At 57.4% G+C, this 54,436-nt stretch carries 59 protein-coding genes (2 of these 59 only partly in view); 30 read left to right on the top strand and 29 right to left on the bottom strand.

The annotated features are described in order from the left end of the window. On the top strand, positions 1–273 hold the final stretch of the coding sequence (locus tag ABJI08_RS17745; protein WP_348403188.1) for an SLC13 family permease. Its footprint begins 1,614 nt before the window's first position; the window shows 273 of its 1,887 coding nt (coding positions 1,615–1,887); the start codon falls outside the window, past its left edge; it ends in the stop codon at positions 271–273. A 9-nt stretch (positions 274–282) separates the two neighbouring features. Here ABJI08_RS17745 and ABJI08_RS17740 read toward each other — a convergent pair whose 3' ends face one another. Continuing rightward, positions 283–1,335 carry a proline racemase family protein gene (locus ABJI08_RS17740; RefSeq protein ID WP_348403187.1) on the bottom strand — a complete coding sequence of 351 codons (1,053 nt, stop codon included), beginning with the start codon at positions 1,333–1,335 and terminating at the stop codon, positions 283–285. 235 nt (positions 1,336–1,570) lie between these two features. Here ABJI08_RS17740 and ABJI08_RS17735 point away from each other — a divergent pair, with 235 nt between their 5' ends. After that, on the top strand, positions 1,571–1,792 hold the full coding sequence (locus ABJI08_RS17735) for a hypothetical protein (protein ID WP_348403186.1): 222 nt from the start codon (positions 1,571–1,573) through the stop codon (positions 1,790–1,792). A gap of 276 nt (positions 1,793–2,068) precedes the next feature. On the opposite strand, the gene ABJI08_RS17730 is transcribed toward ABJI08_RS17735, so the two are convergent. Beyond that, entirely contained in the window at positions 2,069–3,544 is a 1,476-nt protein-coding gene (locus ABJI08_RS17730; RefSeq protein WP_348403185.1) for a winged helix-turn-helix domain-containing protein, read from the bottom strand. A gap of 156 nt (positions 3,545–3,700) precedes the next feature. Between ABJI08_RS17730 and ABJI08_RS17725 the strand changes: the two genes are divergently transcribed. From ABJI08_RS17725 to ABJI08_RS17700, 6 genes are all read left to right on the top strand, one after another. Continuing rightward, positions 3,701–4,339: a sulfotransferase family protein gene (locus ABJI08_RS17725; protein ID WP_348403184.1), complete on the top strand. Its 639-nt coding sequence runs from the start codon at positions 3,701–3,703 to the stop codon at positions 4,337–4,339. Between the two features lie 286 nt (positions 4,340–4,625). Beyond that, entirely contained in the window at positions 4,626–5,264 is a 639-nt protein-coding gene (locus ABJI08_RS17720) for a LysE family translocator (RefSeq protein ID WP_348403183.1), read from the top strand. Between the two features lie 220 nt (positions 5,265–5,484). Then, positions 5,485–6,606, top strand: coding sequence for a 3,4-dihydroxy-2-butanone-4-phosphate synthase (gene ribB, locus ABJI08_RS17715; RefSeq protein WP_348403182.1), 1,122 nt, complete (start codon positions 5,485–5,487; stop codon positions 6,604–6,606). A gap of 3 nt (positions 6,607–6,609) precedes the next feature. Then, positions 6,610–7,161 (top strand): 6,7-dimethyl-8-ribityllumazine synthase, encoded by a 552-nt coding sequence (locus tag ABJI08_RS17710; protein ID WP_348403181.1) that lies wholly within the window; start codon positions 6,610–6,612, stop codon positions 7,159–7,161. Continuing rightward, positions 7,158–7,628: a transcription antitermination factor NusB gene (gene nusB / locus ABJI08_RS17705; protein ID WP_348403180.1), complete on the top strand. Its 471-nt coding sequence runs from the start codon at positions 7,158–7,160 to the stop codon at positions 7,626–7,628. The genes ABJI08_RS17710 and nusB overlap by 4 nt, the downstream gene beginning before the upstream one ends. Positions 7,629–7,722: 94 nt before the next feature. After that, the gene (locus ABJI08_RS17700) at positions 7,723–8,031 is read left to right on the top strand and encodes a hypothetical protein (protein ID WP_348403179.1); all 309 of its coding nucleotides are present in this window, start codon (positions 7,723–7,725) and stop codon (positions 8,029–8,031) included. Here the strand turns inward: ABJI08_RS17700 and ABJI08_RS17695 are convergent, their stop codons facing one another. The 5 genes from ABJI08_RS17695 to ABJI08_RS17675 form a co-directional block, all read right to left on the bottom strand. Next, a complete protein-coding gene (locus ABJI08_RS17695; RefSeq protein ID WP_348403178.1) occupies positions 8,032–8,724 on the bottom strand; it encodes a nitroreductase family protein in 693 nt (230 codons plus the stop codon). Between the two features lie 212 nt (positions 8,725–8,936). Then, positions 8,937–9,365 (bottom strand): SRPBCC domain-containing protein, encoded by a 429-nt coding sequence (locus ABJI08_RS17690; protein ID WP_348403177.1) that lies wholly within the window; start codon positions 9,363–9,365, stop codon positions 8,937–8,939. Continuing rightward, positions 9,337–9,684 (bottom strand): metalloregulator ArsR/SmtB family transcription factor, encoded by a 348-nt coding sequence (locus tag ABJI08_RS17685; protein WP_348403176.1) that lies wholly within the window; start codon positions 9,682–9,684, stop codon positions 9,337–9,339. Before ABJI08_RS17685 ends, ABJI08_RS17690 begins: the two co-directional genes overlap by 29 nt. Before the next feature lie 38 nt (positions 9,685–9,722). Continuing rightward, the gene (locus ABJI08_RS17680; protein WP_348403175.1) at positions 9,723–10,163 is read right to left on the bottom strand and encodes a hypothetical protein; all 441 of its coding nucleotides are present in this window, start codon (positions 10,161–10,163) and stop codon (positions 9,723–9,725) included. A gap of 215 nt (positions 10,164–10,378) precedes the next feature. Beyond that, positions 10,379–10,585 (bottom strand): cold-shock protein, encoded by a 207-nt coding sequence (locus tag ABJI08_RS17675; protein WP_348403174.1) that lies wholly within the window; start codon positions 10,583–10,585, stop codon positions 10,379–10,381. A 558-nt stretch (positions 10,586–11,143) separates the two neighbouring features. Between ABJI08_RS17675 and ABJI08_RS17670 the strand changes: the two genes are divergently transcribed. After that, positions 11,144–11,596 (top strand): MmcB family DNA repair protein, encoded by a 453-nt coding sequence (locus tag ABJI08_RS17670; RefSeq protein WP_348403290.1) that lies wholly within the window; start codon positions 11,144–11,146, stop codon positions 11,594–11,596. A gap of 4 nt (positions 11,597–11,600) precedes the next feature. Here the strand turns inward: ABJI08_RS17670 and ABJI08_RS17665 are convergent, their stop codons facing one another. After that, positions 11,601–13,103 (bottom strand): winged helix-turn-helix domain-containing protein, encoded by a 1,503-nt coding sequence (locus ABJI08_RS17665; protein WP_348403173.1) that lies wholly within the window; start codon positions 13,101–13,103, stop codon positions 11,601–11,603. Positions 13,104–13,209: 106 nt separating this feature from the next. Between ABJI08_RS17665 and ABJI08_RS17660 the strand changes: the two genes are divergently transcribed. Continuing rightward, entirely contained in the window at positions 13,210–13,668 is a 459-nt protein-coding gene (locus ABJI08_RS17660) for a DUF302 domain-containing protein (RefSeq protein ID WP_348403172.1), read from the top strand. Positions 13,669–13,725: 57 nt separating this feature from the next. Here ABJI08_RS17660 and ABJI08_RS17655 read toward each other — a convergent pair whose 3' ends face one another. Genes ABJI08_RS17655 through ABJI08_RS17630 form a run of 6 tightly spaced genes read right to left on the bottom strand, consistent with a single transcriptional unit; the run spans position 13,726 to position 18,966 of the window. Continuing rightward, positions 13,726–14,436: an alpha/beta fold hydrolase gene (locus ABJI08_RS17655; RefSeq protein ID WP_348403171.1), complete on the bottom strand. Its 711-nt coding sequence runs from the start codon at positions 14,434–14,436 to the stop codon at positions 13,726–13,728. After that, the gene (pcaD, locus tag ABJI08_RS17650; protein ID WP_348403170.1) at positions 14,429–15,217 is read right to left on the bottom strand and encodes a 3-oxoadipate enol-lactonase; all 789 of its coding nucleotides are present in this window, start codon (positions 15,215–15,217) and stop codon (positions 14,429–14,431) included. Before pcaD ends, ABJI08_RS17655 begins: the two co-directional genes overlap by 8 nt. A gap of 2 nt (positions 15,218–15,219) precedes the next feature. Continuing rightward, the gene (locus ABJI08_RS17645) at positions 15,220–16,413 is read right to left on the bottom strand and encodes an endonuclease/exonuclease/phosphatase family protein (protein ID WP_348403169.1); all 1,194 of its coding nucleotides are present in this window, start codon (positions 16,411–16,413) and stop codon (positions 15,220–15,222) included. Between the two features lie 38 nt (positions 16,414–16,451). Next, positions 16,452–17,426 (bottom strand): threonine/serine dehydratase, encoded by a 975-nt coding sequence (locus ABJI08_RS17640; RefSeq protein WP_348403168.1) that lies wholly within the window; start codon positions 17,424–17,426, stop codon positions 16,452–16,454. Further along, positions 17,423–18,280: an alpha/beta hydrolase gene (locus tag ABJI08_RS17635; protein WP_348403167.1), complete on the bottom strand. Its 858-nt coding sequence runs from the start codon at positions 18,278–18,280 to the stop codon at positions 17,423–17,425. The genes ABJI08_RS17640 and ABJI08_RS17635 overlap by 4 nt, the downstream gene beginning before the upstream one ends. Continuing rightward, complete coding sequence (locus tag ABJI08_RS17630; RefSeq protein ID WP_348403166.1) at positions 18,280–18,966, bottom strand: haloacid dehalogenase type II; 687 nt, start codon at positions 18,964–18,966, stop codon at positions 18,280–18,282. The genes ABJI08_RS17635 and ABJI08_RS17630 overlap by 1 nt, the downstream gene beginning before the upstream one ends. Positions 18,967–19,106: 140 nt before the next feature. On the opposite strand from ABJI08_RS17630, the gene ABJI08_RS17625 reads away from it, so the two are divergent. Both ABJI08_RS17625 and ABJI08_RS17620 read left to right on the top strand, forming a co-directional pair. Continuing rightward, a complete protein-coding gene (locus ABJI08_RS17625; protein WP_348403165.1) occupies positions 19,107–19,535 on the top strand; it encodes a peptidylprolyl isomerase in 429 nt (142 codons plus the stop codon). 100 nt (positions 19,536–19,635) lie between these two features. Beyond that, positions 19,636–20,691, top strand: a complete 1,056-nt coding sequence (locus ABJI08_RS17620) for a nitronate monooxygenase (RefSeq protein WP_348403164.1) — start codon at positions 19,636–19,638, stop codon at positions 20,689–20,691. A gap of 81 nt (positions 20,692–20,772) precedes the next feature. On the opposite strand, the gene ABJI08_RS17615 is transcribed toward ABJI08_RS17620, so the two are convergent. From ABJI08_RS17615 to ABJI08_RS17600, 4 genes are read right to left on the bottom strand one after another with little or no spacing between them, the layout of a single operon-like run. Next, positions 20,773–21,870: a patatin-like phospholipase family protein gene (locus ABJI08_RS17615; protein WP_348403163.1), complete on the bottom strand. Its 1,098-nt coding sequence runs from the start codon at positions 21,868–21,870 to the stop codon at positions 20,773–20,775. A 34-nt stretch (positions 21,871–21,904) separates the two neighbouring features. Beyond that, a complete protein-coding gene (locus ABJI08_RS17610) occupies positions 21,905–23,668 on the bottom strand; it encodes an FAD-binding protein (protein WP_348403162.1) in 1,764 nt (587 codons plus the stop codon). Then, a complete protein-coding gene (locus ABJI08_RS17605; protein ID WP_348403161.1) occupies positions 23,669–24,346 on the bottom strand; it encodes a ferric reductase-like transmembrane domain-containing protein in 678 nt (225 codons plus the stop codon). 2 nt (positions 24,347–24,348) lie between these two features. Continuing rightward, positions 24,349–24,564, bottom strand: a complete 216-nt coding sequence (locus ABJI08_RS17600; RefSeq protein WP_348403160.1) for a 4Fe-4S dicluster-binding protein — start codon at positions 24,562–24,564, stop codon at positions 24,349–24,351. Positions 24,565–25,013: 449 nt separating this feature from the next. Between ABJI08_RS17600 and ABJI08_RS17595 the strand changes: the two genes are divergently transcribed. Then, on the top strand, positions 25,014–26,372 hold the full coding sequence (locus ABJI08_RS17595) for an ATP-binding protein (protein WP_348403159.1): 1,359 nt from the start codon (positions 25,014–25,016) through the stop codon (positions 26,370–26,372). Then, positions 26,369–27,040, top strand: a complete 672-nt coding sequence (locus tag ABJI08_RS17590) for a response regulator (RefSeq protein WP_348403158.1) — start codon at positions 26,369–26,371, stop codon at positions 27,038–27,040. Before ABJI08_RS17595 ends, ABJI08_RS17590 begins: the two co-directional genes overlap by 4 nt. A 557-nt stretch (positions 27,041–27,597) precedes the next feature. Here ABJI08_RS17590 and ABJI08_RS17585 read toward each other — a convergent pair. Further along, a complete protein-coding gene (locus tag ABJI08_RS17585; protein WP_348403157.1) occupies positions 27,598–28,584 on the bottom strand; it encodes an aldo/keto reductase in 987 nt (328 codons plus the stop codon). A 149-nt stretch (positions 28,585–28,733) separates the two neighbouring features. On the opposite strand from ABJI08_RS17585, the gene ABJI08_RS17580 reads away from it, so the two are divergent. Next, positions 28,734–29,885 (top strand): MFS transporter, encoded by a 1,152-nt coding sequence (locus ABJI08_RS17580; protein WP_348403156.1) that lies wholly within the window; start codon positions 28,734–28,736, stop codon positions 29,883–29,885. Positions 29,886–29,934: 49 nt separating this feature from the next. Here the strand turns inward: ABJI08_RS17580 and ABJI08_RS17575 are convergent, their stop codons facing one another. The 7 genes from ABJI08_RS17575 to ABJI08_RS17545 form a co-directional block, all read right to left on the bottom strand. Further along, the gene (locus tag ABJI08_RS17575) at positions 29,935–31,320 is read right to left on the bottom strand and encodes an FGGY-family carbohydrate kinase (protein WP_348403155.1); all 1,386 of its coding nucleotides are present in this window, start codon (positions 31,318–31,320) and stop codon (positions 29,935–29,937) included. Further along, positions 31,317–31,631, bottom strand: a complete 315-nt coding sequence (gene rhaM, locus ABJI08_RS17570) for an L-rhamnose mutarotase (protein ID WP_348403154.1) — start codon at positions 31,629–31,631, stop codon at positions 31,317–31,319. Before rhaM ends, ABJI08_RS17575 begins: the two co-directional genes overlap by 4 nt. Before the next feature lie 3 nt (positions 31,632–31,634). Further along, positions 31,635–32,636: an ABC transporter permease gene (locus ABJI08_RS17565; RefSeq protein ID WP_348403153.1), complete on the bottom strand. Its 1,002-nt coding sequence runs from the start codon at positions 32,634–32,636 to the stop codon at positions 31,635–31,637. Beyond that, the gene (locus ABJI08_RS17560; protein WP_348403152.1) at positions 32,633–33,610 is read right to left on the bottom strand and encodes an ABC transporter permease; all 978 of its coding nucleotides are present in this window, start codon (positions 33,608–33,610) and stop codon (positions 32,633–32,635) included. Before ABJI08_RS17560 ends, ABJI08_RS17565 begins: the two co-directional genes overlap by 4 nt. After that, positions 33,607–35,151 carry a sugar ABC transporter ATP-binding protein gene (locus ABJI08_RS17555; protein ID WP_348403151.1) on the bottom strand — a complete coding sequence of 515 codons (1,545 nt, stop codon included), beginning with the start codon at positions 35,149–35,151 and terminating at the stop codon, positions 33,607–33,609. Before ABJI08_RS17555 ends, ABJI08_RS17560 begins: the two co-directional genes overlap by 4 nt. A 96-nt stretch (positions 35,152–35,247) precedes the next feature. After that, positions 35,248–36,237: a rhamnose ABC transporter substrate-binding protein gene (gene rhaS / locus ABJI08_RS17550; protein ID WP_348403150.1), complete on the bottom strand. Its 990-nt coding sequence runs from the start codon at positions 36,235–36,237 to the stop codon at positions 35,248–35,250. 55 nt (positions 36,238–36,292) lie between these two features. Beyond that, on the bottom strand, positions 36,293–37,093 hold the full coding sequence (locus ABJI08_RS17545; protein WP_348403149.1) for a DeoR/GlpR family DNA-binding transcription regulator: 801 nt from the start codon (positions 37,091–37,093) through the stop codon (positions 36,293–36,295). A 188-nt stretch (positions 37,094–37,281) separates the two neighbouring features. On the opposite strand from ABJI08_RS17545, the gene ABJI08_RS17540 reads away from it, so the two are divergent. Both ABJI08_RS17540 and rhaI read left to right on the top strand, forming a co-directional pair. Then, the gene (locus tag ABJI08_RS17540; RefSeq protein WP_348403148.1) at positions 37,282–39,378 is read left to right on the top strand and encodes a bifunctional rhamnulose-1-phosphate aldolase/short-chain dehydrogenase; all 2,097 of its coding nucleotides are present in this window, start codon (positions 37,282–37,284) and stop codon (positions 39,376–39,378) included. A gap of 53 nt (positions 39,379–39,431) precedes the next feature. Further along, a complete protein-coding gene (gene rhaI, locus ABJI08_RS17535; RefSeq protein ID WP_348403147.1) occupies positions 39,432–40,706 on the top strand; it encodes an L-rhamnose catabolism isomerase in 1,275 nt (424 codons plus the stop codon). A 70-nt stretch (positions 40,707–40,776) separates the two neighbouring features. Here the strand turns inward: rhaI and fsa are convergent, their stop codons facing one another. Next, positions 40,777–41,430, bottom strand: a complete 654-nt coding sequence (gene fsa, locus ABJI08_RS17530) for a fructose-6-phosphate aldolase (protein ID WP_348403146.1) — start codon at positions 41,428–41,430, stop codon at positions 40,777–40,779. A 118-nt stretch (positions 41,431–41,548) separates the two neighbouring features. On the opposite strand from fsa, the gene ABJI08_RS17525 reads away from it, so the two are divergent. The 5 genes from ABJI08_RS17525 to ABJI08_RS17505 all read left to right on the top strand — a co-directional run bounded on the left by ABJI08_RS17525 (position 41,549) and on the right by ABJI08_RS17505 (position 48,129). Beyond that, positions 41,549–43,762, top strand: a complete 2,214-nt coding sequence (locus ABJI08_RS17525; protein WP_348403145.1) for a primosomal protein N' — start codon at positions 41,549–41,551, stop codon at positions 43,760–43,762. Between the two features lie 272 nt (positions 43,763–44,034). Next, complete coding sequence (locus ABJI08_RS17520) at positions 44,035–45,267, top strand: MFS transporter (protein ID WP_348403144.1); 1,233 nt, start codon at positions 44,035–44,037, stop codon at positions 45,265–45,267. Positions 45,268–45,306: 39 nt separating this feature from the next. After that, positions 45,307–46,590, top strand: coding sequence for an MATE family efflux transporter (locus tag ABJI08_RS17515; protein WP_348403143.1), 1,284 nt, complete (start codon positions 45,307–45,309; stop codon positions 46,588–46,590). Between the two features lie 73 nt (positions 46,591–46,663). Continuing rightward, positions 46,664–47,533, top strand: coding sequence for a 50S ribosomal protein L11 methyltransferase (locus ABJI08_RS17510; protein WP_348403142.1), 870 nt, complete (start codon positions 46,664–46,666; stop codon positions 47,531–47,533). Between the two features lie 251 nt (positions 47,534–47,784). Continuing rightward, positions 47,785–48,129, top strand: coding sequence for a hypothetical protein (locus ABJI08_RS17505; protein WP_348403141.1), 345 nt, complete (start codon positions 47,785–47,787; stop codon positions 48,127–48,129). Between the two features lie 183 nt (positions 48,130–48,312). Here the strand turns inward: ABJI08_RS17505 and ABJI08_RS17500 are convergent, their stop codons facing one another. After that, the gene (locus tag ABJI08_RS17500; RefSeq protein WP_348403140.1) at positions 48,313–48,501 is read right to left on the bottom strand and encodes a DUF1127 domain-containing protein; all 189 of its coding nucleotides are present in this window, start codon (positions 48,499–48,501) and stop codon (positions 48,313–48,315) included. A gap of 332 nt (positions 48,502–48,833) precedes the next feature. On the opposite strand from ABJI08_RS17500, the gene ruvC reads away from it, so the two are divergent. The 4 genes from ruvC (at position 48,834) to ABJI08_RS17480 (ending at position 51,974) form a co-directional block, all read left to right on the top strand. Further along, on the top strand, positions 48,834–49,340 hold the full coding sequence (gene ruvC, locus ABJI08_RS17495; protein ID WP_348403139.1) for a crossover junction endodeoxyribonuclease RuvC: 507 nt from the start codon (positions 48,834–48,836) through the stop codon (positions 49,338–49,340). Next, on the top strand, positions 49,337–50,020 hold the full coding sequence (ruvA, locus tag ABJI08_RS17490; RefSeq protein WP_348403138.1) for a Holliday junction branch migration protein RuvA: 684 nt from the start codon (positions 49,337–49,339) through the stop codon (positions 50,018–50,020). The genes ruvC and ruvA overlap by 4 nt, the downstream gene beginning before the upstream one ends. Before the next feature lie 3 nt (positions 50,021–50,023). Beyond that, complete coding sequence (gene ruvB, locus ABJI08_RS17485) at positions 50,024–51,058, top strand: Holliday junction branch migration DNA helicase RuvB (protein ID WP_348403137.1); 1,035 nt, start codon at positions 50,024–50,026, stop codon at positions 51,056–51,058. 271 nt (positions 51,059–51,329) lie between these two features. Beyond that, positions 51,330–51,974: a hypothetical protein gene (locus ABJI08_RS17480; RefSeq protein ID WP_348403136.1), complete on the top strand. Its 645-nt coding sequence runs from the start codon at positions 51,330–51,332 to the stop codon at positions 51,972–51,974. A 12-nt stretch (positions 51,975–51,986) separates the two neighbouring features. Here ABJI08_RS17480 and ABJI08_RS17475 read toward each other — a convergent pair whose 3' ends face one another. Beyond that, the gene (locus ABJI08_RS17475; RefSeq protein WP_348403135.1) at positions 51,987–52,568 is read right to left on the bottom strand and encodes a histidine phosphatase family protein; all 582 of its coding nucleotides are present in this window, start codon (positions 52,566–52,568) and stop codon (positions 51,987–51,989) included. A 75-nt stretch (positions 52,569–52,643) separates the two neighbouring features. Between ABJI08_RS17475 and ybgC the strand changes: the two genes are divergently transcribed. The 4 genes from ybgC to ABJI08_RS17455 form a co-directional block, all read left to right on the top strand. Next, positions 52,644–53,030 carry a tol-pal system-associated acyl-CoA thioesterase gene (gene ybgC, locus ABJI08_RS17470; protein WP_348403134.1) on the top strand — a complete coding sequence of 129 codons (387 nt, stop codon included), beginning with the start codon at positions 52,644–52,646 and terminating at the stop codon, positions 53,028–53,030. Positions 53,031–53,156: 126 nt separating this feature from the next. Next, positions 53,157–53,831 carry a protein TolQ gene (gene tolQ / locus ABJI08_RS17465; protein WP_348403133.1) on the top strand — a complete coding sequence of 225 codons (675 nt, stop codon included), beginning with the start codon at positions 53,157–53,159 and terminating at the stop codon, positions 53,829–53,831. Positions 53,832–53,834: 3 nt separating this feature from the next. Beyond that, positions 53,835–54,317, top strand: a complete 483-nt coding sequence (gene tolR, locus ABJI08_RS17460) for a protein TolR (RefSeq protein WP_348403132.1) — start codon at positions 53,835–53,837, stop codon at positions 54,315–54,317. Between the two features lie 9 nt (positions 54,318–54,326). Beyond that, a protein-coding gene (locus tag ABJI08_RS17455) for an energy transducer TonB (protein WP_348403131.1) crosses the window boundary here: on the top strand, positions 54,327–54,436 show its start. Its footprint extends 967 nt past the window's final position; 110 of the gene's 1,077 nt are visible here — the first part of the coding sequence; its start codon is at positions 54,327–54,329; the stop codon falls past the right edge of the window.

Below are 54,436 nucleotides of genomic sequence, written 5' to 3'. Positions count from 1 at the left end.
GCCTTTTCGCTGATGATGTCGAATGTGGGGGCGACGGTATTGTTGGTGCCGCTGGCGGTGTCTATCGCCGTGGCGGCAGGCGGAGACCCGGCGATATTTGCGCTGACCGTGGCCATCTCGACGTCAAATTCGTTTATCATCCCGACCCATCAGGTGAATGCGTTGATCATGGGGCCGGCGGGGTACAAGGTGGTGGATTTTGTCAAAACCGGGGGCTTGATGACCATCCTGTTTCTGGTGGTATCGATGGTGATGCTGAACATCGTGTTCTGAGTTTGCACATCACCACATGTCCCCGACGGTAAAGCCGCGCGGGAATGGATCGGTGGGATCAAGCGTGTAGTTTGACGTGCCATAGATCCAGCCCTGACCGGCAAGGGACGGGACAATTGCCTTGTATGGGCCAACCGTGGTTTCGCTGAGGATACGCCCGGTGAAAGTTGTGCCCATCGGGCCCGCGTTGACATAGTCCTGACCGGGTTTCAGCAGGCCGCGCGCGTGCAGCACCGCCATTTTGGCGCAGGTGCCGGTGCCACAGGGGCTGCGGTCCAGAATACCGCTGGCGTCCTGGGGGCGGGACGGATCAAAAGCACCGGTCGACAGTGTGATAGCGCCGCGCCCATGGGTGGCCGGATCGGTTGGTTGTGCCCAGAGGTTGGTAATCGTGGGCCCGCTGAGCGCGGGGTTGTCCGGATGCGACACCGGCAATTGGTCTGCGGCGGCATGGCGGATCGCCTCGGACACGCGCACGATCTCGGAGCCGTTATCAGGATGCAGCGACACGCCCAGCGTTTCCGCCTGTGCCAGCACAAAGAACATACCGCCCCATGCAATATCAACCGTGACCGATCCAATGCCGGGCACGTCAAGCGTGGCGTCCAGTTGCAGGGCAAAGGCAGGCACATTTTGGAAACAGACCGACGTGACCTTGCCATCCTTGCAAGTTGCCTGCACCTCGATCAGACCTGCCGGGGCCTCTAGGGTGAGGTGGGTGACGGGTTCGACCATGGGCAGGATGCCGGTTTCCAGCAGAACAGTTGTAACGCAGATCGCGTTGGACCCGGACATGGGCGGGTATTCGGTCTGTTCCATAATGATGAACCCCATGTCGGCATCCGGGTGGCACGGCGGCACAAGCGCGTTGCAGCACAGCGCAGGATTGCCACGGGGTTCTCGCAGCATCAGATGGCGGATGTCATCGTGATGGGTTTGCATATGCTGCATTTTTTCAAACACCGAGGCGCCAGGAAGATGCGGCAAACCGCCGGTGATGACGCGGCCGGGTTCGCCTTCGGCATGGGCTTCGACGGCGGTGATCATACGGGTGATGCGCATCTGTATTCTCCGGTGATGATGACGCGACGGTAAGATGGGTGTGCAATTGTTCAAAGCGGAAAATCTGGCCGGTAGCGCGTGAACGTGTCAGGACGGAGCCTGCAAAAATCACAGACACCATTCAAAGCTGCGCGCCATGGCTATCGGGCTGTGGCGTGTCGTGCTATCCAGCCGTATGAATGGATAGCTTTGGTTCGCCCGACGCTAGGGGATAAACAAGTCAGTAGGTGACGCTATGTCGGATAAGAAGCCCAAGCTGAGCGATATCTTTTACGTTCAATCCACTATTTTCATTCCGGTATGGCGGCGGGTTGTCGTTGTGGCCGCGTGTGCATTGTGGGCGATTATAGAGTTCGTGAATGGAAACACAGAGTGGGCCATCGGGTTCTGCGCAGTGACGGCGTTCTGCGCACATCAGTTCTTTATTGCGTTCGACCCAGTGGACAAAGAAGACTAGCAAACGTCCTGCCAGCTGGACCCTTGGGTCGCGCGCCGTGTGGATATTTGGCGCGCTTTTATGAGTGTCTTTTTGTTGCTGGGTATCGTGTGCATGATTTTTTTGCAAATCTATCGAATGGCGGCTTGGAGCCCATAATGTAGATTTCTGCGATATTTGTGGATGTCAGATAACAGTTATAAAGCCGACATTCCCCTGTTCAGGGTTGCTCATTTCTGCTTGTCGTCGGCTGATCGTGTGCTCAACAGTCGTTTTCCCCAAAGAATCGTAAGCTACTCAGCTTGAAGGGAGTCCAGCCTTTCGAAGACCTTCGAGCATTCGCTCTTTTGCTTGGCCGGTAAAAAGCGGAAAGGTCTTGTCGACGTAGTTCAAGGTGAATTCAGGCCGTAATCGTGAAATAATGGTGAGAACGTCTTCAACTTCGTCCCATTGCCCAAGGTGAGCCGACGCGGAGAGCACATAGAGGTGCACCCAACGCGGTTGGGGATAGGCCATCGCTTTGCGACCCCACTTCACAGTCTCGTCGAATTTGCCTTCAACCAACCTAATCATCGACTTCATCGCCAAAAACAGACCAATAAGAGTGTCCCGGGGGCTAAGACGAATTGCTTCATCAATCAGAATATTTGCCCGCTCAGTGTCACACAGATAGGCGAAATTTGTCGCTTGGAGGTGCATAGACCAAGCGAAACTGGGATTGAGTTCCAAGGCCCGATCAAATGCCGCAATCGAGCTTTCGTGATTCCGGCACGCGAAATGTAAAGCTCCAAGGGCGTGATGAGCGAAGGGTTCGCGCGGATCAATCGTGATCGCTCGTTCAGCATTCTCGAAAGCCAAGTCGAAATCGGCTTCGCGTTGGCCTTCAATAAATGCCCAGTACTCAGAAAATGCGCGGGCTGAACGTGCAAGCGCGAATTGCGGATCAAGCGCGATGGCTTGATCAAACAGGTCGGTAAATCCGACATTGCGCATCAATGCAGCGTCATTTCGAAGCCGGGACATACCCTTGTGATACAGCGTCCATGCCTCCAATTTGGTCGGATTTGCGCGTTCGGCATCCGCCTGTTCGACGTTTCCGACTTCATTCTCGACCATCGCGACCACAGTAGCGGTGATTTCGTCCTGAACATTGAAAATGTCATCAAGCTCGCGGTCAAAATTTTCAGCCCAAATCGACCAGCCATTCTGCGCATCCATCAATTGAGCGCCAACACGAACCATATTTTCTGACTTTCGGATCGAACCTGTGACCAGATATCGGACATCTAGTGCCTTTGCGATGGAGCCAGGATCAGACAGGTCTGCCGAGTAAGTAGCCGTTGTTGCGCTGGCAATCACTTGCATCCAGCGCACACGACTAAGCTTCATTACTAGGTCTTCGAGCATCCCCTCAGCAAAGAATTTCTGTTCAGGATCACTTGAAAGGTTTCGAAACGGCATGACAGCAATTGTGCAATTGTTCTGGCTTGGAACCTGCGCGGCTTGCTCCCGTTCAAGCTCTGCGACAAAGCGAAAGCCGCGCATCGGGATCGTCCGGATAACACGTTGCGTCCTTCCGTCGTCTCCTACAGCCTTCCGTACGGCATTTATCCGGCTCGTTATGGCGCCGTCCGACACCGATCGCCCTTGCCAAACCTTTTCAACGATTTCGTCCTTAGTCACCAATCGGTCTGGGTTCTCCGCCAGCATGACCAGTAACTCGAACACTTGAGGCTCCACCGAAATGTCCAACCCATCGCGGGTCAAGCGCATTGCATGGCGGTCTATCTCGACATTTGAAAATCGAATCGACGTCAAAGGGTCGGACCTTAAGAAATCTCTAGATGCTCATTAGCATTCTTCAGTTTTCCTTTAAGCACAAGCGATATCAGTTGCTATTCTTTGAAGGTCAAGTGGAAGGAGATTGAGATGACGATTTCAGTGATTGGCGCGGGTTTTGGGCGCACAGGCACAATGAGCCTTAAACTGGCTTTGGAACAGCTTGGGTTTGGACCATGCTACCACATGGAAGAGGTGTTCAAGAATTCACCACATCTGCCGGTATGGCACGAAGCCGTCGATGGATCTCTTCCCGATTGGGAAGTGTTTCTTGGCGATTATGGGTCGGTGGTTGACTGGCCCAGCACGCATTTCTGGCAAGAACTGTATGATGCGTTCCCAGGTTCCAAAGTCATACTGCCATTGCGATCGGCCGAAAGCTGGTGGGAAAGCTATTCTGCAACGATCATGAAGTTTTTGCGGATCGTCCTGAGCGATCCGTCCAATCCGGCTTTTTCCCAATCCGAACTGTGCCGCAAGATGATCGGCGAACAGTGCTTTGGGTCGCATTACGAAGATCGCGATGCCGCCATTGCAGCTTATGAGCAGCGGGCAAAGGATGTCCGAGCTCATGTGTCGCCAGATCGCCTTTTAGAATACAAACTTGGTTCGGGTTGGGAGCTTATCTGTGATTTTCTCGATGTCCCAATCCCAGCATCGCCCTTTCCGCGTTCCAACCAACGCGATGAATTCTTTGCCAACTTTGATCCGAAAGCAGGCGCCACTTAAGCTCTCTCGAACACAGAGCACTGAGTACTTTTGAAAGACTTCAACAAAGCTGCCGTTCAATCTGAACTCCGCTACGGCAACTTTGTCCCGCATATGCGACCTTCATCTAAGGCTCCCTTCTTTGCATGATGCTGCACTACAGTAGCCGTGAAGCCAAGGTCGGGTCAGAGCCCAAAATAACTGATGCTGCGCGGTGGATGAATGTCTGCTTCAAAGAAGGCGGTCTTGCCAAGACACTGAACTTCGACAACGATGTTAACAAACAGTTTCAAGGAGCTTGCTCAACATGTTTTCAATTTATGCTTTGACTTGGCTCGGCGTTCTCGCGGCACAAATTTCTCCCGGTCCAAACCTCGCCGCTGTTGCATCGGTTGGACTGGCACAGGGACGACGACCCGCGCTATTCGTGGTGACTGGTATTGCTTCGGGAATGCTTGTTTGGTCAATGGCCACAGCTTTGGGGCTTGGTGTACTGATTGAAGCGTTTCCGCTGTCGTTTTTGCTCCTGAGGTTTTTGGGTGGTAGCTACCTCCTGTTTCTCGGCATCAAGGCAGCACGCGCGACTTGGAAAGGTGGAGCCAACACAACATTTGCACCGGATGCCCGACCGCTGACCGACGGCCTTGCGTGGCGTCGTGGCGTTCTGGTTCTGCTCACTAATCCCAAAGCGGCCTTGATGTGGGCTGCGGTCGCATCTTTCCTGTTTGGTCAAGGCCTAAGCGCGTGTCACGTCCTCGCATTTGGTCCAATGGGTGCATTGTCAGGGCTAGTTATTTACGGAGTTTACGCTTGGCTGTTCTCGACCGGTGTGGCGATGCGTGGCTACACCCGTTTCGCACGATTGTTTGAAGGTGTTTTTGCTGCGGCGTTTGGAGCAATGGGTGCGAGCCTAATTTGGGCGGGAGTGCGAGAGGCACGTAATTGATAACCCTCAGCATAACCGGACATTCGATTGTTCAGAAACGATGGCCGGTTTGTCCGCACAGCAGACTTTGACTCCCGGAGGCAGAATGGGACCTGAAGGCGCGGGAATGCGTATTTCCACAGTGTGTGTTCGTTTATCGCGCAGTTTGTAGCGCAGGCGGTACTGGCATTCGGGGGGGGCATGGTCTATCTGAGCCATAACACTGGCCGGAGATGTGTCCATGTCTTTTGAAAAACCGGGTCCCGTTGAGCAATCCTTGCGCGATGCGATCAGCCCGATTGAAGAAATCATCGAAGATGCGCGTCACGGGCGCATGTATATTCTTGTGGATCACGAGGATCGCGAAAACGAAGGCGATCTGATCATTCCCGCAGAATTTGCGGATGCGGCGGCGGTGAATTTCATGGCCACGCATGGGCGCGGGCTGATCTGTTTGCCAATGACAGCCGAGCGGATCGACCGGTTGGGATTGCCGATGATGGCGGTCAATAATTCGTCGCGCCACGAAACCGCCTTTACAGTGTCGATTGAGGCCCGCGAAGGGGTCAGCACCGGGATTTCCGCGGGCGACCGGGCCTTGACGATTTCCACAGCGATCAACGAACAGAACACGATGGCGCATCTGGCCACGCCGGGGCATGTGTTCCCGCTGCGGGCCAAGCGTGGTGGCGTGTTGGTGCGCGCCGGGCACACCGAGGCATCCGTAGACATTTCGCGGTTGGCAGGGCTGAACCCAAGCGCGGTGATCTGTGAGATCATGAACGAAGATGGCACCATGTCGCGCCTGCCGGAACTGATCCAGATGGCTAAGGTACATGGGCTTAAGATCGGCACCATCAGTGACCTGATCGCCTATCGTTCCCGCAATGATAACGAAGTCGTGGAGACATCCCGCGAGACGGTGCAGTCCGAGTATGGTGGCGATTGGGATATGCGGATTTTTACCGATCAAATCCACGGTGTTGAGCATGTGGTGATGATCAAGGGTGATATTTCGACGCCGGAGCCTGTTTTGGTGCGCACCCATGCGCTGCATGAGGCCAGCGACGTGTTGGGGCTAGGTCCGAAACCAGCGCAGGAATTGCCACGCGCCATGCAGCGGATCGCCGAAGAAGGGCGCGGTGCTGTGTGTTTGTTCCGCGAGCCGCGTCATAGCCTTTATGCCGATGACGAAGAGGGGCCGCGCATTGTGAAACGCACCGGGTTGGGCGCACAGATTCTGTCGGACCTTGGCTGTCGTGAACTGGTGCTGCTGACCGACTCGCCCGAGACCCGGTATCTTGGGCTGGATGCCTATGGGCTTAGCATTGTGGGCACACGCCCGATCCTGACGGAGGACTGAACCATGGCAACCGCTGAGCAACATTACATTCTGCCACGCCCCGAATTTGACAAGCCGGTCAAGATCCTGATCGTGCGGGCGCCATATTACAAGGATATTGGTGACAACCTGTTGCAGGGGGCCACCGCCGAGATTGAGGCCGCTGGCGGTACCTGGGAGCTTGTGGATGTGCCGGGCGCGCTGGAAGTGCCGACGGCCATTGGCATTGCTGAACGTATGAGCAATTTTGACGGCTATGTTGCGTTGGGCTGTGTCATTCGCGGTGAGACCACGCATTATGAAACAGTGTGCAATGACAGCAGTCGGGCCATTCAGTTGCTGGGTCTGCAGGGGCTGTGCATTGGCAACGGCATTCTGACCGTGGAAAACCGCAAACAGGCCGAAGTGCGTGCCGATGTGGAGGATCAAAACAAAGGTGGTGGCGCGGCGGCTGCGGCCTTGCATCTGGTGGCGCTGGGCCGTAAGTGGGGCGGCCAGCGCAAAGGCGTGGGATTCCTGCCCGACGCCGATGAGATCCAGTTCGCTGGTGAATTGAAGGACAACCCGACCGCATGACACTTTCCGGCAACCAGAAACGCAAAATGAAATCCGCCGCACGGCTTTACGCTGTGCAGGCGCTGTTCCAGATGGAAGTTTCCAAACAGACCGTGGATCAGGTGCGGGTTGAGTTTCTCGATTTCCGGTTTGGCGCCGAAGTGGATGAAAGCGCGGATATGATCGAAGGCGACACGGCGTTGTTCAACAAGACGGTCGAAGACGCGGTGAATTATCAGGCGCCGATTGACCAGATGACGGATCGTGCGTTGGTGGCCAAGTGGCCGATCAACCGGATTGACCCAACCTTGCGAGCGTTGTTTCGTGCGGCTGGCGCCGAAATGCTGAAGTCGGATGTGCCTGCAAAGGTCGCGATCAGCGAATACGTGACAATTGCCGAGGCATTCTTTCCGGACGGCAAAGAGAGCAAATTTGTCAATGCGGTGCTGGATCATATGGCACGCGAGGCCAAACCCGAGGCATTCTAAGACTTTTTCGGCGCAGATCGGCATCTTCGCGCCTATGCGGCTTGTTATATGCGGCGCTTGGAATATCATGGGCGTAATCCAAGGAGTTGTTCCCATGCCGAGACTTATCCGTCTTTATATCACGCAGGTTTTCACTGGATTTGGGTTGTCGGCGCTGTTCGTTGGGCTGTTGCTTTATGCCAATGTCGCAAACCTTTGGCATCTTGTATCGTCCAGTTCGGCCGGGATTATGGCTGTGATTATGCTGTGGGTGTTCAATGGCATTGTTTTTGCCGGGGTACAGTTTGGGATCACCATTATGCGGATGGCGTCTGAAGACACGCCGGGCGGCGGTCGGCGCGGTCACGTGCCGGTGGTGCAGGGAACACCGGTTCCGGTAAAGGTTGTGGCCAACCGTCGTTGATCACTCCCAAACGGTCAGAATTTCCGAAAGCGGCTTTTTGAGTTTGGCGACCGAGGGTACCGTGGCGTGTGGCGCCGCGCGTCCCGTGGCAAGGATCATGACAGGTTTTTCTGAGACCGGACGGTCCAGCGCGCCGTTCAAGAACTTCATCGGGTTGGGCGTGTGGGTCAGCACGCTGAGACCTGCATGGTGCAGCGCCGCGATCAGAAAGCCGCAGGCAATACCTACGCTTTCCGGAACGTAGTAGTTTTTGTAGCGGGTCCCGTCATTGAATGTGCCGTAGCGCTGCGCAAATACCACGATCAGCCACGGCGCATCGGTGAGGTGGGGTTTGTCGTCATTTGTGCCGATCGGTTCCAGTGCTTTGATCCATTCGTCGCCTGCGCCCCCGGCGTAAAACCGGCGCTCTTCGATCTCGGCTTCGGCGCGAATCTTCGCCTTGAGTGCTGGGGCTGAAATGGCGGCAAAACTCCAGGGTTGATGATTGGCGCCCGAGGGCGCGCGGCCGGCTGTTGCGATGCAGGTTTCGATGACATCTCGTGGGACAGGCGTCGGATCAAAGTCGCGCACTGTGTGGCGCGTGCGCATGACATCAAAAAACGCATTTGCCGCATGCTGCATCTGTGGGTCGGGCAGGGCGATCCGGTCCGGGAGTGAGATCGGGTCATAGTCGAGATGGTCGCGAGAAAACATGCTGGCTCCGGAGCGATGGTGTCACCCGGAGCGTACGTCAATTTGGAGCGTTGATAAATGGGTGTAAGCAAGGCCTTGCAGGCCTTGCGCCCCTGCGGGGGGCGGGGGCGGCACTGCGTGCCGCCAGGCTCGCCGAAGGCGAGCCACGCCCAACGGGAGGCGTGGCATTTTAATGCCGCGGGCGACGGGCGGGAGCCCGCCGTGCGTCTTGATTATTCCATGCCGTGCAGATTGGACAGGAAGTTGTGCCAGCCCTTGTCGAGCGCCATGACCAGCCCATAGCCATCGGCATTGTCTGGCAGGCCGCTATGTTCCAGCGTGAGGCGGGTGCCACCCGGGGCATCTTCCAGACGCCATTCCACGGTGGTCATTGCCCCGCTCAATGGACCAACTGTAAAGGACCATTTCATATAGTCGTGCGGATCGGCCTTTTCGACTTTGCCCCAGCACATGCGCTCTCCGTCATTCTGGCTGCTCAGCAGATAGTCCTGACCTTCGGCAAGGTCCTCATTTGCAGGGTGAAACCACTCTTTTAGTAGGTCAGCCTTGGTCAGAAATTCCCACACGCGCGGCTTGGGCGCGGACAGGAATACGGATTTGCGAATGGTTGTGTCAGTCATTGTTGTTGTGTCCAGTGTCATTTGAGGTTTCCTTTTCAATTGCAGATTTCAGGGCGTCCAGGCGGGTGTCCCAGAAGCTTTCGAACCAGCCCAGCCAATCGGCGACCGGGCGCAGGGCGTGCGCGTTCAGCGAGTTGATTTTTTCACGCCCTTCGGCGCGCACTGTGATCAGGCCGCCATCGCCCAGCACAACAAGATGCTTTTTGACGGCGGCGCGGGTCATGTCGAAATGGTCCGAAACCTCGGCAATGGTCATGTCGCGGTCGCCTAACATGCGCAGGATGTCGCGGCGGGTGGGGTCGGCCAGGGCGCGGAATGTGGGTTGAAGATCGGGGGGCATGTGGAACCTGTTTTCGGTTTTCGGTTTTCGGTTTTCGGTTAGCGGGTTTCGGGGGCAGCGGGCGCGTCGGAGAGGTGGTTGCGCAAGCTGTGTTCAAAGAAATGCTGCCAACCGCGGGTACAGACATCCAGACATTCCAGATCGGCATTCAATCCAACATGGGTCAGCGTGACATTTGTTGTTTCGCCCTTGGCCTCAAGGTGCCAGCGAAGGCGCGTGCCTTGCCATTCAGCCGTATCGGCGACGTCTTCGATGATCATGTTTGCATCAACGCAAAGCCAGTCCAGCCCATCGGGCCCCTCAAAGACAAACCGTACATGGGATGGGCCAAAGTGGATTGTGGCCCCATCGGCATCGCGGTCAACTTTGGAACTCCACCAGATATGCATGTCGTTCATTATGGCCTCGCGGACCTCGGGAACTGGTTTCGCGACGCTGATGGTCGCGCAGTAATCTGAAAGGGTGGTCGCGTCAGACATGAAAAGCTCACTTTGCAATAAAGAGATACCATTTGGTTTCACTTATTAACAATACCAAACGGTATCATGTCAAGCGATAATATTGACAGATTGGTCGCGGCGTATCGATCGGAGAGGGGGAAGGATCGTGATTGAGCCTGAGTTCGTGCAGTTATCGCACAAAAAAAGGGTGCGCCTGAGCGCACCCTTTCAAATTCTTCAAACTTGGTTCTGGTTTATGCCAGAGCGAGGTTTGTCGCGCTTTCGCGGCCGTCGCGGCCTGCTTCAACGTCGAAAGTAACCTTCTGGTCGTCTGCCAGGCCAGTCAGGCCGGAACGCTCAACAGCAGAAATGTGAACAAAGATGTCTTTGCCGCCAGTTTCCGGTGCAATAAAGCCAAAACCTTTAGTCGAGTTGAACCATTTTACGGTGCCAGTAGCCATGCCGTGTCTCCTAAATTTAGTTAAATACTGCCTACGATTTGCCGTAGACAGGCGTCGCCAGTGCAAGATCGAGTGCAAGTCGCCGGTCAAAGGAGAGATGGTATCGATAGAAATAACGTAGCGCGTGTGCATATGACGTGTTCGCAGCAGTTCGTCAATAAAAAGATGTCCGCGCGGAGTGAGTTTCGTACATATATTTTCGCGCACGGATAAAAATGAACGGGAAAAAGTGGCGGGCCCGCAAACGCAGCCGTGGGGTTATCTCATTCCCGAGGACCTGTATATACAGGTGGGCGCCAGGTAATCAGGCCAGGACCAGAACAGAGCCAGCTCCCTCGGAATTGCTTAAGGCCACCGGAATGCAACCGTATCACGAGAAGGGCAGAACCCGCCGTCTTTCTATCTATGGGGGCGAGACGGCTTGAGCAAGGGGGCAGTGGAGAATCACCGCGCGTTGTCGTGGATTGTGGCCCTTCTGACCTCTGAAACTGCGCGCAGTTGGGCAAGTGACTGCGTTGGGGCTTGATTTTTGTTCACGAATTGTTCACGTTTCTGGTTATGGATCACGAATTGCAACCCGGACAGCTTTTGGCGCGCGGTGTCAGCCGTCATTTGCGCAGTCACGGTTTTGTTTCAATTGAAGAGTTTGTGCCGATTCGGGGGCTGCGTGTTGATGTGATGACATTGGGGCCCAAGGGTGAATTGTGGGTGATAGAGTGCAAATCTAGCCGCGCGGATTTCCAGACAGACAAAAAATGGCAGGGGTATCTGGAGTGGTGCGACCGCTATTTCTGGGCTGTCGACATCGAATTTCCCACTGATTTGCTGCCTGAGGGCACCGGTCTGATTATGGCGGATGCGTATGACGCAGAGATCATCCGCATGGGGCCAGAAACCAAGCTGGCAGCGGCGCGGCGCAAAAAGCTGATCCAGAAATTTGCCACCGATGCCGCGCGGCGGCTGCACCGGTTTCGCGACCCGAAATTGCCGGGGCTGCCCGAAGACGAGTGATCGGTCAGCCCAGCCCCGCTGCGGCGAGCGCATCAATCAGGCGTTTGCGTTCTGTCTCAACCGGATAAGGGAACATGCGCGCCGCGTGGGCAAGGCTGTATTTGGGTGAGATCGTTTTGATAGCGTCTACGCTGGCCTGTGCGGCAGATCTGTCGCCGGTTTCCCACTGCGCGCGAGCCAGTTGCACATGCGCGGGCAGAAAGCGTTTAACACGCGCCAGAACTGACGTGAAATGCGCAATGGCGCGGTCGTGATGGTGCAAGAGCACCTGCGTGTGGCCTTGGGGAAATTCCCAGCTTGGCGGGAAATAGCTGTCTTTTGAGAAAACCGCATCAAGCATGGGTTCGGCCTGTTGCGGGCGTGCCAGCCGGTTGAGGGTTTCGCCATAGGCCAGCAAAACCTCGGCGCTGTCGGGCGCGCGGGTGCGGGCGGCGTCAAAAGCAGCAACGGTGACGTCTGGCTGACCGCGATAGCCTAGCACCCAGCCAAGGCGTGTATAACCAAGCGCGGATGTGTCATCCAGCACGATGGCTTTGCGGGCAAGGGCTTCGGCGGCGTCAAGCGTGGGGTCAGAACCGGGCAGGCCAAAGACATGCAGTGAGGTCCGGCAATAGGCCATTTGCGCGTAGGCATCGGCGCATTCAGGGTCAAGCTGAACGGTTTTCTCAAAATGATCGAGCGCTTCGACAAAGGCGTCAGGGCCGTAGCGGTAATAAGCATAGCGGCCTTTGAGATAGTGGTCATAGGCATCAGAATGCGCGGTGACGTGCCGGAGCGCGGGGCTGGCCGGGTGCCCGGGGGTCAACACGTCATGCAGGCGTTTGGCGATCAGATCATGGCCCGCCAAAAGCGTTTTGCGCGTCAAATCAAAACCCTCGGCCCAGGTTTGTTCGGTGCCGGTGCCATCAAGAATGGCAATATTGATGCGCAGGGTTTCACCGATCTGGCGCATGCTGGCGTCTATGATGGTCGTGACCCCGGCGTTTGCAGGGGGGGCCAGATCGCCATAGGCGCGGGCGGTGTACAAGGACAGGACCCGCCGTGACCCCGACCGGGTGAGCGCGGTGATCAGGTCTTCGGTCAGGCCTTCGGCAAGATAGGCAATGTCGTCGTCGCCCGGTCCGGCGCGCACTGGGCGAACCAAGAGTGTGGGGCGTGGCGTCGTAGAAGCGGGCAGCGGGGATGTCGCGACATGGGCAACAAAGCGATACCCCTGCGAATGCGCGGTTTTGATGATGCGTTTGTCGCGCTGCTGATCATCAAGCGCGCGGCGCAGCGCCTTGATCGCGCCGGATATTGCCCAGTCGCTGACGGCGCGGCCCTGCCAGATTTCCGCCACAAGATTATCGCGCGTGACGATGCGGTCACGATGCCGGATCAGATGATCCAGAAGGCGCAGGCTTTGAGGTTCAATGGCCACTGGCGCGCCGTTTCGTGTGAGCTCGGCCGTGGCGGTGTTCAGTTCAAAACCCTGAAAGCGCCAGAGGGCGGGTGATTTTTCGCTCATTGCGCCATTCCTCCCGAAATCCTCTAACAATGCTCTGACTCTGCCCAAGCACTATTGGCCAGATTGGCCGATGAATCGAGTGTCCAATGTGAAGAAGGAGGGCAAAATGGGAAAGATTACAGCAACCGCAACCGTATTGATGTTTGGAGGGGCGGTGAGTGCGGCCATGGCAGATCGGGTCAATGTCGCGAGTGACGCAAACGTGGCGCGCTCGGTCGAACGACTGAATACAGCGGTTGAGGCCGCTGGTGCGCGGGTGTTTACCACGGTGGATTTCCAGAGGGGCGCGGCCTCGGTCGGGGAAGAGTTGCGGCCCACGACTGTGGTGATTTTCGGCAGTCCCAAAATCGGGTCGGCGGCGCTGCAGGAGGGGCAGACCATGGCGCTGTACCTGCCGTTGCGCATTTTGTTTTTCGAGGACGAGAACGGGCAGACCTGGGCCACATATGACGAGCCGACCGCAATTGCTGCGTCTCATGGTTTGTCGGCAAACAACGCTGCGGTTCTACAGATGAAGGCGGCACTGGCCCGGTTTTCGAGCGTCGCAACGGGTGGGGGAATGTGATTTCGGGGGAGGTGGCATGCCCCCCGGTCGTATGGCGGTTGTTTTTAGGTGGTCCTGTCAGGCGGTGACAATCTGATCGACCAGCCTTGCCAGCCCTTTGGGGTCGGCGAAAAACGGGGAATGCCCTGTGTGCATTTCATAGACGTCCTGCGGTGGAAAACCCTGAGACATGGTGGTTTGAAATTCCGGCGGGATGGTGCGGTCTTCGGTGCAGCAAATGTAGGATTTCGGCACGTCTGAATAGCCCTGACCCAGTGTGATGGGTGTTTCCTGTGGCAGGATGGCTTGAGGGCTTAGGCGGGCCAATGCGGTGACAAGCGTACCTTGTGGGCAATCATGGTAAAACACGTCGCGTGTATGGGCTGGATCGATGGCAAAGCTTTTGCCATCGTCTGATCGCACAATCGCATGGGTCAAAAGCTGACGGGGGGCGGCGCGACGCATGTCGGCCAGCGAATAGCCATCCCATGGCGCATAGGCGCACAGAAAGATCAGGCGTGCGATACGATCAGGGGCCAGATCAGCGGCGCGCGCGGCAGGAAATCCGCCCCAACTGTGGGCCAGAACAAAAATACCGTCGTGCAAAGCATCAACAACCGTCCGGGCACAGCTGTCCAATGTTACCTCGTCCAATGGCGTGGGGTCAGCCCCATGGCTGGGCATGTCGATGCTGGTTGTGTCATGTCCAAATGCCTGAAGGGCGGGTTCCAGATCGCGCCAGCACCACGCACCGTGACAAGACCCATGCACCAGCAGGATGTCAGACATGGCCTGTCTCCCTGAGGAAACCGGTTAGCAGCGCTGCATAGGTTTCGGGGCGCTCTACACATGGCAAATGGCCCGCGCGCCGGATCAGCTCAAAGCGCGATCCGGGGATCAGATCAATGGTTTCACGCACCAGATCGGGCGGCGTTGCGCCGTCTTCGGACCCGGCGATGCCCAAGGTGGGCAGGCGCAGCCCGGATGTCGGGGTGTAAAAGTCGGTGCCTTTGATAGCTTCAGCGCATCCGATCCATCCTGTGGTGGGAGTGCGTTCGAACATGTTGCGCCACAGGGCGATATCCGGGTTGGCCTGAAAGTCTTTGCTGAACCAGCGCTGCATGGTTGCCTCGCTGAGCGCGGCAATGTCGGCGTTTCGCGCAGCCTCAATCCGTTCATCCCATATTTTGGCAGTGCCAACCTTGGCGGCCGTGTTGGACAGCACCAGCGCGCGTGTCAGGTCCATCCGTTTGACGGCCAGCCCTTGGGCGATGATGCCGCCGATGGACAGACCCACAATCATGGCATCGCGTACATTCAACAGATCAAGCAGCTGTTCGGCGTCGTGGATCAGCGCGCCCATGCTGTATGGCCCGGATGGCACGTCCGAGAGCCCATGACCGCGTTTGTCATAGCGGATCAGGCGCAGCCCGTCGGGCAGGTGCGCAAGGATCGGATCCCACAGCCGCAGATCGGTGCCAAGTGAATTGATAAACACAACCGGCGCGCCCGCAGGATCGCCATCTTCGCGGTAGTGCAGTCTAAGGCCGTTTAGGTCGGCGGCATGCATGCTCACTCTCCCAGCCTGATATGGGCCATGATCTGACCGTGGTCGCTGGCCAGTTTGTTATAGGGCGCTTCGGCGTGGCTGCCATCGGTAATGTGGTCATTGAAGACGCTGAAATATTCCATTTCGCCAATGCGCTTGTCGTTGTCGGGGTGAAAATGTCGAGACAAATAAATTTGATCAATACTTTCGTAAACGCCCCCGAATGCGCTTGTGTATACCATATCACGAAGCGATTTGCGGACGAAGAGGTTTTCCGCAGATGTCAGGCGCATGGCGTTTACAGCGGCTGAAATTTGCGCATTTTCGGATTTAGTGTAGCGGTCGTTGCGGTCTTTGGCGTTGTGGCGCAGCATCCATGCATAGTTGCGGAACGGCACTTCGCCCGAGATGATTTCCGAGCTGACCGCGTGTTCTCCGTCGTTGAAGTCACCCAGAACCATCACCGGATACCCGGCTTCAAGCTCGGCCACGATGGCGCGGCGCAGAACCCAGGCTTCGGCCATGCGGCGCAAGGCAGCGCGCAACGATCCCATGGCGCGCGCGACCGGGTCATATTGGGTCAGGTCGCTTTCGGGGGCAAAATCAGCCCCGGCGGGCGTCAGAAACTCGCCCAGTTTGGATTTCAGATGACAGTTGAAAACAGTGATCACGGTATCGCCAACCGGCACGCGTGCCTTGAGCATGGGGCGCGACAGGCGGCTGATGCTGTATGCGCCGCCGTCGCTGCCGGTGAGTTCGCGAAATGGGATGACCAGCGGTTCGGGCAGGTCCTGAATGATTTCGGGCGTGCCCTTAAAGCCAAAGCGCGACAGGATTGCAACGCCCGGGCGGCGACGTCCGGGTTGGCGGGTGTCGTTGCTGTTGGGCGCAAAGGCCAGCGCGGCGTCGCCGTAGGGTTGATAACCCAGTTTGCGAAAAATCGCTTTGCGGTGATAGCTTTTGGATTTTGAGGGGATCACGGCCTCGTTTGAGGCGATGCCAATCTCGTCAGCCTCAGAAATCACGTCGCGCAGGGCGTCTTCTTCAAAAATTTCCTGAAAACCTACAATGTCGGCGTCCATGGTGAAAACCTGATTGGCGGTCCAGTCGGATTTCCATGCGTGTTCTTCGGGGGTGTAGGTCTGAAACTGATAATACTCCTTGTCCGGACCAATCAGATTTTTGACGTTGAAAGACGCGATTGTAAAACGGGTCATGGGCGAGGCCTCAAAATATGATTTGCGCGGATGCGTTGTCAGGAATGCTTGTCCAATGCCAAAGCAAAGACGTCGGAATCCACATTGCCACCGGTGCAAACGGCGATGACTGCGTCGCCTTCGATCTTGTCTGGGTGGAACAACGCCGCCGCCAGCGAAACCGCGCCGCCCGGTTCCAGCACGATTTTGAGCCGTTTGAACGCCAGCGCCACCGCGTGCAGGGCTTCGTCTTCGGACACCACAAGACCGGGGCCGCACAGGCGGGACATGATTGGAAATGTCAGCTCACCCGGGGCGGGGGTTATGATCGCATCACAGAGCGATCCGGTTTGGGCGTTGTTGGTTTCGATGTCCCCCGAGATCAACGAGCGGGCGACATCGTCAAACCCTTCTGGTTCAACAGGGCGTGCGCGTAATCCGGGTGCGTCAGCCTCAAGCGCGAGCGCAATGCCCGAGGTCAGCCCGCCGCCACCGCAGCAGATAAGGACGTCGCCCGTCTCAACATCCATTTCGCGGGCTTGTTCGGCAATTTCCAGCCCGGTGGTTCCCTGACCGGCAATCACATAGGGGTTGTCGTAGGGTTTGATCATTGTCAGGCCACGATCCGCTTGCAGTGCGTCGCCAATGGCTTCGCGGCTTTCGCCGCCGGGGCGGTCGTAAAACACCACCTCGGCCCCCAGGGCGCGGGTGTTGTCGATTTTTAACTGGGGCGCATCGTTGGGCATGATGATCACCGAAGGCGCGCCGTGTTTGGTGGCCGCTAACGCAACGCCCTGGGCATGGTTGCCCGAGGAATAGGCGATCACTCCGCGTTTGCGGGTGGCGTCATCCATCGCCGACACTGCCGACCAGCCGCCGCGAAATTTGAATGATCCGGTGTGTTGCAGGCATTCCGGCTTGATCAGCATGCGGCGCCCGGCAATCTCGTCCAGAAACGGAGAAGACAAAAGCGGCGTGCGTCGGGCGTGGCCTTTGAGCCGGTCTGCGGCCGCGCGGATCATGTCGATATTCATTGGGTTTCCTTTTCCGCAAGTGCGGCAATCCAGTTGTTCAGCACGGTGACGCATTCAGGTTCGTCAAGAAAGGGGACATGTCCGCGATTTTTCACCGTAGCTGCGATCATGGGCAGGCGGCTTTGCATTTCGGCAAAGGTTTCGGCACTGAGGATGTCGGAGTTTTCGCCGCGTAGCCCGGCAACGGGCACGCCTGCAAGCGCATCAAACAATGGCCAAAGGTCCGGTGGCGTGGCCTCTGGCGAAAAGGACGCGGCCACAGCATCCCGTAATTTGGGATCATAGTTGATCTGTAGCCCGGTATCCGTTTCGATATAGTGTTTTTCGACCTCTTCGCGCCAGCGTGACATCGGCACGTTGTCAAAACCGGGCACACGGGTGCCAAAAGCGGCTTCGGCCTGATCATGAGTTGTCCAGACCGGGTTGCGGCCCAGAAAGAGCATGATGCCCTCAAGCCCGCCAAGTTCGATGACCGGGCCAACATCGTTGAAGCACACTCCGCTGAGGCGGTCGCGCGCGAAGGCCGCCAGCGTCAGCGCGATCAGACCGCCACGTGACGTGCCCAGAATGGCGGCGCGGTCAAGTTCGAGAAAATCGAGCAGTTCCAGAGCGTCCTGTGCTTCGCGCGGGATAGAGTAGGTCGTGAAATCCTCGGCCCAGTCAGACTGGCCACGCCCACGATAATCCATGCGGATCACGCGGGCCCCTGTCAGATATGGCAAAGCATAGTCAAAGTCCGAACTGTTGCGGGTTAACCCGGCGAGACAGAGCACAACGGGTCTGTCGTCGCCTTGCGTTATGCCGGTGTCGTCAAACCATAGAGACAGGCCATCGGATGTCGTGAAGTTCGCCATTAGCGCGAGGTCTCTTCCGGGATGCCGGTCAGGTCGCTGAGCACAATTTGCGGGGTCCATGGCAAGCGATCAATCGGCTCTCCGGCGCGGTTGACCCATGCTGTGGTGAACCCAAACCCGGTGGCACAGGCGGCGTCCCAGCCATTGGAGCTGACAAAAAGCACGTTTTCGGGTTGGCAGTTGAACCGTTTCAGAACCAGATCATAAACCGGGGCGGCAGGTTTGAAGATGCCGACACTTTGCACGCTGAGAACATCATCAAGGAGTGCACCAAGACCTGCCGATTGCACAGCACCCTCCAGCATATCGGGCGAGCCATTGGACAGAATGGCGGTATTCATGCCTTGAGACTTGAGATCGGCCAGCATGCCGGGGACTTCGGGATAGGCGCTGAGTTCCCAATAGAGCTGAAGCAGGCGTTCGCGCAGTTCCGGATCGCCGTCCAGCCCAGATGCTTCGAGCGCCCAGTCCAGACCATCTTTGGTGACATCCCAGAAATCGGTATGCGCATCAGCGACGGCCCGCAACCACGTGTATTGCAATTGTTTTAGACGCCAATCCTGAGCGACGCGCGGCCAGTGCTGCGCAAACGTTTCGCGTCCCGGTTCGCCAGAGGCTTCGCGAGCGGCTGCGGCCACGTCAAAAAGCGTGCCATAAGCGTCAAAAATACAAGTGGTGATAGCCATGATGTTCTCCCTTATTGCACAGAGAGTGGCAGGAATTCCGGACGGGGAAAAGGGGCGTTTGTCAATCCTGTCTGTGTTGGATAATGTGCGGCCCTCAAGCCGGTCGACAGGCTGGACAATGCTGACAGTTAGGACTTTTCATGGCAGCTGCTAAATCGGGCGATACAGTCCGTATTCACTATACCGGGACGCTGGATGATGGCACGGTTTTTGACAGTTCCGAAGGCCGCGAGCCGCTGGAATTTAAGCTGGGTTCGGGACAGGTGATTCCCGGATTTGACTCGGCCGTTGATGGTATGGCGATCGGTGACAAGAAGGTTGCCGAAATTCCCGCCGATCAGGCCTATGGGCCGCGCCATGACGAAGCGGTGCAGGATGTGCCACGCGGCGATATCCCCGCAGAAATCCCGCTGGAAGTCGGGCTGCAATTGCAGATGCGCGCACCGGACGGGCAGGTGATGCCGGTCACAGTGACGGCGATGAGCGATGAGACCGTGACGCTGGACGCCAATCATGCGCTGGCGGGCAAAGATTTGACATTTGCCATTGAGTTGGTGTCGGTCAACTAAATCCAGGTTGCATTCAGATAGTTCAGGCCCGCCGGTTTCGGCGGGCTTTTCTTTTACGCATGAACGCGTAGCTTGGGGCCAGCTGATAAGGGAGAATGGCATGTCACTGGCAGACGTTTTGGCACTGGATTGGCCGATTTTTCAGGCGCCGATGGCGGGCGTGTCGACCCCGGCCATGGCTGCAGCAGTGAGCAACGCGGGCGGATTGGGCGCGTTGGGGCTGGGGGCTGCCGGGCTGGACGGCGCGCGGTCGATGATCCGCGAGACGCGGGCGCTGACGACGCGGCCATTTAACGCCAACTTCTTTTGCCATGCACCTGCAAAGCGAGATGACGCGCGTGAAGCGGCCTGGCTGGCCGCGCTGGCCCCGGAATTTGCGCAGTTTGGCGTTCGGCCGCCGGAAAAACTGCATGAGATTTATGCGTCTTTTGTCGGTGATCGCGCGATGATGGATATGGTGCTGCAGGAGCGCCCCGGTGTGGTGAGCCTGCATTTCGGACTGCCGGATGCGGGCTGGATTGAGGAGTTGCAGGCGGCGGGAAATTTGGTTTTCGCCTCGGCCACGTCATCTGAGGATGCTCGCGCGGCGCAGGCGGCAGGTGTGGACGGTGTTGTGGCGCAGGGGATCGAGGCCGGTGGGCATCGCGGTGTGTTTGACCCGGCTGGCGCCGATGCTGCGCTGAGCACAGAGATGTTGGTGCAGGAGTTGGTTGGCACCCTGGACATACCGGTGATCGCGGCGGGCGGATTGATGACTGGCGGTGATGTGGCGCGGGTTTTGGCGCTGGGCGCTGAAGCGGCGCAACTGGGTACGGCGTTTATTGATACAGTCGAGTCGGCAGCGGACGCAGCTTATCGCGCGGCGTTGCGCGCGCCTGAGGCATTGCCGCCGGTGCTGACCGACAGGGTTTCGGGGCGTTTGGCGCGCGCGCTGCAAAATCGTCTGACAGCCTGGGGCGAAGCGCAGAGCGACGTTCCGGCTTATCCGGTGGTTTATGATGCGAGCAAGGCGTTGATCGCAGCGGCCAAGGGTCAGGGTGTCGTTGGGTATGGTGCACATTGGGCTGGCTTGGGCGCCGCTGACGCGCGCAGCGGAACAGCCGCAGAGATCCTGACCCTGATCTGTGAGGAATTACGACAGGCGCAATCCAAATGAGCGCCCTTACGGGCGCGCAGGTTGCGCACTGACGTGTGATTTGGCGTCCGGCCTGAAAGGGGTGTGTACTGGTCGTGCGCGTTATTTTTCCCAGAGATGTGATGTCGCTGCGCGTTTGTTTCCATGTTGAAAAAGTGCGGCCATGTATTCCGAAGAAAACCGGTCGCTGGGATCGTAGACAACGCCAACATCCGGGCTGACGCTGGCCACCGAAAATGCCAGATCGTTTCGCCTTGCCAATAACCGCGCGGTATTCACCGAGGTCGCCGCGCTGGCGCGTGTCATAGCGGTCAGTGCCTGTTGGGAAATTCCCAGTGGCGTCGCAGAGGCGACTTGCGGTGCGGGGGTGAGCGTATTGTTGATCAGAAGGTAGAGATGGCCGCCGCCAGACCTGCGCGGAGGCGCAGAAAATGCGGCCTTGGGTGTGGCGAGAACCTGCATATGCACACCGCCATCGACATGGGTTTCGCGCAAAACTCTGTTGGGGGTATCAAATCGAATGGTCACTGGCGAAAACAGCCCCGGAAGCGCGCCGGATGCACGCAGGATCGCGCGGAACAGGCCGTAGTCTTTGGCTTTGGCAATCGTGCCCATGTTCCAGACCACAGCACGCGAGGTTTCAAGATTTGAGGTGGCGACAAACAGGCGACCGCCAGCATCGTGTCGGCGCGCGACCGCGTCCAGCAGGGGATCAGGCGTATAGGTCTTGATCAGTTGGGCAAGGGGCGCGGTGTCATAAAGTGCGTTGCCGCTAACCGCGCTGATGCCGCTGAAGTGCATGATGTCATCGGCTTCGTGGTCGGTAAAAATCCGACGCAATATGTCGTCGTATTTCGGACCAAGAAAGGCAAAAGGCGCAATCAGCGCCCCGGTGGACACACCTGTTACGATGTCAAAATCCGGTCTGCGGTTGGCATTGCTCAACCCACACAGCGCGCCTGCGCCAAATGCGCCATCTTCTGCACCCGCGGACAGGGCCAGTATCTGGGGCGCATTGCGCAAAGTCGGCACGTGCAAGTGCTGCGTCCAGATGTCAGCAGACGCATCTGCGCCAAAACGAAAGCGAGCCAGCGGATCAGGTTCAGACTCACCCAAAACTGCCGGGACGCTGACGGAACCGCCAGCGCACCCGGACAGCGACAGGGCTGCCATGCCCAGAAGCATCCGTCTTCTGTCCATTATGTTCGACTTCCTCATTTATGAGCGGTCTGACTCAGGCGAGATTGGGCCAGGCGTCAAAAGGTTGTTTGGCCAGGGTCATCGCCCCGTCATCCGCTTTATGGATATTAATCCACGCGCGCCAGTTGACGTCGTCGGTTTCCGGGTAGTCCAGCCGATAATGGCTGCCCCGGCTTTCGGTGCGCATCAACGAGGCGCGCAGTTTCATTTCGGCGCTCAGGATCATGTTGCGGGTTTCATGGGCAAGCCGCAATTCGTGCATATTGGCCGCACGCAGGCTGGGCGCGTGGTGGTCACGCAATTCTTCGATATAGGCCAGGGCGGCGCGCATCATATTCTCTTTCTTGATATAGAGCACAAAGTTGGGGATCATGATGCCTTGCAAAGTTTGAGTGACCCAGGCGGGCCCATACCCGGCCTCGCGTTTAAGCGGTGCCAGAATGTCATCGACGATTTCTGACAGCCTAGCGTCGGAGATCTCGGGCATTGCGAGTTTTTCGGCAAACTCTGCAGCGGCCTCGCCCGCGATGGCGCCCTGAACGGCAGACCCGGCCAGCGATGATCCGATCTGGGTGTATATCCCACCCGCCATATAGGACCCAAGCGCGTCACCTGCGGCGTAAAGGCCGGGTACGGTGGAGGCGCAACGATCGTCAATTGGCACCAGCCCTTCGGATTTGTGGATGGCCATGCCGGCCGATGCCCCGCCGACATTTGGTCCGGACATACCGGGAGGCGGCCCGCCATGTTCGCCGCCGGGAGGTGGGCCGTCGGGCCTGTCGTGGCCGCCTCCGGGTGGGCCACCGGGAGCGCCCTTGCGCTGAAATTCTTCGGGAACATTGGGACCACCGCCTGGCGCAGATGGTCCGCTTGCAGCTTTGGAAGCATCGGGCGGTCCCATGGAAACCGGATTGCCATTGCGGTAAGCTGTATAGTTGAGGTCGACGCCCAGATCGTGACGCACGTCAACGCCGACGGTTCCGGGGACCTGTTCGAACATGTCCCCCCAGTTGTCAAAGCAGGCCGCCGGGTGATTGGCGTTGCCGGGATGGCCGTCGTTCCATTCTTTGCCGGTAACCTTGGCACCAATTTCATAGGCCATGATCGTGCCGTCATGTGTCAGGTCGCACACCGGAAACCCGTTTGGTTTGAACCCGCCAGCACCGGTGCACAGGATCACGGTTTTGGCGCGGTAGGTCACGGTTTCTTCGGCGTCCAGCCGGAACCCGGCAGCACCTGCGATCTTGCCGTTTTCCTTAATCAAATGGGTGATGACGATGCGTTCATGCAGGGGGATGTCGCGTGCCAGAATCGGCGCCATGAAGGGTTTGTTGCTGAGGACACTGTCAAAGAACCCCCATTCCCTAAGCTCCTGAGCGCGCGCGAACGAGTGTTCGGCGACCTGACGCGTGTAAACCGGATTGTTGGTGCCCAGGGCAGAGCGGGAGACCGTTTCGGTAAACGTATCCAGCGACATGCCCTCTTGGGTCGGATCGTAGGTGAAGAACCCCTTGGCAAAAGGTGTAAGCCCGGACGCACCAAGCCGGCCTTTGGAGACGATCATCGTTTCGGCCCCGGCATCATGCGCTTTTACAGCGGCGAACAGGCCGGCCATACCGCCACCAATGACCAGAACATCAGATTGAAAATCCGTGTTTGAGATGGTTGTCACGTCGATTTCTGACGCATTCTGTGCCCACGCAGCCCCCAAACCCATGGATGCCAGCCCAACGGCGCCGCCGGTCAGGGCCAGAAAATCGCGTCGGTTCGGCGTCGGGTTATCATTTGCATTGGTCATCTATTTGGCTCCTTTGAGTGTCGGAACTGATTTGAGGGTGCACAGTGGAATTGCGTCGCGGTAAAGCCTTAGCAACAGCGCCACGCCAGCGGCGGCCAGTGCAATCATCAGAGCGGACAAGGTCATGTCCGTGTGGCGGCCCAGTTCGATTGAGTGCCACAGGGCAACGCCAACAAACCCCACAGTCAGGGCGCCGTGAAAATAGCGCCAGTTGCGGTACTTGATCGAGAACCGTTTGATCATCCGCATGCGGAACATCGCCGTTGCCCCAAGGACCAGCATCAAACCCCACGCGATCAGGCCCAAAACGACGCCGAGATTATCAAAGGTTGTCAGCAGGGTGATCAGGGCATCAATCGGTTTGACCCCAGCCTCGAAATAGCGCGGCAGCACGATCAGAAACGGGTGCAGCAGGAAAAAGCCAATTGCAGTGTAGGCAATGTATTTGTGCACGCGTTGAATGACCTGCGGCTTGAACAGCGCAAGAAGTGTGACGTTGCTGCGGGCCAGATAGAACTGTCCCAGCATCAGCATGAACGCCAGGATTGTCAGGACGGACAGCGCCTCTTTGAACGCCGAGCGACGCGGGACGTCACCCATGGTATAAAACAGGACTGGCAGGCCGATAAAGATGGCTCCGGCGGCAACAATGCTGAAGGTTTTGAATTGCCGTTCCATGGTTACCCCCACGACACGATGACGGGAATGGATTTGTCCGGTGACATCTCGATGGCGTCCACGGGACAGTACATCCGGCACAGGTGACAGATTTGGCAATCCGCCGCATATGTGATCACCGCTTTGCCCGTCTTTGGATCCAGCCGGATGACATCACAGGGGCAAGACTGAACACACTCGCCGCAGCCGATACATCCGTTGATGCTTTTGATCGTCATTTGAGGTCCTCTTGCGTGGGTCACCCGGAGTGAGTGACCGGTTTTGCTGACAACTGACATTGCAACCAGACCGTGGTCCAAGGGGCAAAACACAGCTCAAAAGTGATCGCTGCGATTGCGGTGCCTGATGGGTGCATCAGTCGGTCCCTGTCTGGTGACTTACCGTGAAATCTAGAGGCCGAATGTGGAGGGAGAAGGAAGTTCTGGCAGATTAGTGAAATCCGATATTTAGTGCGTTTGAATGCCGGGAGATATTTGTTAAGCAGCTGTTATTGATATATTTATCACGACTACTCTCCGTTAATCACTTGATGATTGCGGGGTCGGGATTGCCGCAACTTGACGGGATGGACTGGTTTCTCCATCTTGGCTTCACATTCCAAGGGCAATGCAGACGGATGACTTTAAACAGGATACCTCTTGCGCCCAGATTATTTGGCGCAATTGTCATGACGGCGTTGCTGGTTATTGCCACTATGGCTGTGCTGATTTCGACCAGCATGCGGGACGGATTTGCGCAATATCTCCTGAAAGGAGAGCTTATCGGGTTGCAGCCATTGGGCGAGGCTTTGGCCGCGCGTCACAATCCGACCCGTCCGGGCTGGCCTGAGTTTCGGGGTGATCCAAAGGCCTGGCAGGCTTTTGTCAATCATGAGTTTCGCCCGCCGCGTCGCGATGCGCCACCGCCCCCCGGCGGTCCGATGCCTGTGGGCGCGCGTATGGTGTTGCTGGACGCGTCTGGTAACCAGATCGCAGGTGCGTCGTCTGATGCCAGCCCGGTTGAACGGATTGCCATTCGGCCCGCGGACGCATCTGAGACCTCTGCGCCAATAGGGTGGCTGGGACTAACCGCTCCGCCCGGCGCACGCACCGTGAGCGACGCATTTTATTTGCGCGGGCAATTCCGGTCTTTGGTCATTGCGTCATTGGCGGCTATCGCAATTTCAGCGATAGCTGCGTTTCTGCTGGCGCGGCAATTTCTGGCGCCAATTCACGCGTTGGAGGCCGGGGCGCAGACGCTGGCAGGTGGGAACTATGCCGCGCGAATTCCCAATAATCGAGGGGATGAACTGGGGCGTTTGATTGATCACTACAATGATCTGGCGGCCAGTCTGGAAGCTGCGGAGATTGCCGAAAAGCAATGGGTTTCGGACACCAGCCACGAACTTCAGACTCCGCTGGCGGTATTGCGTGCGCAGATTGAAGCGGTTCAGGATGGGGTGCGGGAGGCCGACGATAAAACGTTGGCTGCGATGCACAGCGCCGTGCTGCGCCTGACGCGGCTGGTCAACGATCTGCGGACGCTGGCGCGGGGGCGTGAGCGCGGGTTTGACGCGGAATTTCGCAGTACCAATGTCACGCAGATTTTGAACGAAGCGCTGGACGCCACCGCCGAGCGGTTTGAGGCGGCTGGCCTCGAGTTACTTCATCGCATGGACACGCCGATGAAGGCGCAGTGCGATCCGATCCGTATTCGGCAGGTGATTGATAATCTGCTGGAAAATGCACTGCGTTATACTGATGCGCCGGGTCGGGTGCGGCTTGGGGCATGGGCCGATGGCGGGCTGTTGCATATCGAATTGGCGGATTCTGCACCGGCGCCCTCGCACAGCTCTTTGCCGCAACTTTTTGACAGGTTCCACAGGGGCGAGGCGTCGCGCGCCCGCGCGCTGGGCGGGTCGGGGTTGGGATTAGCGATCTGCAAGGTTGTGATCGAAGCGCACGGCGGCAATATCTGGGCAACGATGTCAGATCTGGGCGGGTTGCAAGTGCACATCACGTTGCCTGTGAAAGGGAAAAGCACATGAGCGACCGGCCTCACATCCTGATTGTTGAGGATGAACCTGATCTTGCAGATGTGATCCGCGATTATCTGACACAGGCAAATATGGATGCGGATATTCTGTCGGATGGCACATCTGCGGTAGAGACGATTTTGCGCACCAGACCTGACTTGGTAGTGTTGGATGTCATGCTGCCGGGCAAGGATGGGTTGACGATTTGTCGAGAGGTGCGGGCGCAAAGCGACGTTCCGATCATCATGGAGACCGCGCGGGTCGAAGAAATCGACCGGCTGTTGGGTTTGGAACTGGGCGCGGATGATTACCTGTGCAAACCGTTTTCTCCGCGCGAATTGGTGGCGCGGATCAAGGCGATCCTGCGGCGCGCCGCACCGTCGGCTGCGCCAACAAAAGGGCTGGTGCTGGATAGCGAGAAATGGCGTGCCACTCTGAATGCGACATCGCTTGATCTGACGCGCCGCGAGTTTCAGTTACTGGAAGCGCTGCACAATCGGCCCGGCAGAGTGTTTTCACGCGGCCAGTTGTTGGATTTGGTGTTTCCCGACGATTCCGACGTTTTTGACCGCACGATTGACAGTCATATTAAGAACATACGCACCAAGGTCAAAGCCGTCGCTCCTGAGGCAAACCTGATCCGGTCGGTCTATGGCGTAGGCTACGCTTTTGGCGATTAAAGTTCCGGTTTGCAGGACACGGGGTGTGACATGCAAACCGGACTGGCTTGTGACTAAGGAACCCGCTTTAGTTTTGTGGTGGCGGGGCACCTTGGGGAAGGCAAGCCAGTTGCTTGTCCGGAGTGGTAACACATTGTCCCGGAACTGATTGTCCGCCACGCGGCGTGTTCATTTCACATGAGTCATCGATAGCTTTGCCGTTGCACGCCGAGAGCGCCTCTGGCGGGGGACCGGATTTGCCGCCGCCCGGCGGTGGTCCGCTTTGTCCCGCAGCCATGCTCGCAACAAAAAGTGCGAGGCCGACCCCAATGCCAAACGTTGCGATCCGAGTGCGGCGCGCTGTTGTGGCTGGCAATGAGAGAAGGGTGCTGTTCATTTAGGTCTCCATTTGAATTGTCTTCTTGGGCACCATGTCTGGAGCTGAAATGTGCAGTGGGTATGGAGACAAATTGGAGAGGGCAATAACTTTCAAAAAGGCGCATTTCGGGTACAACCCGTGCATTAATCAGGCCGAGGTAGCCATATTGGCGTCTGGACGCGCGGCCGGGCCAATTCCATCATCTGGCTTGTGCTGCGCTATCCGGATCCAGTGTAATCAGCGCTTCGATCTGCGCCATGACAGCGCCTGGCAATGGGCCAAAGGCAAGCGCGCCGGCAATGCCTTCGATCTGTTCCACGGTGCGCGCGCCCGGGATGGGAATATTGGTGTCCCCTTTGGCCCAGAGCCACCCCAGCGCGCCTTGCACCAGACTGCGCCCGTCGGATGTCAGCAATTCGCGCACCGCGTCCAGCCTTGCAAGGAAGGCCGGGTTCGGGCGTCCGTTGGCAAAATAGGCGGTGCGCGGATTGGACGTTGCGCGAATGTCATCCGGCCGCATGACGTCGGTTGCGCCGTAATTTCCCCCCAACAATCCCATGGCCAAAGGCGAGCGAATAAGGGCCAAAAGGGAGCTGCCATGGATGACTTTTTGCATGTCCGGGGCATCCAGAAGCACGTTCATCGCGTGTTCAATGGCCACAAAATTACGACGCCCGGAAAATGCAGTGGCGCTTTGAGTGAAATCGGTGCTCCACCCATAGGACCGTACTTTTCCGGCTTTGCAGGCCTCTTCCACCTCGTCAAAAATGGCTTCTGCCTGTGCCACGGGCAGGGAATTCAGATGTAACAGCAGCAAGTCGATGCGGTCGCGCCCCAGCCGGGACAGGCTTTGATCTATGGCTGGCAGAACACTGGCCGGATCGGTTTCATCTGCCGTGATCTGCCTGGTCTGCTCGTCGATTCCGGTGCCGATCTTTGTAACGATCAGCGCCTCAGGTCTGCCCCTGAGCGCGCGGGACAAAAGCCGTTCGGCGTGACCAGCCCCATAGGCCGGGGCGGTATCAAAGAGCGTGATCCCGGACGCAAGAGCGGCATGAATAGTTCGAATGGAGTCGGCATCATTCGTATTAGTGTACCCAAGGGGCTGATCGCCCGCATACATCGCGCCGCCAATCGGCCAGCATCCCATGCCCAGAGGGGATATGTCTGTTTCGAGGAATTTCATGATGCGGCTCCTTAATGCTTGCTCAGCATGAAGCCACAAAGGGTGTTTCGCATCCATGATGCAGACTGCAATGATCTTTTCACAGGCGAAAAGACTTTGGGTCGCAATATGCGATTGGCAGTCTGGTCATTTCACGTCACAAGTCACGGATGAGATCCGCACAACCCATTAAACCACTGTTATCATGCCTCGTTGTATTGTTGCTGGGGTACAGCACAGGTCTGCAACTGGGTCGGATCGCGCCGTATGCGGTGCGTCTGGGTGATGAATTTGGGTTCAGTCATCCCACCATCGGGTGGCTGACCTCGCTTGTGACACTTTTTGTGGCCTTGTTTGCGATCCCGGCCGCGCGGGTGATTACTTCGTTTGGGCTTGTGCTTGCCATTAAACTGGGTGCGATCGCGATGGCGGTGGGTGCGGTGTTGTTTGCCTTTGCAGACACCCTGCCGCTGATGATCGCGGCCCGCGTCATCGAAGCCGCGGGTCACATAATCACGGTGATCGCAGCGCCATCTTATCTGGCCGTCAAAGCGCCAGACAGCTTGCGACGGGTATTTCTCGCGTTGTGGAGCAGTTTTGTACCTGTTGGATTTGCGCTGTCCAATGGGCTGAGCGGCGTGATGCCTCAAGGCGCTCAGTTGCAAGACATTTGGTTCGCCTATGCCGGCGCAATGGGCGTGGTCGCGTTTTTGGTCCTTATCATTCTGGCTGATGCGCAACCTAAAACAGCCCGGGGTTCAGACCCGGTTGGCAAAGCGAAAATCGCTTGGGCTCTGGTTGTCTCTTTTGGGGTTTATGCGTTTTTGTCGATTGGCTTTTTCACATTTTCGCCGAGCTATACAGCAACGTCAGGTCCGCAAATGGTGTCCGCCGCCGTTGTGCCGCTTTTTGTGCCGCTGGGCAGTTTTACTGCGGCGTTTTTATTTGCGCGCACTGATGGGGCGCTTCCGCCCAGGCTTATTTCGCCTGGTTTTCTGCTGATCGGGTGTTGTGCGGCGTTCTGCTTTCCTGAAACTGCGTCGGATGGGTCGGTACTGCGGGCCGTGTTTGCATTTGCGTGCGGTCTGACAGCGGCGGCCATTTTCACGTCTGTCCCTGTCGTTACGGACTCCGCTGATGCGGCTGCGCGTACTATTGGAGCTATCGCTCAAGCTGGTGGAGCAATGGTGTTGTTGGGCGCACCGCTGTCTGGTTTTATTCTGGAAACAGGGGGGTGGGGCATGCTTGAATTCAGTTTCTTAGGGGCGGCACTGGCTGCGGCCAGTATCGCGCTCGTATCCTTGCGCAGAGCAAATATCTGATTTTTGGTTTTGAGCGTCAGTGTTGTTCGGAGGTTCGAATATCAGTTCATCAGCTGACGTGTGATGCAACGCGATTGCGCCAGTTTTGCGCGTATCTCATCAAGTCAGCTTTGGTCGGGGGCGTGAGTGCCCTGGTTGTTTCCGCCCTGCCAGAGTTCACCAGTAGCATGGCCGCACCCACGCTGGTGCCGGTTGCCGAGCTTGCAGTCTCAACGCCGTCAGGCCGCAGCACCGCAAGCATGTCGATATAGTCGGCATTTTTTGCAAAGGGTCCTTCGACGACGGTTGTGCCTTTGCCGCCAGCCAGCTCAAGGCAAGTGTCAGTCATCATCGCGAGATACAGCGACAGCGCATAGATGCGCTGGCCGTCGGTTTCTGGTGCGTGGGTCCAGCGCATTTTCCGGCCGGCAAACGGTCCACTGTCACTAACAACGGACGGGAGCAGCATGACATCATTTGCGAGCACCGATGCACGATCTGTTTCGGTTGGCGATGCCTGCGCGCCGTTGCGTATCATTTCATATTCCCGCCCGCCCATGAAACGGGCGGAGGGTACAGGCGTTCCGAATGCGTTGACGTTGACCAGCGTGTCACGCGCGGCGTCCAGATGTTTCGGCTGCCCGCCAACGGCCATGCACACCACCCAGGTGCCTGTGGACACAACGGAAATAGGGTCGCCGTTTTGGCTGAGATGCGGCACCAGCGATGCGTTGCTGTCGTGAATACCGCATGTGACCGGCGTATCGGGCGAGAGGCCGGTGGCCTGACACACAGTCCGGGTCAGTGGGCCCTGAATGTCAGAGGCATTTTGGGCAGCTGCCAGTTTTTCAGAGATGCCAAGGCGTTCCACCAGCGACGAGGGTTTGGCCTCCCACGGGTTCCACAGGTCTGTGTGGCATCCCAGCGAGGTCACGTCACACGCCACATGTCCGGTAAGCCGAAAACCCCAATATTGCGGGTAGGTGATGATGTGTCTGGTGCGTGCCAGCAGGGCAGGGTCGGTTTCGAACAACCAGTGTAATTGCGCCCCGCCATTGAGCCCGCCGGGCAGATGTGGCGAGCCGGTTTCTGCAAAACCGGGACGTAATGCGCTGTAGGTATCCGCGAGGCTATCCGGGCCGGGGTGTTCGTAATCCAGCATGGGCGTGGCAAGTGCGCCGTCTTCTTGCAGCAGCACAATTGAGGCGCCGTGGGTGGTGATCGAGATGGCGTCGACACCGTGGTTCGCCTGAAACGTGGCGAGGTGGTTGAGGAAGAACGCCCAATGGCCTTTGAGGTCGAAATGGGGGTAGGGCGGTGCAGGCAGAACTGTGTTTGGGCGCGTCACCACGGCCATCTCTGTCAGGGTGTTGCCATCGACAAGGGCCAGTTTGGCGTTGGTCTTTCCGACATCGATAACGGCAATATTGTTGCGAGCGCTGGCCGGGTTGGTCATGGCAGGTGAAACACCTGTTCCAGTTCAACGGCAACCGGGCTGGCATCGGCATTTGTTTCCATGATGTCAGCCATATGGGCCCACCAGCGTTTCATCACAGGATGATCGGGCAGTGCGTCCATGGTGTGGTCATCGCGTCGCCACAGCACGCCAAACAGCTGATTTGTAGCGGCATGATAGTGGATCGAGTAATCCTGTACTCCGGCGTGTCTGAGCAGTTCGGCAAGTTCGGGCCAGATCTGATCATGGCGTTTGCGGTATTCATCCAGCTTACCTTTGTGCAGGGTCATGCAGAATGCGTATTTTTCCATCGGTCAGTCCGCCTTTTTGCGCCACATGCCCCAGAGGCGTGGCAATGCAATCACCCCAATCAGCAGCAGCCCGATAAAGATCGACATGACAATGCCCGGTACATTGAGCAGGCCAAGGCCAAATGTCACGAGGCCCATGACAAAGGCGGCGATCACAACCCCGGGGATTGAACCGGAGCCGCCCAGAATATTGACTCCGCCCAGCACCACCATGGTGACAACTTCCAGCTCCATACCCGAGGCGATGGAAGGTCTGGTCGAGCCCAGCCGGGATGTGAGGCAAACCGCTGCCAGACCGGACATCAAACCGGTCAGCAGAAACAGGATCATTTTGACACGATCCACCCGCACGCCGGAAAACAGCGCGCCGGTGGCGTTGTTGCCGGTTGCATAGACCATGCGGCCAAAGTTGGTTTTATGCAGCAGCACGCCAAAGATCAGCGCCAGCACCACAAAGATCACAAACTCTACGGAGATGACCCAGAACACATAGCCCTGACCAAACCACGCAAACGAGCTGGGATATCCGCGAAACGCTTCGTCTCCGAGGACAATATAGCTGATGCCACGAAACAGGCTCATCGTGCCGATGGTGACAACAATGGACGGCAGTCCCAGTCTGGTCACCAGCGCGCCGTTAAAAGCACCGCAGAGTAGCCCTGTGCCAAGCCCGACCAACACCAAAACCGGGGTGCCCGCGCCCATTTCCATCGCCACACCCATGGCGGTCGAGGCCAGCGCTATGATTGCGGCCACCGACAGGTCAATCTCGCCCGAGATGATCAGCAAGGCCATGGCAAAGGCAATCATGGCCTTTTCGGTAAAGTTAAACGTGGCGTCCGACAGGTTCCATGCGTTCAGGAAATAGGGGGAGGCCATTGAATTGACGATGAAGATCGCGATGGCGACCGCCAGCAAGAGGCTTTCCCAGCTGACCAGTCTGGCCTGTAACGGCGAGCGCAGACGGTCTGGGATCTGACGGGGGGCGTTATCAGTCAGGCTCATTGTGCATGCTCCGCAGATTTGAGAATGACGCGCCCTTTAGAGCGACCGGATTGCGCGTTAAACGCGACGGCGATAATGATCGCGGCACCGGAAATGGCGAGCTGCCAGAACGGCGAGATATCCACAACAGGCAGTGCATTTTTGACGACGCCCAGAAACAGGGCCCCCAAAAGCGTGCCGACAACTGTGCCGGCCCCGCCTGCAATGGATACGCCGCCAATCACGCAGGCCGCGACCACGTCAAGTTCGAAGCCGCCCGCAATGTCGACATAAGCCACAGAATATCGCGCGACCCAGAGATAGCCGGTCAGCCCGGCAAGCATTCCGGAGATCACAAAGGCAGCAAATTGTGTCTTGCCCACATTGATGCCGGTATAGACCGCCGCGTGAGGATTGCCGCCAACCGCATAGATAGACCGCCCCAGCGTAGTGCGCGCCATGACCACGATCATCACCCCGGCAACGACAATGGCGATCCAGCCAAGGACGGGCATGCCCAGAACACTGGTCCGGGGAAACCCTGTGAAAATCGGACTCATCTCGTGGGCGTTGATCCATTTGCCTTCGGTCAGAAGAAATATGATGCCGCGAAAAATGGTCATTGTGCCCAGCGTGACGACGATGGGCGGGATGCTGAGTTTCCACACCAGTATGCCATTGATCGCCCCCAAGGCGGCCCCCATAATCAGGGACACAACCAGAATGACCGCAACCGGCAGGTCTGGTGCTGCGACATTGATCATGGCGCATACCATGCCGGTGAGTGCCAGATTTGCCGCCACAGACAGGTCAATACAGCGCGACAGGATCACCGCCATTTGTCCCACCGCAAGGATCATCAGCGGCGACGTGTCGGTGAACACGGCAATCAGGTTGTTGGGCGCAACAAAACCGGAAAAGCGCGTCGCAATGATCAGCAGCAAACACAGAATGGCGCCTGCAAGGATCGCTTCGCGGGATTTCAGCACAGTCATGCCGCTTCTCCTTTGACGCTGATGCCAACGGCGTGGCGCACAAGGGTTTCGGGGCTGAGGTCATCCCGTTCAAGTTCGGCGGCCATGCGGCCCTCTCGCATTACGATAACCCGGTCGGACATGCCCAGAATTTCAGGAATTTCTGAGCTGACCATGATGACCGACAATCCCTGAGCCGCCAATTCTGACATAAAGTCATGCACGGCGGCCTTAGAGCCGATGTCGATGCCTTTGGTGGGTTCATCGAGAATGATGACTTTGGGTTGGGTCGCCAGCCATTTGGCAATGACCACTTTTTGTTGATTGCCGCCCGACAGCGCGCCAACGTTTGTGTCCAATGACGCGGCCCGCAGATCGAGCCGTTCGGTATATTCCCGGGCAAGGGCGAATTCTTCGGCCAATTGGATAAACCCTTGTCGGGATGTCCTGGTCAGAGAAGGCAGGGTCACGTTCTGAAAGATTGGCATGTCCAGAATGGTGCCTTGTCTGCCGCGGTCTTCCGGTACGTAAACAATGCCGGATTTGATGGCGTCGGCGGGTGAGCGGATGATGCGCACTTTGCCATCGACCCGCACGGCCCCTTTAGAAGGACGCGTGATCCCGATAAGAGACTGCATAAACTCAGAACGCCCTGCGCCAACCAACCCGTAAAACCCGAGGATTTCGCCCTTGTGCAGGGAAAAGTTGATGTCTTCAAACTCGGTTGGATGGCTATAGCCAACGACTTTGAGCACTTCGTCGCCAATGTCGGCATGGCGTTTCGGGAACAGCTGGTCGACGGCGCGGCCAACCATCATCTGCACGAGATCCGCCTCTTGGATGTCGGTCATTTTGCCGACGCCAATAAATTGTCCGTCGCGAAACACCGTATAGCGATCAGCAATGCGGAAAATCTCGTCAAACTTATGTGAGATAAACAAGATCGCTTTTCCTTGGGCCTTGAGCGTGGCGACCAGGTCGTATAATTCTTCGATTTCGGTCTGGCTGAGCGCGGCGGTGGGTTCATCCATGATCACAACGCGTGCCTCAACAGACAGGGCGCGCGCGATGGCGACCAGATGGCGCGAGGCGATGCCGAGATCTTTCAGCTTTTCGCCAGCGTCGATTTTGGCCCCGATTGAAGTTAGAATCTCGGTGGTTTTTGTGTGCATGGCCTTGGTGTCGATCAGACCCAGATGCGTTTTGGGCGCGTGGCCGATGAACACGTTTTCCGCGACAGTCAGTTCATCAAACAGCACCGTTTCCTGATGAATGGCGGTGACACCGGCATCTGCGGCATCCTGTGGGGTTGGGAAATGAACAGGCCGACCGTCAAGCAGTATCTGGCCACCGTCAGGTTGGTAAATGCCAGTCAAAGTCTTGACAACTGTGGATTTTCCGGCGCCGTTTTCGCCCACCAGGGCGGTCACTTCACCGGGGTAGAGGTGAAGCTCTACGCCATCCAGTGCTTTCACCCCGGGAAATGTTTTGGTGATGTTGTCCAGTGACAGGATGGGCGCATGTCCCAAGTCACTTGTCCCGTCTGGTGTGTGATGGGTCATCTGCGCATCCCCGTCGCAAGGCCCGCTTAGGGCGCGTCTTTCATTTGGTGCCAAGGCGGTGCGCATGCACACCGCCCCGATACTCTGGGAGTAATCTTAGAAGATATCTTTGAAATCATCGATATTGCCGGCGTCATAGACAAACGGATCGGCCATTGCCGCAGCGTTGGTGTCATCCAGCGTAATCGACCCCATGCGGCCAATTTCGATTTCGGCGCCCGGAGCGGCGGTTGCAGCTTCGGTTGCCAGCTGATGCGCGAGCATTGTCGCCGAGTAGCCCAGGTCAATCGGGTTCCAGATGGCAAAGGATTTAGATGCACCGCTTTCGATGGCGCCTGCCATTTCAGAGGGAAGCCCCAGCCCGGTCACATTAACCTGACCAATTTTGCCTGCATCGGCAACGGCCTGAGCAGCAGCAACGATACCAACGGACGTAGGTGCGATGATTGCGTCCAGATCGGGGTGTGACTGCATCAGGCCTGTCGCTTCGCGATAGGATTTGTCGGCAAGATCATCGCCATACACGGTCGAAACAACCTCGATGCCCGCATAATTGCCCATCACCTTGTTCATCTCTTCAATCCAGATGTTCTGGTTTGTTGATGTAGTGGTGGCAGACAACACCGCGACTTCACCGCCATCCGGCAGATGATCAGCGGCCATTTTAATGATCATGTTGCCGATCAGCGCGTTGGACGAGGGGTTCAGATGTGCCTGACGGCCATCTTCGGCCACGCCGGAATCCCACGAGATCACGGTGATGCCGCGCTGCATTGCTTTTTTCAGCGTGGGTACCAGCGCGTCGGTATCGTTGGCGGAGACAGCGATGGCGTCCACGTTTTGCGCGATCAGGGAATTGAGCACCTCGATCTGACCTTCGGCAGTGGTGTCAGTTGGGCCAGTATAGATGATTTCCACACCGCCAATCTCTTTGGCAGCTTCTTCTGCGCCTTCAGCAGCGGCTTCGAAAAAGCCGATGCCAAGCGCCTTAACAACCAACGCGATCCGCATGTCGTCTGCGGCCACAGGTCCGGCGAACAATCCTGCAGCCACGGCTACGGATGTCATGAATTTAGTAAATTTCATTGGGTTTCCTCCCTGGTTCCCATAAATTTACGGCTCGCCGTCCCCTCCTGGTCGACTATGAAGCCGCCTCCTCCTTCGAGGTGCCAACCGGCACCACGATTAATTTGATGTCAGCCGATTCCACCATTGCGGCAGAGCGGTCGCTGATCCCGTCATCGGTGATCAGGACATCGATATCTTTGAGCGGGCACAGCACGAGGCTGGAGCGCTCTTTGAATTTTCCGGAATCGACCAGCAGGACAACTTCGTCGGCCTGTCCGATCAGCTTTTGTTCGGCCTGAATGATCAGCGGATCCGCTTCCATCACGCCAAGCGGGCCGACACCCTGCGCCCCCATGAACATACGACGCGCATAAAAATTGCGCGTGACGTCATTATCAAACGGCGACAAAACGATGTTTTGTTCGCGATAGATCACGCCGCCAGAGATCAGAACCGTGTTCTTTGAATTCTTCAGCAAGTGTTCGGCAATCGGAAAGGAATTTGTAAAGACCTGACAGCGACGCGTCGCCAAAGGATGCACCATTTGAAAGGTTGTGGTGCCGCCATTGATGATGATCGGCTCGCCTTCTTCACAAAGCTCCACCGCTTTGCGCGCAATTGCTTGTTTTTGAGTGATATTGATTGCTTCGTTCACCGCAAATGGGCGCCCTGCCAAACCCGGCAACTGATTGGGGTGCAAGGCCTCAACACCACCACGCACACGGCGCAGTTTCTTGGCTTCGTGTAATGCGGAAATATCCCGGCGAATGGTCGCCTCGGACGCGCCAGTCATACTGCACAGGTCCAAAACCGTCACAACCGGACGATCCTGTACTGCGGACAATATGATCCTATTGCGTTCCTTCTCGTGCATTATTTTCCTCCCGCTGACGTTGACGATGCCGCAAGCATCCAATCATTGTCAATCGTTAATTGTCATAAACTTTCATTTGGTATCCATAAATGATCAATTGTGATTGTTAATGATTGACATTCTGACGCAACCTGCTCACCATCGGACCAAATCTGATAGAATTATCTGCGGATCAGGAGGAGATCACAATGACAACCCAAGCAAACCGGCTTGTTTCTCTTTGGGACGAGGCCAAGGCGGCCAGCATGAGCGAGCCGGAGAAGCTTCTCTATCGGTCAAACTTGCTTGGGTCCGACAAACGCGTCACCAACTATGGCGGCGGTAACACGTCCGCCAAGGTTTTTCAGGCGGACCCGCTGAGCGGAGACGAGGTTGAAGTCCTGTGGGTCAAGGGGTCGGGCGGAGATGTTGGGTCCATCAAAATGGACGGCTTTTCAACGTTGTACATGGACAAGCTGCGCGCGTTAAAGGGCAAGTATCGCGGCGTTGCGTTTGAAGATGAGATGGTTGGTTATCTCCCCCATTGCACGTTCAACCTCAACCCGCGGGCGGCCTCGATTGACACGCCGCTGCACGCGTATGTGCCTAGGGCCCATGTCGATCACATGCACCCGGATGCGATCATTGCCATCGCTGCGTCCAAGGACAGCAAGGCCATGACACAAGAGATTTTTGGTGACGATATTGGTTGGTTGCCTTGGAAGAAGCCCGGGTATGAATTGGGTCTGTGGTTGGAAAAATACTGCCTGGACAACCCGAATTCTAAAGGTGTGGTATTGGAATCGCATGGGCTGTTCACTTGGGATGACGACGCCAAGGCCTGCTATGAACTGACGCTGGCCATTATCAACAAGGCCATCGCGTTTTTTGAGGAAAAGACGGCGGATGTGCCTGCCTTTGGCGGGCCGGTCCATCATAGCCTGAATGCAGAAGAACGCGCAGGCGTCGCGGCGCGGCTGATGCCTGTTATTCGGGGGTTTGTGTCGGGCAAACAGCATATGGTTGGCAATTTCGTAGACACCGTCACTGTCCTTGAGTTTGTAAACGCCAGAGACATGCCCGCCCTTGCGGCTTTGGGCACATCCTGTCCGGATCATTTTCTGCGTACGAAAATCTGCCCCTTGGTGGTGGATTATGACCCTGCGACCAACAATATCGAAGCCGTGTTGGAAGGCTTAGAGGCGCAGATCGCGACTTACCGCGATGGCTATGCGGCCTATTATGATCGGTGCCGTCATGAGGACAGCCCGGCGCTGCGGGATCCCAATGCGGTTGTGTATTTGATCCCCGGCGTTGGCATGATCACCTTTGCCAAAGATCGTGCAACCGCGCGTGTCTCGGGCGAGTTTTATGTCAATGCAATCAATGTGATGCGCGGCGCGGCGGCTGTGTCTGAATATTGTGGTTTGCCTGAGCAAGAGGCCTTTGACATTGAATACTGGCTGCTCGAAGAAGCGAAACTTCAGCGTATGCCAAAACCCAAAAGCCTTGCCGGTCAGGTGGCACTTGTCACAGGTGGGGCAGGCGGCATTGGGTCGGCCACAGCGGAACGGTACCTGTCAGAAGGTGCGTGTGTGATGCTGGCCGACATCAACGCAGACAGCCTTGCTGCGACATATGACAATCTGGTGGCGCGGTATGGCGGCGATGTGGTGCGCACGGTTGAGATGAACGTGACAGATGAGGATGCGGTTGCGGCGGCCTATGCTTATACGGCTGTTGAATTTGGAGGCGTCGATATTCTGGTATCCAACGCTGGTATTGCCACGTCCGCGCCGGTTGAAGACACGACGCTGGCGCTGTGGAATAAGAATATGGATATTCTGTCCACGGGCTATTTTCTTGTGTCGCGCGAAGCCTTCAGGATGATGCGCGCGCAAAACATGGGCGGCGCCGTTGTTTTTGTGGCGTCAAAGAATGGTCTGGCGGCGTCGCCGAATGCATCTGCTTATTGTACGGCCAAGGCTTCGGAAATCCACCTGGCACGGTGTCTGGCGCTGGAAGGGGCAGAGGCGGGGATTCGCGTGAATGTGGTCAACCCGGATGCCGTGTTGCGCGGCTCCAAAATCTGGGAAGGTGAATGGCTGGATCAGCGGGCTGACACTTATGGCACCGACAAAGAGGGGCTGGAAGAGATGTATCGCAATCGCTCTATGCTCAAGCGGTCGGTTCTGCCCGAAGACATTGCCGAAGCGGCCTATTTCTTTGCGTCCGACAAATCGGCAAAGTCGACCGGCAACATCATCAATGTAGACGCTGGCAACGTTCAGGCCTTTACGCGCTAAACACATGTCTGCGCTGTGCCAGACAGGGCGCGCAGATTATTCGGGAGGAAATCATGCTTGATCAAACAGTGATTGAGGCCGGGAACGCCAGGCTGGAACGCGATCTGGATAAGGATTTCGACAGCCTCGGAGAGCGGCTTGACCGCAGCGGTGCGGACATCAACGTTCTTGTCGCGCGGGCGCAAAGGTTTGGGGTTGCTGTGCCGTCGTGGGGCACCGGGACAGGTGGTACGCGTTTCGCCCGGTTTCCCGGAGTGGGCGAACCCGCCAATATTTTTGACAAGCTGGAGGATTGCGGCGTCATTCATACGCTGACACAAGCAGCGCCGTCTGTGTCGTTGCATATTCCGTGGGACAAAGCAGACCCGGCTGATTTGCGCGCCAAAGCCGACCAATATGGTTTGTCGTTTGACGCGATGAATTCCAACACGTTTCAGAATCAGCCTGACCAATCACATTCTTATAAGTTCGGGTCCTTGACGCATACCGATGCGGCCACCCGCACGCAGGCTGTTGAACATAATCTGGAATGTATCGAGATTGGTCAGAAAATCGGCTCAAAGGCGCTGACCGTTTGGATTGGGGACGGGGCAAATTTCCCGGGACAGACCCATATGGGGCGACAGTTTGAACGTTACCTGTCTTCTATGAAAGACATCTATGCGGGGCTGCCCGATGACTGGCGCTTGTTTTCGGAACACAAGATTTATGAGCCCGCGTTCTATTCCACGGTTGTTCAGGACTGGGGCACATCGCTTTTGACGGCGCAGGAACTTGGCGACAAAGCCATGTGCCTTGTTGATCTGGGACATCATGCGCCAAACGTGAATATCGAAATGATCGTGTCACGTTTGATCCATGCCGGAAAACTTGGCGGTTTTCACTTTAATGACAGCAAATACGGTGACGATGATCTCGATAGTGGCACCATCGATCCCTACAGGCTGTTTCTGGTCTGGAACGAGCTGGTTGATGCCGAAGGTACGCCGGGGTTGGATCTGGCGCATATGATTGACCAGTCGCACAATGTCACGGACCCGATCGAAAGCCTGATGATCTCGGCCATAGAAATTCAGCGCGCCTTTGTTCAGGCGAGCCTGGTGGATCGTGTGGCTTTGGCGGCATATCAGAATGGCAACGATGCGCTGATGGCGTCTGCCACTTTGCGGCGCGCGTTTCGCACAGATGTGGACCCCATCCTTGCCAGGGCCCGTCAGCTTTCAGGTGGGGCGATTGATCCGGTGGGCACGTATCGGGCATCCGGGTATCGGGCGCGTGTGGCGCAAAGCCGACCTATGGCAGACGGCTCGGGCGGTGGCATCGTTTGACGACATCAACCCGCAGGTAAGTGTGACCGGGCAAGGGGTGCTGCCTCTTGCCCGGATCAATTCAGTGAGATTACAGAATCTTGATGTCTGCGGCTTTGATGTCCGCAAGGAACGCATCCAGACCTTTGTCGGTCAGCGGGTGATTGATCATAGATTTGATCACACCGGGAGGCGCGGTCATGACATCGGCACCAATCAGCGCACATTGTGTGACGTGGTTAACGGTGCGGATTGACGCGGCCAGGATCTGGGTCTCGTAGCCGTAATTGTCATAAACCTGACGGATATCCGCAATCAGGTCGGTACCGTCGATATTGATGTCGTCCAGGCGACCGAGGAAAGGCGAAATGAATGTTGCGCCCGCTTTGGCAGCCAGCAGCGCCTGATTGGCCGAAAAGCACAGGGTGACGTTTACCATGTGGCCGTCGTCGGTCAGGTTTTTACAGGCTTTCAGGCCATCCCATGTCAGTGGCACTTTGACGGCGATGTTTTCAGCGATCTCAAGCAGCTTGCGACCTTCGGCGATCATCTGATCTGCGTCGGTGGCGGTGACTTCGGCGGATACCGGGCCGTCGACCAGATCACAAATTTCCTTGGTAACTTCCAGAATGTCACGGCCGGATTTTTTGATCAGCGACGGGTTGGTTGTTACACCATCCACCATGCCTAGCGCGTTCAGTTCGGCAATGGCGTCAATTTCAGCTGTGTCTACGAAGAATTTCATGAGTACGTGTCCTTTGATGGGTTGGACTTGGGTCGGGTTGCCTTTACCTGATAGATGCCCATGCTGAAAGCCCGAATTCCGCCGGGCGGTTACGAAATGTTAGCGGAAACAGCGGAAAATGCGCACAGGAGGCAGTGTGAACGGGTCCGGCTATTTCGATGAAGGTGCTTTGGTGGCTGTTCTCACGACACAGCCGCTGGACAGGTTTCTGGACTACAAAGCGCCAGCGGGCGGATGTTTTGAAGGCGCTTTTGTTGAGGTGCCTTTGGGGCCGCGCCGGGTGTTGGGTGTTGTCTGGGGCCCCGGCAAAGGCGATTTTGATATCAGCCGCATTCGTCCTGTGAACCGGGTGCTGGATGTGGCGCCAATGGATCCGGGCATGAAAACCTTTCTGGAGCGGGCGGCAGATTACACGCTGACGCCGTTGCATGCGATGTTGCGGCTGGCAACGCGCGCGCCCGGCCTGAGTGATCCGCCATCCATGCGCAAAGTTTACCGGTTGGGCGAGGGCGTTCCGGACCGGCAAACCGATGCACGGCGCCGGGTTCTGGAAACCTTGCAGGATTATGGCGGGCTGTCCTTTACCCTGAAAGAACTGGGCGAAATGGCAGGCGTGACCACGTCTGTGGTCAAGGGTTTGGTCAAGCAAGACGTGGTGCGCGAGGAAGACACGCCGCGCGACATGCCGTTTGCGCGTCTGGACCCTGAGTATGGCGGCAAAACGCTGACCGATGCACAGGCAGCGGGGGCAGAGGCGTTGTGTGTGGGGGTGAATTCGGGGCGCTATGGCACAACCTTGCTGCGCGGTGTGACCGGTTCGGGCAAAACCGAAGTTTATCTGGAGGCGGTTGCGGCGTGCCTGCGCAACGGGCGTCAGGCATTGGTGTTGTTGCCCGAGATTGCGCTGACAGCGGAATTTCTGACCCGGGTTGAGGCGCGATTTGGTGCACGCCCGGCCGAATGGCATTCCGGTGTGACCATGACCGAGCGTCGCCGGACGTGGAAAATGGTGGGAGAGGGCGGCGCGTCGTTGATTGTGGGCGCACGGTCGGCGTTGTTTTTGCCGTATCGCGATCTGGGGCTGATCGTGGTCGATGAAGAACACGACACGTCGTACAAGCAGGAAGACGGCGTTCTTTACAATGCGCGCGATATGACGGTGCTGCGTGCGTCTTTGTGTGATGCGCGGGTGGTTCTGGCATCGGCAACGCCATCGCTTGAAAGCTGGGCGAATGCCGAAGCGGGGAAATACGAAAAGCTGGAACTGAGTGCACGTTACGGCGCGGCGGTGCTGCCCGAGATGCGTGCAATTGACATGCGGGTCGAAGATTTGCCAGCGTCGCGCTGGATTTCATCAACGTTGAAGGCCGCTGTGGACCGGCGGGTTCTGAGGGGAGAGCAAAGCCTGTTGTTCATCAACCGGCGTGGCTATGCGCCGGTGACGATTTGCCGGGCGTGTGGGCATCAGGTTGGGTGCGATCATTGTGACGCGCGCATGGTGGAACATCGGTTTCTAAAGCGGCTGGTGTGCCATCAGTGCGGCGAGACCAAGCCGATGCCGGAAATTTGCCCAAGCTGTGAGGTGGAAGGCAAGTTGGCACCGGTGGGGCCGGGTGTCGAGCGGTTGGCCGAAGAGGCCGGGGCGCTGTGGCCTGAGGCTCGGCTGGCGGTGTTGTCATCGGATCTGTTTGGGTCTGCCCGTGCTTTGAAGGAAGGTATCGAAACCATCGCCGCGGGGGGCGCGGACATTATCATAGGCACGCAGCTGGTGGCCAAGGGGCACAATTTCCCTCTGTTAACGCTGGTCGGCGTGATTGATGCCGACCTTGGCTTGCAAGGCTCGGACCTGCGTGCGGCGGAGCGGACGTTTCAGCTGATGCGCCAGGTGGCCGGGCGCGCGGGGCGGGCGGACAAACCGGGCACGGCGATGTTGCAGACCTTTCAGCCAGAGCACCCGGTGATCCGGTCGATTTTGGCCGGGGATGAGCTGGGGTTCTGGAAGGCAGAGGCCGATGAGCGGCGACATGCCGGGGTGCCACCCTTTGGCCGGATGGCGGGCATTATCCTGTCGGGCGGCGATGTCAGTCAGGTGTTTGATCTGGGCAACGCGCTGGCGCGCAATGCGGATATGCTGCGTGCGATCGGAGCGGATGTTTACGGACCGGCACCGGCACCAATTGCGCGTGTGCGGGGGCGGCATCGGGTGCGTCTTTTGGTCAAGGCAGGCAAGGGCGTGCCATTGCAGGCCGCGCTGGCGCAATGGGTTGGGCAGTTTCGCCTGAAAGGTGATTTACGGCTGGCGGTCGATATTGATCCGCAGAGCTTTTACTGATTGGGTGGCCTCATTTTTTTGGGGGGTATCGTTCGACACGCGTGCGAAAACTAAAGCGCCGAATTCTGAGTGTTTCTGAACCAATGATAATGGCGGCTTTTGGATTGAGCTTTGCAGGGTATTCTGTGTCGGTGTGCATCCAGCGCCACCTGAGGCGCATCAGGAGTGATCAGCTTACCTGCCTTACAACTGCAAACAAGTGTGCGTGAATACAGACCTAACTGCGCTCTTTTACACTCGCCTTTAACAACTGAGGGGCGTATTTGCGACGCATGTTAAATAAAATGACCATTGATGAGGCGGCGCACTTGCCAGTGTGGCGGCGCCCCGTGACCTTGCTGTTTCTTATGGCGCTGGCGATGCCGATTGCGTTTAACGTGTGGTCCGCGCTGCTGAACAATTTTGTGATCGAAATGGCCGGGTTTGATGGCGCTGATATCGGGTTGCTGCACACCGTGCGCGAAATTCCGGGTTTCTTTGCCGTTGGTGTAATCGCCATTCTGATGTTCATGCGCGAACAGGTGCTGGGCATGGTGTCTTTGCTGCTGCTGGGCGTGGCAACGGCCGTGACTGCGTGGTTCCCAAGCATGGCGGGCATTCTGACCATCACCATGCTGAGTTCAATCGGGTTTCATTACTATGAGACTGTGAACCAGTCTTTGCAGTTGCAATGGCTGGACAAGGCGCGCGCGCCCAAGGCGCTGGGCTGGTTATTGGCGGCCGGGTCCGCGGCGACGCTGGTGGCGTATGGGCTGATAGTGCTGAGTTGGGAGCGGTTCGATCTGAGCTATAACTTTGTGTACATGCTGGGCGGCGGCGTCACGGCGGTAATCGCGATTTTTTGCCTGCTGGCTTATCCGCAATTCGAAAGCCGTACCCCGCAAGTACGCAAAATGGTGCTGAAAAAGCGGTATTGGCTGTATTACGCGATGCAATTCATGGCCGGGGCACGTCGCCAGATTTTTGTGGTATTCGCCGGGTTCATGATGGTCGAGCGGTTTGGCTTTGACGTGCATGAGATTACGGCGCTCTATCTGATCAATCTGGTGGCCAACATGATTTTTGCGCCGTTGGTTGGCGTCGGGGTTGCGCGTTTTGGTGAGCGGCGCACTTTGATTTTCGAATATTTTGGGCTTGTGATGGTCTTTCTGGCCTATGGCGGGATCTATTTTTTCGGCTGGGGCATTGTTCTGGCGTCGGTGCTTTATGTGTTGGATCACATGCTGTTTTCGCTAGCTCTGGCGTTGAAAACCTATTTTCAGAAGATTTGCGATCCGGAAGACATCGCGCCAACGGCGGCTGTGGCGTTTACCATCAACCATATCGCGGCGGTGTTTCTGCCGGTTCTTTTGGGATTGCTTTGGCTGGTGTCGCCGGGCGCAGTTTTCGCGCTGGCGGCATGTATGGCGGCGGTTTCGCTTGGGCTGGCGACATTGGTGCCGCGCCACCCCGAAAAGGGCAATGAAACACGGCTGTCGCGGTATTCCGCAACGCCGGCACAATAGGATATGGCGCGGCGCGGTCGTTTCTTAGATGGATCGACGATGGGTCATGTCGTGCGCATGACCCTGACCGGGGCCGCGGGAATCACCTTTGTGTTTCTGGTCGATCTGGCGAACCTGTTCTGGATTGCGAAAGCAGGCGACCGGACTTTGGTGGCGGCAATCGGGTTTGCGTTTGCTGTTCAGTTTTTTGCTGTGTCCATTGGCGTTGGTCTGATGATCGCCGGGGTTGCCATGATATCGCGTGGGATCGGCATGGGCGACTTTGAGCGGGCACGCCAGGACGCGACCGGTGCAATGGCGCTGACCCTGACAGTGCAGTTGCTGGTTGCGGTGTTGATTGTTGCGCTGCGCGAACCGATGCTGAGGCAAGTGGGGGCAGAAGGCGAAACGCTGGCTTTGGCGTCGCGTTATATTCTGATTTCGATGCCATCGCTGATTGTGATGGCCGTCGGAATGGCAGGACAAGCGAGCCTGCGCGCTGTGGGCGACGGGCGCCGGTCGATGTATGTCACGCTGACATCAGGGGCGGTCGCAATGGTTGTCGACCCGTTTCTGATCCTTGGGCTGGGTTTGGGGCTGGACGGGGCGGCGCTGGGTGTTGTGCTGTCGCGGTTTGTGATGGCGGGGATGGCCATGTTGTTTGCCATCGGCGTGCACGACCTGTTTGCGCGCCCAGATTGGAACGCCATCAAACGCAGCGCAAAACCCTTTGCCCTGGTGGCAGTGCCAGCCATCCTGACGCAGATGGCGACACCGTTTGGGAATTACCTTTTGACCGGCGTGATAGCAGGGTTTGGTGACAATGCTGTGGCCGCTTGGGCGGTGGTCAACCGGATGATGGTGGTGGCATTCGGTGGTCTCTTTTCGCTGTCCGGGGCGATAGGGGGCATCTTTGGCCAAAACTATGGCGCCGGGCTGATCGACCGCGTGCGCAGTGCCTTTCGCGATGCCCTGATTTTCTGTGCCGGGTACAGTATTTTGGTCTGGGCAATGCTTGTGGCGACTGCGCAATTGGTGATTGTCGGGTTTGGTCTGGTTGATCAAGGCGCGCAGGTCTATGAGGCGTTTGCCTATCTGGGCGCGGGCGCGTTTCTGTTTATCGGCGCCTTGTTCGTTTCCAATGCGGCATTCAACAATCTGGACAAACCGACACGCTCTACAATGTTGAACTGGTTGCGCGATGGTGTGTTGATCCTGCCAGTGGCTCTTTGGGCATCCTCGGTTTTCGGGGCGCCGGGCGTCGTTTACGCGCAATCGGGCGCAGGCGCTGCGGTTGGCGTGATTGGCGCAATGTGGACCTGGCGCTACCTGCGTCAACTCTAAGCGGTGGTGTCGCAGGGTTGACGGGCCGGGTTGGACCGCCTAAGCGCCCGGGGAACCTGATAGGAGAGCTCTCATGCCCACATTTACCGCGCTGACCACCCTGATGGGCAAGGAACAGGCCGAAAAGCTGGGCGATGCGATGGAACGGCTGATGCCGGAACCCACCGGTGTGGGCGTGTTTGAGGTCGAAGACGGGTCGGGGCTTTGGGAAGTCGGCGGGTATTTCACAGAAAGCCCGGATGAAGCTGGTCTGGCCGTGTTGACGGCAGCGTTTGGTGCCAAACCTTTTGCCGTGTCTGAATTGCCGGATACGGATTGGGTTGCGCATGTTAAGCGCGAGCTGGCGCCGGTCGAGGCGGGGCGGTTCTTTGTCTATGGCAGTCATGACGCGGATAAAGTGCCCGATGGGTCAGAGCCGTTGCTGATCGAGGCGGCGATGGCCTTTGGCACCGGGCATCATGGAACAACGCTGGGCTGCCTTAAGGCGCTGGACCGACTGGCGATCGAAGGTGTGGTCGGGCAAAACGTGGCCGACATCGGGTGCGGTACAGCGGTTTTGGCGATGGGTGCGGCGCGTATCTGGCCCAATCCGGTGTTGGCCAGCGATATTGACGAAGTGGCGGTCGACGTGGCCGAGGCGAATGTTAGGGCCAACGGGCTGGAGGGGCGCGTGCTGTGCCTTGAAGCCGCGGGGTTTGGTCATCCTGATCTGGCAGCAAAGGCGCCGTATGATCTGGTATTTGCCAATATCCTGAAAGCGCCGCTGATTGGGTTGGCCCCGGACATGGGGGCAAATATTGCCAGGGACGGGCATGCTATCCTGTCGGGTTTGCTGAATGAGCAGGCCGACGAAGTGATTGCGGCATATGAGGCCAGCGGGTTTGACGTGCACACACGTGAAGAAATCGGTGAATGGACGACGCTGACGCTGACCAAGCACTGAATTTCTAAAATTTGAGTAGAATCGGGCGGCCTGCGAGTTGCCCTTTTTTGCGCGCGTTTGTCAGCGGCGTTGCAAATTTACGAACAATCAGAATACCTTGCATGTATTGTTTCGGAGCGGACTGCCCAATTCGGGCAGTTTCGCCGTATTTGTCTTGAATTCGCCCCATTTCCACGGTCGTGCCACATTTTCGCCACATTTGCAGGCGAATTTGGCCATGTTTGGTGGGGGCCAAACAAGAGAATGTTGCCATGAGTGAATCGCACGCAGAGTTTCACGAACGCCTGGCCGGGATTTATCGCCAAGAGGCCAGGGGTCGTCGCCCCCGCAAACGGGTTGCTATTAACCGGGATGGATATGTCATTGTGCGCGGCGCAGGGCGTCGTCGTGGGATACCGTGGACCGGTCTGACAATGGTCGCCGTTGCCTTTTTTGGCATGAAGGGCGCGATTATGGCCCAGTACGGCCCCGATTTTTACGTCCAGCATGTCGCACGATTGGATGGCGGAACGTATGTTGAGCAGGCCGCAGCCTGGACCATGCGCCCGGATCCAGCATCCCGTTGGATTGCTACACAGATCAGATCTTTGAAATAACTGCTGACCCTCCAATTCAGCACGGCCAGGGGCTCCGCATCTCTCTCTGCGGAGCCCCTGTTATTTTTGGCGGATGCCATAGGCAAAAGCAGATTTCAGACAAGAAAAAACCGTGGACCGGACGGGTCCACGGTTAATCGATCCAGGATCGGAACTTCAAATGCCCGTTTGGGGCATCGCGTTTTAGAACAGGTCTTCGATGTTGGCGCGCGACAGTCCGATGTCGTTCAGCTCACGGTCCGAAAGTGCGCGCAGCGCATTGCGGTTTGCGCGGGCTTCTTTCCATGCCGAGATTGCAGCAACGAAGCCTGCGAAGGTCTGACCAATACGGCCAGAGAAACCGGGGGTGTAGACGTTGTCATAAGTAGCCATATCAATCTTCCTTTTTGTTTTGTGTGGATCATTTGTCCGTTTCGATGAGCTGCAGATATGAGCGGAACGATTACAAAACAAGCATCAAAAAAAGCATATGTGCCATGCAATTTTTGCATTGGTCGCGACTGGGAGAACACCCAATAAAATATGACTGAAAGCGACCTGAGACGTGTCGTTTTCTGGTGATTTCTGTGCCGGTTTTGACGCCGGTGTCGCGTATTGACGATTTTTGTGTCGCAAATGTCTTTCGGTATTCCGCTTGGCGTTTGTTCCCCTTTCGTGCTAGTGCTACAAAAAAGCAACAAATTGCAGGCAGCAGGGGCGAATTCATGCGCGTATTGGGAATTGACCCGGGGCTCAGGAACATGGGTTGGGGTGTGATCGATGCTGAAGGCAGCCGACTCAGTCATGTGGCGAATGGAATTTGCCATTCAGTCGGGTCTGATCTGGCCGAGCGCTTGTTGTCATTGCACACGCAACTGAGCGAGGTGGTGGCCCGGTTTAGCCCCGATCAGGCGGCGATTGAGCAGACATTTGTGAACAAGGACGGCGCAGGAACGCTGAAACTTGGACAAGCGCGCGGGATTGCGATGCTGGTGCCGGCTCAGGCCGGGTTGGAAATTGGCGAATATGCCCCCAACAAAGTAAAGAAAACGGTTGTTGGCGTGGGCCACGCTGAGAAGCACCAGGTTGAACATATGGTGAAGCTGCAATTGCCCGGCGCGTCGATCAAAGGTGCGGATGCAGCGGATGCATTGGCAATAGCGATTTGTCATGCGCATCATGCGCGGGCCGGGGCCGGATATGCCCGCGCGTTAAAGAGGGCAGGCGCATGATTGGAAAAATTGCAGGCCGGATCGAATATCGCGCCATGGATCATGTCCTGATCGATGTGGGGGGCGTGGGCTATGTTGTTTATTGTTCCGAGCGCACCTTGGGCGGTTTGCCGGGACCGGGTGAGGTCACGGCCTTGTTTACCGATCTTTTGGTGCGCGAAGATCTCTTGCAGTTATTTGGCTTCACGTCGCTTCTGGAGAAAGAGTGGCATCGGCTTTTGATGAGTGTGCAGGGCATCGGTGCGAAGGCGTCTATGGCGATCCTGGGCACGCTGGGCGCGGAAGGTGTCAGCCGGGCGATTGCGCTGGGCGATGTGAACGCGATCAAAGCGGCCAAAGGGGTCGGCCCGAAGACGGCACAGCGTGTTGTGATCGAATTGAAGGACAAGGCGCCTGAAGTGATGGCGTTGGGCGGTACATTGGGGCAGGCCATGGCCGGAGCGCCGGCGTCTGATGATGCATTGGTGGAGCCGGACCGAGCGCCGGCGGATGATGTGGGTGTGGCGACGGGGGCTGCCGCGATTTCCGTGCAGGCTGATGCGCTTTCGGCCCTGGGCAATCTGGGGTATGCGCCTGCAGAAGCCGCCAGCGCCGTCGCGCAGGCGGCAAGTGATGATGGTGCGGCGGATGCTTCGGCTTTGATCCGGGCAGCGTTGAAATTACTGGCCCCAAAAGGATAAGACATGGAGCAGCCTGACCCGACATTGCGCCCGGATGTGCGCCCGGAAGATGCGGACCGGGCCTTGCGGCCTCAGGCGCTGTCAGAATTTATCGGGCAGGCAGATGCGCGGGCCAATCTGAAAGTGTTCATCGAAAGCGCTAAGCGCCGGGGTGAGGCGATGGATCACACCCTGTTCCATGGACCGCCCGGGCTGGGAAAGACGACGTTGGCGCAGATAATGGCGCGTGAGCTGGGTGTGAGCTTTCGTATGACCAGTGGTCCGGTGTTGGCCAAAGCGGGTGATCTGGCCGCGATTTTGACCAATCTGGAAGCGCGGGACGTGCTTTTTATCGATGAAATTCATCGCCTTAATCCAGCGGTTGAGGAAGTTTTGTATCCGGCGATGGAAGATTTCGAACTGGATCTGGTGATTGGCGAGGGGCCAGCCGCGCGCACGGTGCGCATTGAATTGCAGCCCTTTACGCTGGTCGGGGCGACGACGCGGCTGGGGTTATTGACCACGCCATTGCGTGACCGGTTTGGTATTCCGACGCGGTTGCAGTTTTATACCGAGGACGAGTTGAACGAGATCGTCAATCGCAATGCGCGCAAGCTGAACATTCCGGCGGAGGATGCGGGGGCCCGTGAGATTGCGCGGCGGTCGCGTGGGACACCGCGTATTGCCGGACGTTTGCTGCGCCGGGTGGTGGATTTTGCGCTGGTGGAGGGTGATGGGCAGATCACAAAAACCCTTGCAGATGGGGCGCTTACTCGGTTGGGCGTGGACAATCTGGGGCTGGATGGGGCGGACCGCAGATATCTGACCTTTATCGCTGAGAACTATGGTGGCGGACCGGTTGGGATTGACACGATCAGCGCGGCGCTGAGCGAGGCGCGCGATGCGATTGAAGAAGTGATTGAGCCGTTTTTGCTGCAACAGGGGTTGGTTCAGCGCACGCCGCGCGGGCGGATGCTGGCGCCCAAGGCGTGGCGTCATTTGGGGCTGGCCGCGCCAAAGCCGCGTGATCAGGGTGAGTTGTTTAAGGGCAAGGCCTGAAACGGCGGATGTCGGTTTTGGCGGCCCGGGCAGAGTTTGAGTATTTTTGGCAAAATGAATTTGCGGGACAGGTATAACGGCGCGGTTTGTCCTGCTGATAGGGCTCGGTTCTAAGTCGTGAAAAATGCGGGTCGGCAGCACGTCGGTATTGCGTCGGTCATACGTCGGTGCGGATGCGGGTTGGATTGGGCGACACTCAGCACGCCTTTCTCTTGCGTCCGGGCCTGCACACAGGCATGAAGCGGGCGGCTTGAGATAAGGATCGACGGACATGTCACTTTTGCGCCCGGAAGAGATTGAAGCACTGTTCACCCGCGCGGATGGCAGTTATGGCTTTGCGCGTTGGGGTCGACCCATTGCACCCATCGTTTTTGGCGTTCAGGATGGCACGCTTGAAACGGTCAAGGGCGCGCTGGAGGCTGTGGCGACATTGGCCGGACACCAGATGGCCGAGACCGACCCGGAGCTTGGCTCTAATCTGATGGTGTTCTTTTTTCGCGATTGGAACGAATTGCTGGATGTGCCGGATCTGGGGCGGTTGATCCCGGACCTGGCCCCATTGGTGGCGCGGTTGCATGCTGCGCAAGCCACGCAATACCGGGCGTTTCGGTTTGACAATGATGGCGGTATTCAGGCGGCGTTTGTGTTTTTGCGCATGAGTGAAGAGATGCTGGACATACCGGCAGAAAGCCTTGCTCTGACGCAGGCAGTGCAGACGATTCTGGTGTGGGGTGATCAGGCCTTTGCCGAGACATCGCCGCTGGCGATTTTGCCGGAAACGGGCGCGACAGTATTGCGGCCGGAGATTGCCGGGGTGATTGCGGCGGGATATGACCGGATGATGCCGGTGGCAGCAAACGATGCCAGCCATGCCTTGCGATTGTTTGCCCGATTGCAGGGACCAACGGACACCTGATTATAGTTATTGCTAGGGCAAGAGAGCTTCGAGGGGTTGCCAGCCCGTGTCCGGACGCCGGGTGTGCTGCGGGAAAGTAAAGAAATTTCCACCTCTGCCCGGTCCCTGATCATGGCGGCGCGAAATCGGCAGTCCGGCAAGCGCACAATAGAGCAACGTGCCGACAGCGCCGTGGCCGACCAACAAAGTGTCACCGCTTGAGCGGGTGTCGAGACAGCGGGTCACCTGTGCCAGGATACGGGTTTGGGCGTCGCGCGCGGTTTCCCAACCTTGAAAGCTGATGTCCGGGGACGCGAAAAAACTGTCTGCGGCGGCCTCAAAGTCATTGTCGGGCAGGTACCCGGTTGCGGATCGGTCATTTTCCCCCATTTCGGGATCGACCAGCGGTGTCAGGCCCAGCGGAAACGCCAGCAGCGAGGCGGTTTCGACGGTTTTGCGTTCGGCGCTCGTATAGATGCGCGTGACGTTGCGCAGCGCGCTGGAGGCAGCCAGCTTTTTAAGGCGCGCGCGGCCTTCATCGGCCAATGACCAATCCGGGACCGGGGTGTCCGGGTCGATATTGACCTGAGGATGCGTGAGATAGATCACGCGCATCGTTGCGTGCCCGGTTGAATTGCGTATCCGAGTTGCTTAGGCATTTGGGGACCACCTGTTAAAGCGAGACTTCTGATGCCTTATACCCTGCCTGTGCGCGTCTACTATGAAGATACTGATATGGCCGGGATTGTGTATTACGCCAATTATCTGAAATTTATTGAACGGGGCCGCAGCGAATGGGTGCGTGAAATCGGGCTCAGTCAGCTTGAGATGAAGGCCGAAGGCATTGTGTTTGCGGTGCGCCGGGTTGAGGCGGATTATCTGGGATCAGCCAGGCTGGACGATGAATTGACGGTTGTCACCGAAGTAGCCAATGTCACCGCGGCGCGGTTGGTCATGGAGCAATGGGTCAAACGGGGCGAAGAGGTTCTGTTTCACGCCATGGTGACGGCGGTTTGCATGAACGAAGCCGGTCAGCCAGTGCGGCTTCCGGCGAAAGTTCGCCAGTTGGTGCATTAGACGTGGGCATTCGATAAGCGATTTTTCGCATTTGACGCCAAATTGATGGCTTTCCCCGTGGAAGTGAGCTAGTTTTCCTGCAAAACAAGGCCCGATAACGTGGCCGCAGAAAAAAGAGCAGGCAGAATGGAAGCAGCAGTCGACTTTTCGATGTGGGCGCTATTTGCGCGCGCAACCCTGGTTGTGAAATTGGTGATGTTGCTGTTGGTGGTGGCGTCATTCTGGTCATGGTCGGTGATAATCCAGAAAACATTGTTATATCGGACCGCCCGGCGGGAAGCGAAAAAGTTTGATCGGGCGTTCTGGTCCGGGGAGCCTTTGGATAAATTGTTCGAAGAGCTTGGACCCGAACCCAAGGGACGCGCGGAACGGATTTTTGCCTCGGGAATGGTCGAGTGGCAGCGCAGTCATCGTCAGGATGGCGGGCTTATTGCCAATGCCACCAGCCGGATTGATCGCAGCATGGATGTGGCGATTGTGAAAGAGGCTGAGGTTTTGCAGAAGGGTCTGCCTGTACTGGCCACGGTGGGATCGACGGCGCCGTTTGTCGGGCTGTTCGGCACGGTCTGGGGGATCATGAACGCCTTTATCGAGATCGCAGCCCAGCAGAACACCAATCTGGCGGTTGTGGCGCCGGGAATTGCTGAGGCGTTGATGGCGACGGGATTGGGCCTGTTGGCGGCGATCCCGGCGGTGATTTTCTATAACAAGTTGAGTGCGGACAGTGATCGGATCGTGGCGGGTTATGAGGCTTTTGCCGACGAGTTTGCCACCATTCTCAGCCGTCAGCTGGACGCCTGAGCGATGGGCGCGGGTGTCATTAAGTCGAACGACGGCGGTGGTGGCGGTAAGCGTCGTCGCAGGACGCGTCGGCGCAGTGCGCCCATGGCAGAGATCAATGTGACGCCTTTTGTCGACGTGATGCTGGTGCTGCTGATTATTTTCATGGTTGCGGCTCCGTTGCTGACTGTGGGGGTTCCGGTGGAGTTGCCCAAGACAGCGGCCAATCCGTTGCCGGGTGAACAGGAAGAGCCGCTGACGGTGACCATTGCGCCCGACCTCAGCATGACCATTCAGACCACGGCTGTCGCGGCAGACGAGCTGGTCCCCAAGTTGCGCGCGATTGCGGCGGAACGGGCCTCGGACCGTGTGTATTTGCGCGCTGACGGATCAATCCCGTACGAGGCCGTTGTGCAGGTGATGGGCGCGCTGAACGCTGGTGGATTTAGCGATATTGGTCTGGTGACTGATATTGGGGGGCCGTCCTTGGGCGGTCCGGAGAACTGAGGCCCGCGCGTGCATATCGGGCAATATATCTCGGGCTTTGCCCATGCCGGCCTGATCGGTTGGGTGATGTTTGGCGGGGCGTTCCGCGCCGATCCGCCACCATTGGAGGTGACGGGCGT

Origin of the sequence: Shimia sp. (assembly GCF_039969785.1) — a bacterium.
GTDB lineage: Bacteria > Pseudomonadota > Alphaproteobacteria > Rhodobacterales > Rhodobacteraceae > Shimia.
This window is presented reverse-complemented; position numbering and strand designations above follow the sequence as displayed.

Excerpts from the sequence above, each read along its gene's own strand:
- ABJI08_RS17740 (WP_348403187.1), bottom strand. The coding sequence starts at position 1,335 with ATGCGCATCACCCGTATGATCACCGCCGTCGAAGCCCATGCCGAAGGC.
- ABJI08_RS17735 (WP_348403186.1), top strand. The coding sequence starts at position 1,571 with ATGTCGGATAAGAAGCCCAAGCTGAGCGATATCTTTTACGTTCAATCC.
- ABJI08_RS17730 (WP_348403185.1), bottom strand. The coding sequence starts at position 3,544 with ATGCGCTTGACCCGCGATGGGTTGGACATTTCGGTGGAGCCTCAAGTG.
- ABJI08_RS17725 (WP_348403184.1), top strand. The coding sequence starts at position 3,701 with ATGACGATTTCAGTGATTGGCGCGGGTTTTGGGCGCACAGGCACAATG.
- ABJI08_RS17720 (WP_348403183.1), top strand. The coding sequence starts at position 4,626 with ATGTTTTCAATTTATGCTTTGACTTGGCTCGGCGTTCTCGCGGCACAA.
- ribB (WP_348403182.1), top strand. The coding sequence starts at position 5,485 with ATGTCTTTTGAAAAACCGGGTCCCGTTGAGCAATCCTTGCGCGATGCG.
- ABJI08_RS17710 (WP_348403181.1), top strand. The coding sequence starts at position 6,610 with ATGGCAACCGCTGAGCAACATTACATTCTGCCACGCCCCGAATTTGAC.
- nusB (WP_348403180.1), top strand. The coding sequence starts at position 7,158 with ATGACACTTTCCGGCAACCAGAAACGCAAAATGAAATCCGCCGCACGG.
- ABJI08_RS17700 (WP_348403179.1), top strand. The coding sequence starts at position 7,723 with ATGCCGAGACTTATCCGTCTTTATATCACGCAGGTTTTCACTGGATTT.
- ABJI08_RS17695 (WP_348403178.1), bottom strand. The coding sequence starts at position 8,724 with ATGTTTTCTCGCGACCATCTCGACTATGACCCGATCTCACTCCCGGAC.
- ABJI08_RS17690 (WP_348403177.1), bottom strand. The coding sequence starts at position 9,365 with ATGACACTGGACACAACAACAATGACTGACACAACCATTCGCAAATCC.
- ABJI08_RS17685 (WP_348403176.1), bottom strand. The coding sequence starts at position 9,684 with ATGCCCCCCGATCTTCAACCCACATTCCGCGCCCTGGCCGACCCCACC.
- ABJI08_RS17680 (WP_348403175.1), bottom strand. The coding sequence starts at position 10,163 with ATGTCTGACGCGACCACCCTTTCAGATTACTGCGCGACCATCAGCGTC.
- ABJI08_RS17675 (WP_348403174.1), bottom strand. The coding sequence starts at position 10,585 with ATGGCTACTGGCACCGTAAAATGGTTCAACTCGACTAAAGGTTTTGGC.
- ABJI08_RS17670 (WP_348403290.1), top strand. The coding sequence starts at position 11,144 with ATGGATCACGAATTGCAACCCGGACAGCTTTTGGCGCGCGGTGTCAGC.
- ABJI08_RS17665 (WP_348403173.1), bottom strand. The coding sequence starts at position 13,103 with ATGAGCGAAAAATCACCCGCCCTCTGGCGCTTTCAGGGTTTTGAACTG.
- ABJI08_RS17660 (WP_348403172.1), top strand. The coding sequence starts at position 13,210 with ATGGGAAAGATTACAGCAACCGCAACCGTATTGATGTTTGGAGGGGCG.
- ABJI08_RS17655 (WP_348403171.1), bottom strand. The coding sequence starts at position 14,436 with ATGTCTGACATCCTGCTGGTGCATGGGTCTTGTCACGGTGCGTGGTGC.
- pcaD (WP_348403170.1), bottom strand. The coding sequence starts at position 15,217 with ATGCATGCCGCCGACCTAAACGGCCTTAGACTGCACTACCGCGAAGAT.
- ABJI08_RS17645 (WP_348403169.1), bottom strand. The coding sequence starts at position 16,413 with ATGACCCGTTTTACAATCGCGTCTTTCAACGTCAAAAATCTGATTGGT.
- ABJI08_RS17640 (WP_348403168.1), bottom strand. The coding sequence starts at position 17,426 with ATGAATATCGACATGATCCGCGCGGCCGCAGACCGGCTCAAAGGCCAC.
- ABJI08_RS17635 (WP_348403167.1), bottom strand. The coding sequence starts at position 18,280 with ATGGCGAACTTCACGACATCCGATGGCCTGTCTCTATGGTTTGACGAC.
- ABJI08_RS17630 (WP_348403166.1), bottom strand. The coding sequence starts at position 18,966 with ATGGCTATCACCACTTGTATTTTTGACGCTTATGGCACGCTTTTTGAC.
- ABJI08_RS17625 (WP_348403165.1), top strand. The coding sequence starts at position 19,107 with ATGGCAGCTGCTAAATCGGGCGATACAGTCCGTATTCACTATACCGGG.
- ABJI08_RS17620 (WP_348403164.1), top strand. The coding sequence starts at position 19,636 with ATGTCACTGGCAGACGTTTTGGCACTGGATTGGCCGATTTTTCAGGCG.
- ABJI08_RS17615 (WP_348403163.1), bottom strand. The coding sequence starts at position 21,870 with ATGGACAGAAGACGGATGCTTCTGGGCATGGCAGCCCTGTCGCTGTCC.
- ABJI08_RS17610 (WP_348403162.1), bottom strand. The coding sequence starts at position 23,668 with ATGACCAATGCAAATGATAACCCGACGCCGAACCGACGCGATTTTCTG.
- ABJI08_RS17605 (WP_348403161.1), bottom strand. The coding sequence starts at position 24,346 with ATGGAACGGCAATTCAAAACCTTCAGCATTGTTGCCGCCGGAGCCATC.
- ABJI08_RS17600 (WP_348403160.1), bottom strand. The coding sequence starts at position 24,564 with ATGACGATCAAAAGCATCAACGGATGTATCGGCTGCGGCGAGTGTGTT.
- ABJI08_RS17595 (WP_348403159.1), top strand. The coding sequence starts at position 25,014 with ATGACGGCGTTGCTGGTTATTGCCACTATGGCTGTGCTGATTTCGACC.
- ABJI08_RS17590 (WP_348403158.1), top strand. The coding sequence starts at position 26,369 with ATGAGCGACCGGCCTCACATCCTGATTGTTGAGGATGAACCTGATCTT.
- ABJI08_RS17585 (WP_348403157.1), bottom strand. The coding sequence starts at position 28,584 with ATGAAATTCCTCGAAACAGACATATCCCCTCTGGGCATGGGATGCTGG.
- ABJI08_RS17580 (WP_348403156.1), top strand. The coding sequence starts at position 28,734 with ATGAGATCCGCACAACCCATTAAACCACTGTTATCATGCCTCGTTGTA.
- ABJI08_RS17575 (WP_348403155.1), bottom strand. The coding sequence starts at position 31,320 with ATGACCAACCCGGCCAGCGCTCGCAACAATATTGCCGTTATCGATGTC.
- rhaM (WP_348403154.1), bottom strand. The coding sequence starts at position 31,631 with ATGGAAAAATACGCATTCTGCATGACCCTGCACAAAGGTAAGCTGGAT.
- ABJI08_RS17565 (WP_348403153.1), bottom strand. The coding sequence starts at position 32,636 with ATGAGCCTGACTGATAACGCCCCCCGTCAGATCCCAGACCGTCTGCGC.
- ABJI08_RS17560 (WP_348403152.1), bottom strand. The coding sequence starts at position 33,610 with ATGACTGTGCTGAAATCCCGCGAAGCGATCCTTGCAGGCGCCATTCTG.
- ABJI08_RS17555 (WP_348403151.1), bottom strand. The coding sequence starts at position 35,151 with ATGACCCATCACACACCAGACGGGACAAGTGACTTGGGACATGCGCCC.
- rhaS (WP_348403150.1), bottom strand. The coding sequence starts at position 36,237 with ATGAAATTTACTAAATTCATGACATCCGTAGCCGTGGCTGCAGGATTG.
- ABJI08_RS17545 (WP_348403149.1), bottom strand. The coding sequence starts at position 37,093 with ATGCACGAGAAGGAACGCAATAGGATCATATTGTCCGCAGTACAGGAT.
- ABJI08_RS17540 (WP_348403148.1), top strand. The coding sequence starts at position 37,282 with ATGACAACCCAAGCAAACCGGCTTGTTTCTCTTTGGGACGAGGCCAAG.
- rhaI (WP_348403147.1), top strand. The coding sequence starts at position 39,432 with ATGCTTGATCAAACAGTGATTGAGGCCGGGAACGCCAGGCTGGAACGC.
- fsa (WP_348403146.1), bottom strand. The coding sequence starts at position 41,430 with ATGAAATTCTTCGTAGACACAGCTGAAATTGACGCCATTGCCGAACTG.
- ABJI08_RS17525 (WP_348403145.1), top strand. The coding sequence starts at position 41,549 with ATGCGCACAGGAGGCAGTGTGAACGGGTCCGGCTATTTCGATGAAGGT.
- ABJI08_RS17520 (WP_348403144.1), top strand. The coding sequence starts at position 44,035 with ATGTTAAATAAAATGACCATTGATGAGGCGGCGCACTTGCCAGTGTGG.
- ABJI08_RS17515 (WP_348403143.1), top strand. The coding sequence starts at position 45,307 with ATGGGTCATGTCGTGCGCATGACCCTGACCGGGGCCGCGGGAATCACC.
- ABJI08_RS17510 (WP_348403142.1), top strand. The coding sequence starts at position 46,664 with ATGCCCACATTTACCGCGCTGACCACCCTGATGGGCAAGGAACAGGCC.
- ABJI08_RS17505 (WP_348403141.1), top strand. The coding sequence starts at position 47,785 with ATGAGTGAATCGCACGCAGAGTTTCACGAACGCCTGGCCGGGATTTAT.
- ABJI08_RS17500 (WP_348403140.1), bottom strand. The coding sequence starts at position 48,501 with ATGGCTACTTATGACAACGTCTACACCCCCGGTTTCTCTGGCCGTATT.
- ruvC (WP_348403139.1), top strand. The coding sequence starts at position 48,834 with ATGCGCGTATTGGGAATTGACCCGGGGCTCAGGAACATGGGTTGGGGT.
- ruvA (WP_348403138.1), top strand. The coding sequence starts at position 49,337 with ATGATTGGAAAAATTGCAGGCCGGATCGAATATCGCGCCATGGATCAT.
- ruvB (WP_348403137.1), top strand. The coding sequence starts at position 50,024 with ATGGAGCAGCCTGACCCGACATTGCGCCCGGATGTGCGCCCGGAAGAT.
- ABJI08_RS17480 (WP_348403136.1), top strand. The coding sequence starts at position 51,330 with ATGTCACTTTTGCGCCCGGAAGAGATTGAAGCACTGTTCACCCGCGCG.
- ABJI08_RS17475 (WP_348403135.1), bottom strand. The coding sequence starts at position 52,568 with ATGCGCGTGATCTATCTCACGCATCCTCAGGTCAATATCGACCCGGAC.
- ybgC (WP_348403134.1), top strand. The coding sequence starts at position 52,644 with ATGCCTTATACCCTGCCTGTGCGCGTCTACTATGAAGATACTGATATG.
- tolQ (WP_348403133.1), top strand. The coding sequence starts at position 53,157 with ATGGAAGCAGCAGTCGACTTTTCGATGTGGGCGCTATTTGCGCGCGCA.
- tolR (WP_348403132.1), top strand. The coding sequence starts at position 53,835 with ATGGGCGCGGGTGTCATTAAGTCGAACGACGGCGGTGGTGGCGGTAAG.